Origin of the sequence: Sphingomonas oligoaromativorans (genome assembly GCF_011762195.1) — a bacterium.
GTDB lineage: Bacteria > Pseudomonadota > Alphaproteobacteria > Sphingomonadales > Sphingomonadaceae > Solisphingomonas > Solisphingomonas oligoaromativorans.
In genome coordinates this window covers 1-54,869 of the sequence record NZ_JAASQK010000003.1, presented here as the reverse complement: position 1 = coordinate 54,869, position 54,869 = coordinate 1, and the positions used below count along the sequence as shown (strand labels likewise).

At 68.7% G+C, this 54,869-nt stretch carries 58 protein-coding genes (1 of these 58 running past the window's edge); 38 read left to right on the top strand and 20 right to left on the bottom strand.

Going from position 1 to position 54,869, the window contains the following annotated elements; translation table 11 throughout:
- The 3 genes in view from FHS98_RS06610 to FHS98_RS06600 are tightly spaced (at most 12 nt apart) and all read left to right on the top strand, a layout consistent with a single transcriptional unit that may run on beyond the window.
- A protein-coding gene (locus tag FHS98_RS06610; RefSeq protein WP_167101929.1) for a cell division protein FtsX crosses the window boundary here: on the top strand, window positions 1–716 show its 3' portion. The gene continues 175 nt to the left of window position 1, outside the view; only the last 716 of its 891 coding nucleotides appear in the window; its start codon lies beyond the left edge, outside the window; its stop codon occupies window positions 714–716.
- On the top strand, window positions 713–1,249 hold the full coding sequence (locus tag FHS98_RS06605; protein ID WP_167101926.1) for an ElyC/SanA/YdcF family protein: 537 nt from the start codon (window positions 713–715) through the stop codon (window positions 1,247–1,249). Before FHS98_RS06610 ends, FHS98_RS06605 begins: the two co-directional genes overlap by 4 nt.
- A 12-nt stretch (window positions 1,250–1,261) precedes the next feature.
- Window positions 1,262–1,945 carry a lysophospholipid acyltransferase family protein gene (locus FHS98_RS06600; RefSeq protein WP_167101924.1) on the top strand — a complete coding sequence of 228 codons (684 nt, stop codon included), beginning with the start codon at window positions 1,262–1,264 and terminating at the stop codon, window positions 1,943–1,945.
- 4 nt (window positions 1,946–1,949) lie between these two features.
- Here FHS98_RS06600 and FHS98_RS06595 read toward each other — a convergent pair whose 3' ends face one another.
- Together FHS98_RS06595 and hisC are read right to left on the bottom strand one after the other, a co-directional pair.
- Window positions 1,950–2,855: a prephenate/arogenate dehydrogenase family protein gene (locus FHS98_RS06595; RefSeq protein WP_167101921.1), complete on the bottom strand. Its 906-nt coding sequence runs from the start codon at window positions 2,853–2,855 to the stop codon at window positions 1,950–1,952.
- Window positions 2,856–2,883: 28 nt separating this feature from the next.
- Window positions 2,884–3,978 (bottom strand): histidinol-phosphate transaminase, encoded by a 1,095-nt coding sequence (gene hisC, locus FHS98_RS06590; protein ID WP_167101917.1) that lies wholly within the window; start codon window positions 3,976–3,978, stop codon window positions 2,884–2,886.
- Between the two features lie 197 nt (window positions 3,979–4,175).
- On the opposite strand from hisC, the gene FHS98_RS06585 reads away from it, so the two are divergent.
- The 4 genes from FHS98_RS06585 to metW are packed head-to-tail and all read left to right on the top strand — an operon-like array spanning window position 4,176 to window position 6,721.
- Window positions 4,176–4,556: a hypothetical protein gene (locus FHS98_RS06585; protein WP_167101915.1), complete on the top strand. Its 381-nt coding sequence runs from the start codon at window positions 4,176–4,178 to the stop codon at window positions 4,554–4,556.
- 40 nt (window positions 4,557–4,596) lie between these two features.
- Window positions 4,597–5,712 carry a homoserine O-acetyltransferase MetX gene (gene metX / locus FHS98_RS06580; RefSeq protein WP_167101912.1) on the top strand — a complete coding sequence of 372 codons (1,116 nt, stop codon included), beginning with the start codon at window positions 4,597–4,599 and terminating at the stop codon, window positions 5,710–5,712.
- Complete coding sequence (locus FHS98_RS06575) at window positions 5,709–6,128, top strand: GNAT family N-acetyltransferase (RefSeq protein WP_167101909.1); 420 nt, start codon at window positions 5,709–5,711, stop codon at window positions 6,126–6,128. The genes metX and FHS98_RS06575 overlap by 4 nt, the downstream gene beginning before the upstream one ends.
- Window positions 6,125–6,721 carry a methionine biosynthesis protein MetW gene (gene metW / locus FHS98_RS06570; RefSeq protein ID WP_167101906.1) on the top strand — a complete coding sequence of 199 codons (597 nt, stop codon included), beginning with the start codon at window positions 6,125–6,127 and terminating at the stop codon, window positions 6,719–6,721. The genes FHS98_RS06575 and metW overlap by 4 nt, the downstream gene beginning before the upstream one ends.
- A gap of 48 nt (window positions 6,722–6,769) precedes the next feature.
- Here the strand turns inward: metW and FHS98_RS06565 are convergent, their stop codons facing one another.
- The 6 genes from FHS98_RS06565 to hisN form a co-directional block, all read right to left on the bottom strand.
- On the bottom strand, window positions 6,770–6,988 hold the full coding sequence (locus FHS98_RS06565; RefSeq protein ID WP_425057335.1) for a DUF1737 domain-containing protein: 219 nt from the start codon (window positions 6,986–6,988) through the stop codon (window positions 6,770–6,772).
- A complete protein-coding gene (gene pheT, locus FHS98_RS06560) occupies window positions 6,981–9,365 on the bottom strand; it encodes a phenylalanine--tRNA ligase subunit beta (RefSeq protein ID WP_167101902.1) in 2,385 nt (794 codons plus the stop codon). Before pheT ends, FHS98_RS06565 begins: the two co-directional genes overlap by 8 nt.
- Complete coding sequence (gene pheS / locus FHS98_RS06555) at window positions 9,362–10,453, bottom strand: phenylalanine--tRNA ligase subunit alpha (protein ID WP_167102959.1); 1,092 nt, start codon at window positions 10,451–10,453, stop codon at window positions 9,362–9,364. Before pheS ends, pheT begins: the two co-directional genes overlap by 4 nt.
- Window positions 10,454–10,572: 119 nt before the next feature.
- On the bottom strand, window positions 10,573–10,950 hold the full coding sequence (gene rplT, locus FHS98_RS06550) for a 50S ribosomal protein L20 (protein ID WP_167101899.1): 378 nt from the start codon (window positions 10,948–10,950) through the stop codon (window positions 10,573–10,575).
- 13 nt (window positions 10,951–10,963) lie between these two features.
- The gene (gene rpmI / locus FHS98_RS06545) at window positions 10,964–11,167 is read right to left on the bottom strand and encodes a 50S ribosomal protein L35 (RefSeq protein WP_012048647.1); all 204 of its coding nucleotides are present in this window, start codon (window positions 11,165–11,167) and stop codon (window positions 10,964–10,966) included.
- A gap of 122 nt (window positions 11,168–11,289) precedes the next feature.
- Entirely contained in the window at window positions 11,290–12,069 is a 780-nt protein-coding gene (gene hisN / locus FHS98_RS06540; protein WP_167101896.1) for a histidinol-phosphatase, read from the bottom strand.
- Between the two features lie 68 nt (window positions 12,070–12,137).
- Here hisN and FHS98_RS06535 point away from each other — a divergent pair, with 68 nt between their 5' ends.
- Entirely contained in the window at window positions 12,138–12,578 is a 441-nt protein-coding gene (locus FHS98_RS06535) for a VOC family protein (protein ID WP_167101893.1), read from the top strand.
- 16 nt (window positions 12,579–12,594) lie between these two features.
- On the opposite strand, the gene FHS98_RS06530 is transcribed toward FHS98_RS06535, so the two are convergent.
- The gene (locus tag FHS98_RS06530; protein WP_167101890.1) at window positions 12,595–13,530 is read right to left on the bottom strand and encodes a ribose-phosphate pyrophosphokinase; all 936 of its coding nucleotides are present in this window, start codon (window positions 13,528–13,530) and stop codon (window positions 12,595–12,597) included.
- 112 nt (window positions 13,531–13,642) lie between these two features.
- Here FHS98_RS06530 and gltX point away from each other — a divergent pair, with 112 nt between their 5' ends.
- The 6 genes from gltX to ribH are packed head-to-tail and all read left to right on the top strand — an operon-like array spanning window position 13,643 to window position 18,480.
- Entirely contained in the window at window positions 13,643–14,968 is a 1,326-nt protein-coding gene (gltX, locus tag FHS98_RS06525; protein WP_167101887.1) for a glutamate--tRNA ligase, read from the top strand.
- Window positions 14,969–15,001: 33 nt separating this feature from the next.
- Window positions 15,002–15,316, top strand: a complete 315-nt coding sequence (locus FHS98_RS06520) for a hypothetical protein (RefSeq protein ID WP_019834133.1) — start codon at window positions 15,002–15,004, stop codon at window positions 15,314–15,316.
- A 43-nt stretch (window positions 15,317–15,359) separates the two neighbouring features.
- Entirely contained in the window at window positions 15,360–16,313 is a 954-nt protein-coding gene (ribD, locus tag FHS98_RS06515) for a bifunctional diaminohydroxyphosphoribosylaminopyrimidine deaminase/5-amino-6-(5-phosphoribosylamino)uracil reductase RibD (protein WP_167102956.1), read from the top strand.
- Between the two features lie 9 nt (window positions 16,314–16,322).
- A complete protein-coding gene (locus FHS98_RS06510; RefSeq protein WP_167101884.1) occupies window positions 16,323–16,940 on the top strand; it encodes a riboflavin synthase in 618 nt (205 codons plus the stop codon).
- Window positions 16,937–18,067 carry a 3,4-dihydroxy-2-butanone-4-phosphate synthase gene (gene ribB, locus FHS98_RS06505; RefSeq protein ID WP_167101881.1) on the top strand — a complete coding sequence of 377 codons (1,131 nt, stop codon included), beginning with the start codon at window positions 16,937–16,939 and terminating at the stop codon, window positions 18,065–18,067. The genes FHS98_RS06510 and ribB overlap by 4 nt, the downstream gene beginning before the upstream one ends.
- A complete protein-coding gene (gene ribH / locus FHS98_RS06500; RefSeq protein ID WP_019834137.1) occupies window positions 18,067–18,480 on the top strand; it encodes a 6,7-dimethyl-8-ribityllumazine synthase in 414 nt (137 codons plus the stop codon). Before ribB ends, ribH begins: the two co-directional genes overlap by 1 nt.
- A gap of 45 nt (window positions 18,481–18,525) precedes the next feature.
- Here ribH and FHS98_RS06495 read toward each other — a convergent pair whose 3' ends face one another.
- Entirely contained in the window at window positions 18,526–19,614 is a 1,089-nt protein-coding gene (locus tag FHS98_RS06495) for an alkene reductase (RefSeq protein ID WP_167101878.1), read from the bottom strand.
- A gap of 57 nt (window positions 19,615–19,671) precedes the next feature.
- Here FHS98_RS06495 and FHS98_RS06490 point away from each other — a divergent pair, with 57 nt between their 5' ends.
- From FHS98_RS06490 to FHS98_RS06465, 6 genes are all read left to right on the top strand, one after another.
- Window positions 19,672–20,607 (top strand): DMT family transporter, encoded by a 936-nt coding sequence (locus FHS98_RS06490; protein ID WP_208402088.1) that lies wholly within the window; start codon window positions 19,672–19,674, stop codon window positions 20,605–20,607.
- Window positions 20,608–20,616: 9 nt separating this feature from the next.
- Window positions 20,617–21,285 (top strand): COQ9 family protein, encoded by a 669-nt coding sequence (locus FHS98_RS06485; RefSeq protein ID WP_167101875.1) that lies wholly within the window; start codon window positions 20,617–20,619, stop codon window positions 21,283–21,285.
- 45 nt (window positions 21,286–21,330) lie between these two features.
- Window positions 21,331–21,612 (top strand): FeoA family protein, encoded by a 282-nt coding sequence (locus FHS98_RS06480; protein WP_167101872.1) that lies wholly within the window; start codon window positions 21,331–21,333, stop codon window positions 21,610–21,612.
- Complete coding sequence (gene feoB / locus FHS98_RS06475; RefSeq protein WP_167101869.1) at window positions 21,609–23,471, top strand: ferrous iron transporter B; 1,863 nt, start codon at window positions 21,609–21,611, stop codon at window positions 23,469–23,471. Before FHS98_RS06480 ends, feoB begins: the two co-directional genes overlap by 4 nt.
- Before the next feature lie 15 nt (window positions 23,472–23,486).
- A complete protein-coding gene (gene ssb / locus FHS98_RS06470; RefSeq protein ID WP_167101866.1) occupies window positions 23,487–24,017 on the top strand; it encodes a single-stranded DNA-binding protein in 531 nt (176 codons plus the stop codon).
- Window positions 24,018–24,128: 111 nt separating this feature from the next.
- Window positions 24,129–24,533: a lysozyme inhibitor LprI family protein gene (locus FHS98_RS06465; protein WP_167101863.1), complete on the top strand. Its 405-nt coding sequence runs from the start codon at window positions 24,129–24,131 to the stop codon at window positions 24,531–24,533.
- Here the strand turns inward: FHS98_RS06465 and FHS98_RS06460 are convergent.
- Together FHS98_RS06460 and FHS98_RS06455 are read right to left on the bottom strand one after the other, a co-directional pair.
- Window positions 24,530–25,069 (bottom strand): YceD family protein, encoded by a 540-nt coding sequence (locus FHS98_RS06460; RefSeq protein WP_167101860.1) that lies wholly within the window; start codon window positions 25,067–25,069, stop codon window positions 24,530–24,532. The two genes, FHS98_RS06465 and FHS98_RS06460, sit on opposite strands and share 4 nt — an antisense overlap.
- Window positions 25,066–25,587 (bottom strand): ubiquinol-cytochrome C chaperone family protein, encoded by a 522-nt coding sequence (locus FHS98_RS06455; RefSeq protein ID WP_167101857.1) that lies wholly within the window; start codon window positions 25,585–25,587, stop codon window positions 25,066–25,068. The genes FHS98_RS06460 and FHS98_RS06455 overlap by 4 nt, the downstream gene beginning before the upstream one ends.
- 188 nt (window positions 25,588–25,775) lie before the next feature.
- On the opposite strand from FHS98_RS06455, the gene FHS98_RS06450 reads away from it, so the two are divergent.
- Window positions 25,776–26,243, top strand: a complete 468-nt coding sequence (locus FHS98_RS06450; protein ID WP_243847893.1) for an outer membrane protein assembly factor BamE — start codon at window positions 25,776–25,778, stop codon at window positions 26,241–26,243.
- 52 nt (window positions 26,244–26,295) lie between these two features.
- Here FHS98_RS06450 and FHS98_RS06445 read toward each other — a convergent pair whose 3' ends face one another.
- A complete protein-coding gene (locus tag FHS98_RS06445) occupies window positions 26,296–28,551 on the bottom strand; it encodes an NADP-dependent malic enzyme (protein ID WP_167101852.1) in 2,256 nt (751 codons plus the stop codon).
- A 106-nt stretch (window positions 28,552–28,657) separates the two neighbouring features.
- Here FHS98_RS06445 and mutS point away from each other — a divergent pair, with 106 nt between their 5' ends.
- The 3 genes from mutS (at window position 28,658) to FHS98_RS06430 (ending at window position 34,791) form a co-directional block, all read left to right on the top strand.
- On the top strand, window positions 28,658–31,261 hold the full coding sequence (gene mutS / locus FHS98_RS06440; RefSeq protein WP_167101849.1) for a DNA mismatch repair protein MutS: 2,604 nt from the start codon (window positions 28,658–28,660) through the stop codon (window positions 31,259–31,261).
- A 44-nt stretch (window positions 31,262–31,305) separates the two neighbouring features.
- Window positions 31,306–34,062, top strand: coding sequence for a [protein-PII] uridylyltransferase (locus tag FHS98_RS06435; RefSeq protein ID WP_167101846.1), 2,757 nt, complete (start codon window positions 31,306–31,308; stop codon window positions 34,060–34,062).
- 87 nt (window positions 34,063–34,149) lie between these two features.
- A complete protein-coding gene (locus tag FHS98_RS06430; RefSeq protein WP_167101843.1) occupies window positions 34,150–34,791 on the top strand; it encodes a Pr6Pr family membrane protein in 642 nt (213 codons plus the stop codon).
- A 39-nt stretch (window positions 34,792–34,830) separates the two neighbouring features.
- Here FHS98_RS06430 and infC read toward each other — a convergent pair whose 3' ends face one another.
- The 4 genes from infC to FHS98_RS06410 form a co-directional block, all read right to left on the bottom strand.
- Complete coding sequence (infC, locus tag FHS98_RS06425) at window positions 34,831–35,340, bottom strand: translation initiation factor IF-3 (protein ID WP_243847892.1); 510 nt, start codon at window positions 35,338–35,340, stop codon at window positions 34,831–34,833.
- A 112-nt stretch (window positions 35,341–35,452) separates the two neighbouring features.
- A complete protein-coding gene (locus FHS98_RS06420) occupies window positions 35,453–35,785 on the bottom strand; it encodes a YnfA family protein (protein WP_167101837.1) in 333 nt (110 codons plus the stop codon).
- Window positions 35,782–37,782, bottom strand: coding sequence for a threonine--tRNA ligase (gene thrS / locus FHS98_RS06415; RefSeq protein ID WP_167101836.1), 2,001 nt, complete (start codon window positions 37,780–37,782; stop codon window positions 35,782–35,784). The genes FHS98_RS06420 and thrS overlap by 4 nt, the downstream gene beginning before the upstream one ends.
- A 96-nt stretch (window positions 37,783–37,878) precedes the next feature.
- The gene (locus FHS98_RS06410) at window positions 37,879–39,180 is read right to left on the bottom strand and encodes a hypothetical protein (RefSeq protein ID WP_167101833.1); all 1,302 of its coding nucleotides are present in this window, start codon (window positions 39,178–39,180) and stop codon (window positions 37,879–37,881) included.
- Between the two features lie 124 nt (window positions 39,181–39,304).
- Here FHS98_RS06410 and FHS98_RS06405 point away from each other — a divergent pair, with 124 nt between their 5' ends.
- The 7 genes from FHS98_RS06405 to FHS98_RS06375 are packed head-to-tail and all read left to right on the top strand — an operon-like array spanning window position 39,305 to window position 44,003.
- On the top strand, window positions 39,305–40,561 hold the full coding sequence (locus FHS98_RS06405) for a cation:dicarboxylate symporter family transporter (RefSeq protein WP_167101831.1): 1,257 nt from the start codon (window positions 39,305–39,307) through the stop codon (window positions 40,559–40,561).
- A 58-nt stretch (window positions 40,562–40,619) separates the two neighbouring features.
- A complete protein-coding gene (locus FHS98_RS06400) occupies window positions 40,620–40,874 on the top strand; it encodes a DUF6356 family protein (protein ID WP_167101828.1) in 255 nt (84 codons plus the stop codon).
- Entirely contained in the window at window positions 40,862–41,614 is a 753-nt protein-coding gene (locus tag FHS98_RS06395; RefSeq protein WP_167101825.1) for an alpha/beta fold hydrolase, read from the top strand. The genes FHS98_RS06400 and FHS98_RS06395 overlap by 13 nt, the downstream gene beginning before the upstream one ends.
- The gene (locus FHS98_RS06390) at window positions 41,611–42,387 is read left to right on the top strand and encodes a tetratricopeptide repeat protein (RefSeq protein WP_208402085.1); all 777 of its coding nucleotides are present in this window, start codon (window positions 41,611–41,613) and stop codon (window positions 42,385–42,387) included. The genes FHS98_RS06395 and FHS98_RS06390 overlap by 4 nt, the downstream gene beginning before the upstream one ends.
- A 38-nt stretch (window positions 42,388–42,425) precedes the next feature.
- Window positions 42,426–42,842, top strand: a complete 417-nt coding sequence (locus FHS98_RS06385; RefSeq protein ID WP_167101822.1) for a VOC family protein — start codon at window positions 42,426–42,428, stop codon at window positions 42,840–42,842.
- Between the two features lie 5 nt (window positions 42,843–42,847).
- Window positions 42,848–43,576 (top strand): hydroxyacylglutathione hydrolase, encoded by a 729-nt coding sequence (gene gloB, locus FHS98_RS06380; RefSeq protein WP_167102950.1) that lies wholly within the window; start codon window positions 42,848–42,850, stop codon window positions 43,574–43,576.
- Between the two features lie 43 nt (window positions 43,577–43,619).
- On the top strand, window positions 43,620–44,003 hold the full coding sequence (locus FHS98_RS06375; protein WP_167101819.1) for a hypothetical protein: 384 nt from the start codon (window positions 43,620–43,622) through the stop codon (window positions 44,001–44,003).
- Here FHS98_RS06375 and FHS98_RS06370 read toward each other — a convergent pair.
- The 3 genes from FHS98_RS06370 to FHS98_RS06360 are packed head-to-tail and all read right to left on the bottom strand — an operon-like array spanning window position 43,997 to window position 48,607.
- On the bottom strand, window positions 43,997–45,784 hold the full coding sequence (locus tag FHS98_RS06370; RefSeq protein WP_167101816.1) for an AMP-dependent synthetase/ligase: 1,788 nt from the start codon (window positions 45,782–45,784) through the stop codon (window positions 43,997–43,999). The two genes, FHS98_RS06375 and FHS98_RS06370, sit on opposite strands and share 7 nt — an antisense overlap.
- A 59-nt stretch (window positions 45,785–45,843) precedes the next feature.
- A complete protein-coding gene (gene ggt, locus FHS98_RS06365; protein WP_167101813.1) occupies window positions 45,844–47,538 on the bottom strand; it encodes a gamma-glutamyltransferase in 1,695 nt (564 codons plus the stop codon).
- A gap of 40 nt (window positions 47,539–47,578) precedes the next feature.
- Window positions 47,579–48,607, bottom strand: a complete 1,029-nt coding sequence (locus FHS98_RS06360; protein ID WP_167101810.1) for a quinone-dependent dihydroorotate dehydrogenase — start codon at window positions 48,605–48,607, stop codon at window positions 47,579–47,581.
- Between the two features lie 120 nt (window positions 48,608–48,727).
- On the opposite strand from FHS98_RS06360, the gene FHS98_RS06355 reads away from it, so the two are divergent.
- The 7 genes from FHS98_RS06355 to FHS98_RS06325 all read left to right on the top strand — a co-directional run bounded on the left by FHS98_RS06355 (window position 48,728) and on the right by FHS98_RS06325 (window position 54,655).
- Window positions 48,728–49,150, top strand: coding sequence for an SUF system Fe-S cluster assembly regulator (locus FHS98_RS06355; protein WP_167101806.1), 423 nt, complete (start codon window positions 48,728–48,730; stop codon window positions 49,148–49,150).
- On the top strand, window positions 49,147–50,640 hold the full coding sequence (gene sufB / locus FHS98_RS06350; RefSeq protein WP_167101803.1) for a Fe-S cluster assembly protein SufB: 1,494 nt from the start codon (window positions 49,147–49,149) through the stop codon (window positions 50,638–50,640). Before FHS98_RS06355 ends, sufB begins: the two co-directional genes overlap by 4 nt.
- A gap of 111 nt (window positions 50,641–50,751) precedes the next feature.
- A complete protein-coding gene (sufC, locus tag FHS98_RS06345) occupies window positions 50,752–51,507 on the top strand; it encodes a Fe-S cluster assembly ATPase SufC (RefSeq protein ID WP_167101800.1) in 756 nt (251 codons plus the stop codon).
- A complete protein-coding gene (locus tag FHS98_RS06340) occupies window positions 51,504–52,592 on the top strand; it encodes a SufD family Fe-S cluster assembly protein (RefSeq protein ID WP_167101797.1) in 1,089 nt (362 codons plus the stop codon). Before sufC ends, FHS98_RS06340 begins: the two co-directional genes overlap by 4 nt.
- Window positions 52,589–53,806, top strand: a complete 1,218-nt coding sequence (locus FHS98_RS06335; RefSeq protein ID WP_167101794.1) for a cysteine desulfurase — start codon at window positions 52,589–52,591, stop codon at window positions 53,804–53,806. Before FHS98_RS06340 ends, FHS98_RS06335 begins: the two co-directional genes overlap by 4 nt.
- Window positions 53,807–53,834: 28 nt before the next feature.
- Entirely contained in the window at window positions 53,835–54,296 is a 462-nt protein-coding gene (locus tag FHS98_RS06330; protein WP_167102947.1) for an SUF system Fe-S cluster assembly protein, read from the top strand.
- Complete coding sequence (locus FHS98_RS06325) at window positions 54,296–54,655, top strand: HesB/IscA family protein (RefSeq protein WP_167101791.1); 360 nt, start codon at window positions 54,296–54,298, stop codon at window positions 54,653–54,655. Before FHS98_RS06330 ends, FHS98_RS06325 begins: the two co-directional genes overlap by 1 nt.
- Window positions 54,656–54,869 lie beyond the last annotated feature (214 nt).

Genomic DNA, 54,869 nt, shown 5'->3' with positions numbered 1-54,869 from the left:
TGACGGTGCAGATCGTGCTGGCCGATCCGGCGAAGCGCGATCAGGAGGCCGATGCCGCCCGGCAGCTCCTCGCCCGCCAGCAAGGCGTCACCGAGGTGCGCCGCATCGGCAATGACGAGATGCAGGCGCTGCTCCGCCCCTGGCTCGGCGATGCCGGGCTGGAGCGCGACCTGCCCCTGCCCGCGATGATCGACGTCTCGCTGTCGCGGGCGGGGCGCGACCGGCTCGGGGCGATCACGAACGCCCTGCGCACCGCCGCACCCCATGCGCGGCTCGACGATCATGCGAGCTGGCTCGCGCCGCTCGTCTCGCTGATCCGGGCGCTGGGGCTGCTCGCGGGAGGCATCGTCGCGCTGATGGTGGGGGCGACCGCCGCCGCCGTGGTACTCGCCGCGCGTACCGCGCTCAACACGCACCGGCAGACGATCGACGTCATGCACCTGATGGGCGCCACCGACGTGCAGATCGCCCGCCTCTTCCAGCGCCGTATCGCGCTCGATGCCCTGTTCGGCGGGGTGCTGGGCCTTGTCGGCGCGGTCGGCGTGATCCTGCTGCTCGGAGAGAGGATGCGCGAGATCGGCTCGGAGCTGGTCGGGTCGATCGCGCTGCCATGGACGGCGTGGATCGTGCTGCTCGCGCTGCCGCTCCTCGCCGGCGTGCTGGCGCTGACGGTGGCGCGCATCACCGTGCAGCGCGCATTGGGACGAACTCTGTGATCCTGCGCATCTTCTCCTTCCTCGTGATGCTGTGGGCGCTCGGCTTCGCGCTCTTCGCCCTCACCCTTCCCCGCCCCGCCGCCGACGATCGCCAGACCGACGCCATCGTCGTGCTGACGGGCGGCAAGGGCCGGCTGGAGCGGGGCGTCGCGCTTCTCGCCCGGCACAAGGCGCAGCGGCTGTTCGTCTCCGGCACCCAGCGCACCGTGCGCAAGAAGGAGCTGGCGCTGCGCACCCACATGCCGGAGGCGCTGTTCGACTGCTGCGTCGATCTCGGCCGGGAGTCGGTGGATACCCGTTCCAACGCGGTGGAGACGGCGAAGTGGCTGCGCGCGCACCATTATGCCAGCGTCCGCCTCATCACCACCGACTGGCACATGCCGCGCGCCCACGCGGACCTTGCGCGCGAACTCGGGAAGGATCACATCAGCATCCTTCCAGACCCGGTGCGCAGCGAGCCCGGTTTCGCCACGCTGTTCACCGAGTATCACAAATATATCCTACGCCGCCTCGCCGCTCCCTTCGGCTACTGACGTTCGAGACCCATGACCGCGATCCGCTCGGTACTGTTCTATCTCCTGTCCTATGTGACGACCGCCGTGATGGTGTTGGCCGGCATTCCGGTCGCGCTCGCCAGCCGGCGGGCGCTGGCGCTCTATGCGCGGGCATGGGCGCGCATCCTCGCGGCCTATGCGCGTTATATCCTCGGCGTGCGGCTGAAGCTCGAAGGGACGATGCCCGAAGGCCCGGTGCTGTATGCGGCCAAGCATGAGTCCGCCTATGAGACGCTGCTGCTGCTCGCGCTGATCGAAGATCCGGTGATCGTGCTCAAGCGCGAGATCGCCGACGTGCCGCTGTTCGGCAAGCTGACGCGCCGGCATGGGGTCATTCCGGTCGACCGGTCGGCCAGCTCGGCGGCGCTGCGCGCGATGCTCTCCGCCGCCGACGAGGCCAGGGCGCAGAACCGCGCCGTGCTGATCTTCCCCGAGGGCACGCGTGTGCCGCGTGGCCGCCGGCCGAAGCTCCAGGCGGGCTTCGCGGGGCTCTACGGCCGGCTCGGGCTGCCGGTGGTGCCGGTCGCGACCGACGCGGGGCTGGCATGGCCGCGCGGCTTCCTGAAGCGCCCCGGCATCGTCCGCATCCGCTTCGGCGACGTCATCCCCGCCGGAATGCCGCGCAAGGAGATCGAGGCCGAGGTCCACAACGCGATCAACGCGCTGAACGATTAATGCGTCAGTGCCTGCGCCCGAAATCGGGCGCGGGATCGTCCTGCCCCTGCTCGACGATCGAGCGGCGCACCGCGCGGGTGCGCGTGAACAGGTCGAACAACTGCTCGCCGTCCCCCCAGCGGATCGCACGCTGGAGCATGGTCAGATCCTCGGTGAAGCGCTGGAGCATCTCCAGCACCGCCTCCTTGTTGGACAGGAACACGTCGCGCCACATCGTCGGGTCGGAGGCCGCGATGCGGGTGAAGTCGCGGAAGCCGCCGGCCGAGAATTTGATGACCTCGCTCTGCGTCACCTCCTCCATATCGGAGGCGGTGCCGACGATCGTGTAGGCGATCAGGTGCGGCAGATGGCTGGTGATGGCGAGCACGCGGTCATGGTGCGCGGCATCCATCGTCTCGACCTCGGAGCCGAGCCGGTGCCAGAACTCGACCACACGGGCGACCGCCGTCCCGTCCGCCCCCTCGGGCGGCGTGACGATGCACCAGCGGCCGTGGAAGAGCGAGGCGAAGCCCGCGTCCGGCCCGCTATGCTCGGTGCCGGCGACGGGATGCGCGGGGATCACCTGACGGCCGGGCAGCGCCTCCAGAAGCTCGGCGAGCACCGCTTCCTTGGACGAGCCCACGTCCGACACCACCGCATCGGCGGCCACGTCGGCGGCGATCTCGCGCCCGACCGCGCCGATCGAGCGCGGCGGCACGCACAGGATGACGAGATCGGCATCCGTCACCGCGGCGCCCGCCGTGTCGGCCACATCGTCGACCAGCCCCAGCTCGACGACACGCGCGCGCACCGCCGGATCGGCGTCATGGCCGGTCAGATGCACGGTCGGCATCGTCTCGCGCACGGCGCGCACGATCGAGGAACCGATCAGCCCCAGCCCGATCACCGAGACACGCGAGAAAGGCAGCATCAGCCCGCGTCCGAGAGGAGAAGCGCGGTCACCCCGCGACGATCTCGCGCAGCGCGGCCATCATGCCCTGCGTCTGCTCTTCGGTTCCGATCGAGATGCGCAGCCCGTGGCGCAGCCCCTGCCCCGGCAGCCAGCGCACGATATAACCACGCTCCATCAGCCCGGTATAGGCCACCTCGGCGGTCACCCGGCCCTCGAACAGCACAAGGACAAAGTTCGCTTTCGACGGCACGGCGCGCAGGCCCGCATTGCCGAGGCTCCCGATCTGTTCGACCAGCCAGCCACGCCACGTCTCGTTGTGGACGCGGCTCGCCTCGACGAAGTCCATCGCCTTCAGGCTCTGGATCGCGGCCTGCTGGCCGGCGGTCGAGACGTTGAAGGGCGCGCGGATCTTGTGCATCGCCTGAATCACGTCGGCGGGACCATAACCCCAGCCGATCCGCTCGGCCGCGAGGCCGAAGATCTTGGAGAAGGTGCGCGTGACGAGGACGTTCGGCTCGCTGGTCGCCAGCTCGAAGGCGCCGTCGTCGTCCTCGGGCGAGAGATATTCGGTGTAGGCCTGATCGACCACGAACAGGCAGTCCCTGGGCAACCCGGCGTGGAGGCGCAGCAGCTCGCTCCTGGGCAGATAGGTGCCGGTCGGGTTGTTCGGATTGGCGATGAAGACGACGCGCGTCCTGTCGGTCACGGCGGCGAGGAGCGAATCCACGTCGGTGGCGTAATCGACGTCCGGCGCCTCGACCGGCGTCGCGCCCACGCGCCGCGCCGCGATCGGATAGACCGAGAAGCCGTAGCGGACATACAGCACCTCGTCGCCCGGCCCCGCGAAGGCGCCGCAGGCGAGATGGAGCACCTCGTCCGAACCCGTGCCATGGATCACGCGCGTCGGATCGACGCCATAATGCGCGCCGATCGCCTCGCGCAGCGCGGTCGCGCCGGCATCGGGATAGATGTTCAGCGTCGCCGCCGCGCTGGCGAAGGCCTCGCGGACGCTGGGCGCGGTGCCGAGCGGATTCTCGTTGGACGAGAGCTTGGCGGCCTTCACGCCGCTGTCGGTGGTGGAGCGGCCGGGCACATAAGGCGCGATCGCGTCGATCCAGGGTTTCGGCTTGAGCGTCGTCATGGGGGAGCGGTGTAGCGGCGAAGCGGCGCGGTGCAAACGGCCCACCCGGAATTTTGAGAAGTCGTGCCAAAACGGATCGATCCATCTCGTTATGAGACGCTCGCTCGACTTTGGTCCAAGCCGAATCCCGCCGCTGTGCGTTAGCCAGACACCCGTCCTCCTGTCGCGCAAGGCTTGCCATGTTGCTCGGTGTACCGATGGAGACCATCCATCTCCTCCTCGTGGGCGCGTTCGGCGCCTCGCTCGCCCAGGCGGCGCTCCGCCGCGATGCCCCGTGGATGCTGGCGCTGGCGGTGCCGCTGCTGCTCTGCGCGGATCGCGCCGGCCTGCCGGTGGCGCTCGTGGCGTGGGGCTGCGCGCTCTTCGCGCTGGGGGCCGGCGTTTTCCTGATGGCGATGGTGGTGCGCGGGCTCGGCCCGTCGGGCGGCCTCGCGGCCCTGGCGACGATGGGCATCCTCAGCCTCTCGGCCGGCACCGCGGATGCGCGCTATGTCGATCTCTCGGCCTCGTCGCTGCACAATCCGCCGCTGCTCGGCGTGGAGATGGAGGCGTGGCTCAGGGCCGTCTCGGGACGCTGACGATTGACAAGCCTTCCCGGCCGCCCCTAGCGCGGTCGCCATGGAGCATGACGAGCGTTTCGGACCGGCGCGCAGTGTCACCCTGCCGGGGCCGCTGGCGCTCGACGGCGGGCAGAGCCTGTCCCCCGTCACCATCGCCTACGAAACCTACGGCCGGCTGAACGCGGACGGCGGCAACGCCATCCTGATCTGCCACGCGCTGACCGGCGACCATCATGTCGCCAGCACCCACCCGCGCACCGGCAAGCCCGGCTGGTGGACGCGCATGGTGGGCGAAGGCAAGCCGATCGACCCGGCGCGGCACTTCATCATCTGCTCGAACGTGATCGGATCGTGCATGGGCTCGTCCGGCCCGGCGACCGCCGCAGCCGACGGCAGCCCCTATGCGATGCGCTTCCCGGTCATCACCGTCCGCGACATGGTCCGCGCGCAGGCGATGCTGATGGACCATCTCGGCGTCCGCACGCTCACCGCCGTCGGCGGATCGATGGGCGGGATGCAGGTGCTCGAATGGGCCGCGACTTACCCCGAGCGCGTGAAGTCCGCCGTCATCATCGCGTCCGCCGCACGGCACTCGGCGCAAAACATCGCCTTCCACGAGGTCGGCAGGCAGGCGATCATGGCCGATCCGAAGTGGCGCGGCGGCGACTATTACGAGGCGAACGACCCGCCCGCCGCCGGGCTTTCGGTCGCGCGGATGGCGGCGCACATCACCTATCTCTCCGAAGCGGGCCTCACCGAGAAGTTCGGGCGGCGCCTGCAGGCCCGTGACGCAAAGGGTTTCGGCTTCGACGCCGACTTTCAGGTGGAAAGCTATCTGCGCCATCAGGGGATCAGCTTCACCGATCGCTTCGACGCCAACTCCTATCTCTACATCACTCGGGCGATGGATTATTTCGACCTCGCCGAGGAGCATGGCGGCCGCCTCGCCGACGCCTTCCGGGGATCGAAAACGCGCTTCTGCCTCGTCTCCTTCGACACCGACTGGCTCTACCCCACCCGCGAATCGCGCGGCATCGTCCATGCGCTGAACGCGGCGGGCGCGGCGGCGAGCTTCGTCGAGCTTTCCTCCCCCTTCGGCCATGACGCCTTCCTGCTCGACGTGCCCGAGCTGTTCCGCGTGGTCGACGGCTTCCTGAAAGCGGGCGGGCTATGAGCCATTCCCTGTCCTTCGACCCGGCCGAACTCGATCTCGACACGATCCACGGCTTCCTGACGACCAGCTACTGGTCGCCCGGCATCCCGCGCGAGACGGTGGCGCGCGCCATCGCCGGATCGCTCTGCGTCGGCGCCTATCGCGAGCGTCGGCAGATCGGCTTCGCCCGTGTCGTGTCGGATCGCGCGACCTTCGCCTATCTCGCCGACGTCTTCGTGCTGGAGGAAGCACGCGGGGAGGGTATCGGCCGCGCCATGGTTCGCGCGCTGATGGAGCATCATGAGTTGCAGGGCCTGCGCCGCTGGTTCCTCGCCACGCTCGACGCGCATGGCGTCTATGAGGCGCTCGGCTGGCAGCCGGTCGCACACCCCGAGCGGCTGCTCGAAATCACCGTCCCGGATATCTACCGCCGATGAGCGAGACACTGCGCCCCGACCTCGCGATCATCGCCGACAATGTCGCGCCCGGCAGCCGCGTGCTGGATGTCGGCTGCGGCGACGGCGCGCTGATGGCGGCGCTGCGCGATCGGGCCGCCGCCGACGCGCGCGGGATCGAGATCGATGCGGCCAATGTGGCGAGCGCGGTCGGGCGCGGCCTCTCGGTGGTGCAGGGCGACGCCGACGAGGATCTGGCCGACTATCCGTCCGACGCCTTCGACTATGCGATCCTGAGCCAGACGCTCCAGACCACGCGCGCGCCCGACAAGGTGCTCGACGAGCTGCTGCGGATCGGGCGCAAGGCGTTCGTGTCCTTCCCCAACTTCGCTTACTGGAGGGTGCGCGCCTCGCTGATGTGGGGCGGAAGGATGCCGGTGACGCGGACGCTGCCCGTCGCCTGGTATGCGACGCCCAATATCCACCACCTGACCATCGACGATTTCCGCGCCTTCCTGAAGGAGCGCGACATCGTCACCGAAGGGGCGTGGTTCCTGAACGGCGACAGGCTCACCAGCGCGGCCGCCGCCAATTTCCGCGCCGAGCACGCGGTGTTCCTGATCCGGCGGGGATAACGCCTTCCCATTCGTCATCCCGGATCAAGTCCGGGATGACGGAAAGGCTCAGGCCTCCCCGATCGCCGCCTTACGCTGGCCGCTCCACAGCACGGCTTGGGCCACGATCGGATGCTCGCCATTGTAGCTGATCGAGGGCGAGCCATAGAGCGTATAGCCCATCGCCAGCGCCTCCGAGACGCGGCGGCAGAAGGCATCGTCGTCCTTGCCGGTCAGCAGGCGGTAAACGAGCTTGCCCTCGGGCGGCATGGCCGCATCCTCAGCCACGGAGCGTCGCTCCCTGCTTGGCCGCCGCCGAGACGATCTTGTCCGCGATGGCCTTCAAGGCCGCCTCGTCGAAGCTCTTGTCGGTCGGCTGCAACACCACCTCAAGCCCAAGCGACTTCTGCCCCTCGGGTACACCCTGCCCGGTGAACACGTCGAACAGCGAGACCTCAACGATCGCCTGCTTGTCCGCACCCTGGATGGCGCGGATCAGCTTGTCGGCCTGAAGATCGGCCGCGACGAGGAAGGCGAAGTCGCGACGTACCGCCTGCAACGCCGCCGGCGCATAGGCGGCACGGGTGCGGCCGGTGTCGCGCTTGGCGGGGATCGCATCGAGATAGATCTCGGCCGCGACCACCGGGCCTTCGACATCGAGCGCGCGCAGCGTCTCGGGGTGGAGCTCGCCGAAGGTCGCGAGGATCATCTTCGGCCCAAGGCCAAGCTGGCCCGAGCGCCCCGGATGCCATGTCTCGCCACCCGGACCGATCAGTTGGAGCCGATCGACCGGAGCCCCCGCCGCCGCCAGCACGCCCAATGCCTCGGCCTTGGCGTCGAAGGCATCGGCGCCGCGCGCCTTGCCGGTCCGCCAGTCGCGGCCCTGCGCTTCGCCCGCGATCAGCACGGTGAGCGTCTGCCGCTCGGCGTCCGTGAGGTAGCGGCGACCGAGTTCGAACAGCTTGACCGAGCGCTCGCCGCGATCGCGGTTGCGCTGGGCGGCGCGGGCGAGGCCGGGGATCAGCGACGGGCGCATCACCTTCAGATCCTCGCTGATCGGATTGGAGAGCGTCCAGTGTCCGCCACCGAAGGCCGCAGCCTCCTTCTCGGACAGGAAGCTCCACGTCACCGCTTCGGCGAAGCCGCGCGCAGCGGCGGCACGGCGCGCCTTGCGCTCGATGCGCTGCTCGGGCGTGGCGGTCGGCTTGGCGACGCCCTCCGCGCGGGGGAGCGGCGTCGAGGGAAGCTTGTCGAGCCCCTCGATGCGGATCACTTCCTCGACCAGATCGGCCGGGCCATCCACGTCGCGGCGCCATGTCGGCACGGTGACGGCGAAGTCGTCCGACACGACGAAGCCGAGGCGCTCCAATATCGCCTTCTGGCGATCGGCCGGCACGTCCATGCCACCGAGCGTCGCCACCAGCGCCGGATCATAGGCCACCGTCTTCGCCGCCACCGGCGCCGCGCCGGCGCGCATGATGGCGCTCGGGGTGCCGCCGCAATGGTCGAGCACGAGCTTGGTCGCGATGGCGAGGCCGTCGTCGAGGAAGGCCGGATCGACGCCGCGCTCGAAGCGCTGGCGCGCATCGCTGGTCAGCGCCAGCTTCTGGCCGGTCAGCGCGATATGGTCGGGATCGAAATAGGCGCACTCGATCAGCACGTCGGTGGTCGTCTCGCTGACGCCCGAATGCTCGCCGCCCATGATGCCGCCGATGTCGTGGACCGCCGCATCGTCGGCGATCACGGTCATCGTGGCGTCGAGCGTGTAGGTCTTGCCGTTGAGCGCAACCACCTGCTCGCCGTCCTTCGCCAGCCTCGCGACCAGCGCGCCGGTGAGCTTGGCACGGTCATAGACATGGAGCGGGCGGCCGAGATCGATCGACACGAAGTTGGTGATGTCGACCAGCATCGAGATCGGCTTCTGGCCGATCGCCTTGAGCTTGGCCTGCATCCATTCCGGCGAGGCGCCATTGGTGACGCCCGACACGGCCTGCGCGAAGAAAGCCGGGCAGCCGCCCACATCGTCCGTCCGCACGTCCGGCGCGGGGCCATCGCCCGCGATCGGCGCGAGCGAGGCCATGCGATAGACGTCGGCCAGCGGCTTCAGCGTCCCCAGACCCGCCGCCGCGAGGTCGCGCGCGATGCCGCGCACGCCCATGCAGTCCTGCCGGTTGGGCGTGATCGCCACGTCGAAAAGCGGATCGTCGAGGCCCGCCCATTCGGCATAGCTCTCGCCGACCGGTGCGTCCTCGGGCAGCTCGACGATGCCATTATGGTCCTCGCCCAGCAGCAGCTCGCGGAACGAGCACATCATGCCGTTCGACTCGACGCCGCGGATCGAGGTGAGCTTCAGCGTCATCTCCGGGCCGGGCACATACATCCCCGGGCCACCGAAGATGCCGACAAGGCCGGCGCGCGCGTTCGGCGCGCCGCAGACGACCTGCAACGGCCCCTCACCCGCATCGACCGACAGCACCTGGAGCTTGTCCGCCTGCGGATGCGGCGCGGCGGTGAGCACGCGCGCGATGCGGAACGGGCGCAGCACGTCGGCGGGGTTGGAGATGTCCTCCACCTCCAGCCCGATGCGGGTCAGCGCGTCGGCCACCTGGGTGGCGTCGGCGGTGGTGTCGAGATGTTCCTTGAGCCAGCTCAGCGTGAACTTCATGCGCCCACTCCCTGCGCAAGCGTGGGCACATCCAGCGCCGCGAAACCATAATGACGAAGCCAGCGCAGATCGCCGTCGAAGAAGGCGCGCAGATCGTCGATGCCATATTTGAGCATCGCCAGACGATCGATGCCGCAGCCGAAGGCGAAGCCCTGCCACTCGGTCGGATCGAGATCGCACGCCTCGATCACCTTGCGGTGGACCATGCCGGAACCGAGAATCTCCATCCAGCCATCGGGCTCGGTGCCGCCGATCATGCGGCGGCCCGACTTGTCGCGCGTATAGCCGACATCGACCTCCATCGAAGGCTCGGTGAAGGGGAAATAGCTCGGGCGCAGGCGCAGCACGATGTCGTCACGCTCGAAGAAGGCTTTGACGAAGGTCTCCAGCGTCCACTTGAGATGGCCCATGGTGATGCCGCGATCGATCACCAGGCCCTCGACCTGATGGAACATCGGCGTGTGGGTGGCGTCACTGTCGGAGCGATAGGTGCGGCCCGGCGCGATGATGCGGATCGGCGGCTTCTGCGACACCATGGTGCGAATCTGCACCGGCGAGGTGTGCGTGCGGAGCAGCATTTGCCGCCCCTCACCGTCCACTTCGTCGAAGTAGAACGTGTCGTGCATGGCCCGCGCGGGATGGGTTTCCGGGATGTTGAGCGCGGTGAAGTTGTGCCAGTCGTCCTCGATCTCGGGGCCGGTCGCGACCGCGAAGCCGAGATCGGCGAAGATTTCCGCCAGCTCTTCCATCACCTGGCTCACCGGATGCACCGAGCCCGTCGCAAGGCCGCCAATCGGCAGCGACATGTCCAGCGTCTCGGAGGCGAGGCGCGCATCGAGCGCGGCGCGGTCGAGCGCGCCCTTGCGGGTGGCCAGCGCCTCGGTGACGGCTTCGCGCAGGCTGTGAATGCGGGGGCCGGTCGTCTGCCGCTCTTCGGGCGAGAGCGCGCCGAGCGTCTTGAGGAGGCCGGTCACCGCCCCCTGCTTGCCGAGCGCGGTGACGCGCACGGCTTCGAGCGCGGCCAGATCGGCGGCGCCTTCCACGGCGCTCAGAAGCTCCTGGCGGAGCTGGTCGATGTCGGTGGTCATGTCGATCCGCATGATAGGAGAGATGGCCGAGCCCTTAGGACAGACGAGGCCCAAAAAGCAAAGGGCGCGGCGACCTTTCGGCCACCGCGCCCTCTACCGAAGCTCATCGCGTGGGCTGATTAGGCCGCGACGCGGGCACCCTCGGGCAGAGCCGCCTTGGCCTGCGCGACGATGGCCTTGAACGCCTCGCCCTCGTGCATCGCGAGATCGGCCAGAACCTTGCGGTCCAGTTCGATGTTCGCGAGCTTCAGGCCGTGCATGAACACGCCGTAGGTGAGACCCTCGGTGCGAACCGCAGCGTTGATACGCTGGATCCAGAGCGCACGGAACGAGCGCTTCTTAACCTTGCGGTCGCGATACGCATACTGGCCGGCCTTCTCGACGGCCTGACGGGCGATGCGGATCGTGTTCTTGCGACGGCCATAATAGCCCTTCGCAGCCTCAAGAATCCGGTTGTGCTTGGCGCGGGTGGTCGTACCGCGCTTGACGCGTGCCATTGCTCAGTACTCCTTAGTTCAGACCGTAGGGCGCCCAGAGCTTCACGCGGGCCGTATCGGCCTCGGCGAGCACGGTGGTGCCGCGGTTGGTGCGGATGTACTTCGAGTTATGGCTGATCAGGCGGTGACGCTTGCCGGCCACACCGTGCTTCACCTTGCCGGTGGCGGTGAGCTTGAAGCGCTTCTTCACGCCGCTCTTCGTCTTGAGCTTGGGCATTTTCGACTCCTTTTTGATGTCGATTGCGGACACGCCACGGCAGCCCTTACAGCCGGACGATCCCTCGATCGAAGCGCGGGCCTATAGGGGGTCTGCCGATTCGATGCAACCGCGCGGGCAGATCAGCCGCCCAGCCGCTCCAGCACCGGCTCCAGCAGGCGCGAATCGCCCAAAGCGACGACGCGGCCGTCACTCCCCTGCCCCAGCGGCTGGCCCTTCCAGTCGCGCATCACGCCGCCCGCGCCCTCGACCACGGGCACCAGCGCGGCGAAGTCGTAGAGCTTGAGATTCGCCTCGATCACGCCGTCGAGCTGGCCGAGGGCGACGAGGCCGTAATTATAGCAGTCGCCGCCCCAGATCGCGTCGCGGGCGTCCTGCGTCACGCGGGTATAGGCGTCGAGCTGGTCGCCCGAGAAGGCGGCGGGCGCGGTGCTGCCGAAATGCGCCTCGGCGAGGTGCGCGCAGTGGCGCACGCCCGCGAAGCCCTGATTGAAGCGGGTGCGCTCGCCTTCGGCGCCGGTCCAGCGCTCGTGGAGGATCGGCTGGTCGATCACGCCGATAACCGGGCGCCCCTCCTCCAGCAGCGCGATCAGCGTGCCGAACAGCGGCCGCCCGGTGACGAAGGCGCGCGTGCCGTCGATCGGATCGAGCACCCAGACGCGGGCGGCCTCCTCGCGGACGGTGCCATATTCCTCGCCGACGATGCCGTCCTCCGAGCAGCGTTCTTCGAGGATCGCGCGCATCGCGGCCTCGGCGGCGCGGTCGGCCTCGGTGACGGGCGAGGCGTCGGCCTTCTGCTCGCGATCGAAGCGGTTGCGGAAGAAGGGGCGGATCGCCGCCCCCGCCGCCTCGGCGAGAGCGTGGGCGATGGCGATGTCGGCGGAACGGTCGGCTACGGTCATGTGGTCGGCCCTTACGAAAGCGTCTAGGCTCCCTGCCATCGTTCCGCCCGTACGGGGAGCCCCGAATCATGTCCGTCCGCCCCGCGATCATCCCCTGCCTGCGCTATGAGGACGCTCCGCAGGCGATCCTCTTCCTTTGCGACGCCTTCGGCTTCGTGCCGCACGCCATCTACACCGACGAGGAGGACCAGCAGCTCGTCCACCATGCCCAGCTCCTGCTGGCCAACAATATGGTGATGCTGTCGAGCGCGCAGGAAGGCGAAGCGCAGGAGCTTTACGGCTGGAAGACGCCGCAGGAGGCCGGCGGCATCACCCAATGCGTCTATGTCGTCGTCGAAGACCTGGACGCGCATCACGATCGGGCCAGGGCGGCCGGCGCGGACATCCTCACCGAGCCGCACGACAATGAAGGCTATCCGGGCCGCGGCTACACGGCGCGCGACCCGGAGGGCAATGTGTGGAGCTTCGGCAGCTACGATCCGTTCGCCCCGCCGCCGGCGGACGCCTGACGACGCCCCCGCCGGATCAGTCGAACAGGCTCGACACCGAGCTTTCGTCGGCGATGCGCTTGATCGCCTCGGCGAGCAGCGGCGCGATCGGAAGCTGGCGGACCTTCTCCGCCCCGGCCACCGCCGGCGGGGCGGCGATCGAATCGGTCACCACCAGTTCGGAAAGCTGCGAGCCCTCGACCCGCGCCACGGCGCCGCCCGAAAGAACGCCATGGCTCACATAGGCCACCACGTCCTCGGCCCCCGCCTCCCGCAGCGCGGCGGCCGCGTTGCAGAGCGTGCCGGCCGAATCGACGATATCGTCGACGAGGATGCAGAAGCGCCCCGCCGGATCGCCGATGATGTTCATCACCTCCGATTCGCCCGGCTTCTCGCGGCGCTTGTCGACGATGGCGAGCGGCGCGTTGTTGAGCCGCTTGGAGAGCGCGCGGGCACGCACCACGCCGCCGACGTCGGGCGAGACGACCATCAGGTTCCTGCCCGAGAAGCGCGCGAGGATGTCGGCCGACATCACCGGCGCGGCATAGAGATTGTCGGTCGGGATATCGAAGAAGCCCTGGATCTGCCCGGCATGGAGATCGACCGACAGCACGCGGTCGGCGCCCGCCACCGTCACCAGATTCGCCACCAGCTTGGCCGAGATCGGCGTGCGGGGGCCGGGCTTCCGATCCTGGCGCGCATAGCCGAAATAGGGGAGCACCGCCGTGATCCGCCGCGCCGACGCGCGCTTCAGCGCGTCGATGATGATGAGCAGCTCCATGAGATTGTCGTTGACCGGGAAGGCGGTCGACTGGACGACGAACACGTCCTCGCCCCGCACATTCTCCTGGATCTCGACGAAGATCTCCTCGTCGGCGAAGCGGCGGACGCTCGCCTTGGTCAGCGGGATGTCGAGATAGTCGGCGATTTCCTTCGCCAACGTCAGGTTCGAGTTGCCCGACAGCAGTTTCATGGACGAATATCCCCAGCGGCACCGCTCAGGCGGGCATCTGTCCGCGCGCCTTAGCGGCGAGTCGCGCGCCTGCCAAGTTGCCGACCTGCCACAGGCTGCTAGAGAGCGCCCCATGACCGTCGTCACCCGCTTCGCGCCCTCGCCCACCGGCCGGCTCCATGTCGGCAATATCCGCACCGCTCTGGTCTGCTGGCTGGCGGCGCGGGCGGCGGGCGGGCACTTCATGCTCCGCCTCGACGATACCGATCGGGCGCGGTCGACCGAGGAATTCGTCGACGCGATCCGCGCCGATCTCGGCTGGCTTGGCCTCGTCCCCGACGGCGAGGTCCGCCAGTCGGACCGCTTCGCGCTGTACGAACGCGCCTTCGAGACGCTCCACGCCGCCGGCCGGGTCTATCCCTGCTATGAGAGCGAGGAGGAGCTGTCGATCAGGCGCAAGGTGGCGCTCGGGCGCGGCCTGCCGCCGATCTACGACCGCGCCGCGCTGAAGCTTTCGGCCGAGGAGCGGCAGGCGCTGGAGGCCGACGGCATCCGCCCGCACTGGCGCTTCAGGCTCGACGCCAAGCCGATCGAATGGACCGACCTCGTGCGCGGCCCCCAGCATTTCGAGGGCGCGGCTTTGAGCGATCCGGTGATCCGCCGCGCGGACGGGAGCTGGCTCTATCTGCTGCCGAGCGTGATCGACGATATCGACATGAAGGTGAGCCATGTCGTGCGCGGCGAGGATCATGTCGCCAACACCGCGATCCAGCTCCAGATGTTCGAGGCGCTGGGCGCCGCCGTGCCCCAGTTCGCGCACATGGCGCTGCTGGTCGGCACCGACGGCAAGCTTTCCAAGCGCGAGGGCGCGATCGGTGTCGGGCAGCTCCGCGATCAGGGGATCGAGCCGCAGGCGATGCTCGGCCTGCTGGCGCGGCTCGGCACCAGCGAGCCGGTGGTGGCGGTGGCGGCGATCGCCGAACTGATCGAGGGCTTCGCCTTTGCGCATATGGGCCGCGCGCCCGCCCGTTTCGATCCCGCGGAGCTGACGCAGCTCAACGCCAAGACGCTGCACCTCCTGCCCTATGAAGCCGTCCGCGAGCGCCTGCCCGAAGGCATAAGCGAGGCGGCATGGCTGGCGATCCGCCCGAATCTGACGACCCTGGTCGATGCCGCCGAGGGCTGGGCGATGATCGAAGGCCCCGTCCCGGCGCCCGCCTTCGAGGCCGAGGACAAGGCCTTCTGCGCCCGCGCCGCCGCCATCGCGGAAACGCTCGACTGGTCGGCCGATCCGTGGGGCCAGCTCGTCGGCGCGCTCAAGGCCGAGACGGGGCGCAAGGGCCGCGCGCTGTTCCTGCCGCTGCGTCAGGCCCTGACCGGCCGCGACCACGGGCCGGAGATGGCCGCCCTCCTCCCCCTGATCGGCAGGGATCGCGCCGTCGCGCGCCTCTCCGCCTAGCGTCCCGGCCCGAGGAGTCCTATCTTGCGCGCCATGGCCATTCCCGTTCTGTCGCGCTTTGCCGGCGCGTGGCGCGATCTGCGCGCCTTCCTGGTGACCCGCCAGCGGCATCAGATCGTCTTCGCGACTCTCTCGGTCGGCATCTGCGTGCTGCTGGTGCTGGGTTTCTACCACGACTCGAAATTCCCGTATCAGGAGCGGGTCATCTACGTCCAGAACTGGCCCGCCAACCGCACCGACGCCGAGATCATCGCCCAGCAGAAGGTCGAGCGCGCCCAGAAGCAGAAGGCGATGGCCGAGCGGCAGGCCGCCTATCGCCGCCTCGCCAAGATGACCGGCATCGAGTGATCCCACGCGGATGACCAGGGCCACCGCCGATGACGCCCGCTGGATGGCGGCAGCGGTGGCGCTGTCCGAACGCGGACGCGGGCGCACCTCGCCCAATCCCAATGTCGGCTGCCTGATCGTGAAGGACGGCCGCGTCGTCGGGCGCGGCTGGACCCAGCCCGGCGGCCGCCCCCATGCCGAGGCGATGGCATTGGCCGAGGCCGGCGCGGCGGCGGCGGGCGCCACCGTCTACGTCACGCTCGAACCTTGCGCCCACCAGAGCGCGCGCGGCCCCGCCTGTGCCGGCCTGCTGGCCGCAGCCCGCCCTGCCCGAGTCGTGGGCGCGCTGACCGATCCCGATCCGCGCACCTCGGGCGAGGGCTTCGCGCTCCTTCGCGCGGCGGGGATCGCGGTGACGGAGGCTGTCGGCGCGGACGGCGCTCGGCGCGCCATGGCGGGCTTCCTCGCCCGACAGGCGCTCGGCCGCCCGCATGTGACGCTGAAGCTCGCTACCTCGCTCGACGGGCGGATCGCGCTTCCCTCGGGCGAGAGCCGATGGATCACCGGCCCGCAGGCCCGTGCCCATGCCCATCTCGAACGCGCCCGCGCGGACATGATCGTCGTCGGTCGCGGCACCTACGAGGCCGATGCGCCGCGTCTCGACGTCCGCCTCCCCGGCCTCGACGACCGCCATCCGGCACGCTTCATCCTGACCTCCACGCGCATGGGCATCCTGCCCGAAGGCTGGGGCCTGCTCACCCGGCCCGAGGACATCGCGCTCCCCGGCGGCAATCTCGCCCTGATCGAGGGCGGCGCGGGCGCTGCGGCGGCGTTCCTCGCCGCCGATCTGGTCGACCGGCTGCTGCTCTACCGCGCGCCGATCCTGATCGGGAATGGCCTGCCCGGCATCGGCGACATCGGCCTCCACAATCTCCCCGCCGCTCATGGCCGCTGGGTTTTGGCCGATTGTCGGACGCTCGGGATCGACCGACTCGAAATCTACGAACGGCAGCGCTAGAGGCCTCCCATGTTCACCGGCATCATCACCGACATCGGCACCATCGCGAAGGTGGAGCAGCGCGGCGACCTCCGCCTCGTCATCGACAGCGGATACGACATGGGCGGCGTCGATCTCGGCGCCTCGATCGCCTGCTCGGGCGTGTGCCTCACCGTCGTCGACAAGGCGCCCGCCGGCCAGCCGGGCTGGTTCGCGGTCGACGTCTCGGGCGAGACCGTCTCGCGCACCGCGCCGGGGCTCTGGCACGAGGGCGCGCGCCTCAACCTCGAACGCGCGCTGAAGGTGGGCGACGAGCTGGGCGGCCATATCGTCACCGGCCATGTCGACGGCGTCGGCACGCTGGTGTCGGCGGTGCCCGAGGGCGATTCCACCCGCCTGCTGATCGAAGCGCCCGCCAGCCTCGCCCCCTATCTGGCGGCGAAGGGCTCGATCACGGTCGACGGCGTGTCGCTCACCGTCAACAGCGTCGAGGATCAGGCCGACGGCACCTGCCGCTTCGGGCTCAACATCATCCCGCATACGCAGGCCCTGACGACGCTCGACGCGCTGACGCCGGGCCGCCGGTTCAACCTCGAGATCGATATCCTCGCCCGCTATCTGGGCCGCATGGAGCAGCTTCGGAAATGACCCCCGAACCGTTGAAGCGTCCCCGCCACGCCTTCCTCTCCTCCACCGAGGAGATCATCGACGAAGCGCGCAACGGCCGCATGTTCATCCTCGTCGACGACGAGGACCGCGAGAATGAGGGCGATCTCGTCATCCCCGCGCAGATGGCGACGCCGGCCGCGATCAACTTCATGGCGACGCACGGCAAGGGCCTGATCTGCCTCGCGCTGGGCAAGGAGCGGGTCGACCAGCTCGGCCTCAACCTGATGAGCGCCAAGAATGGCACCCGCCACGAGACCGCCTTCACCGTCTCGATCGAAGCGCGCGAGGGCGTCACCACCGGCATCTCGGCGGGCGACCGCGCGCGCACCGTCGCGGTGGCCATCGATGCCGCCAAGGGGCCGGAGCATATCGTGACGCCGGGCCATGTCTTCCCGCTGGTGGCGCGTCCGGGCGGCGTGCTGGTCCGCGCGGGCCATACCGAGGCGGCGGTGGACGTCTCCCGCCTCGCCGGGCTCAACCCGTCGGGCGTGATCTGCGAGATCATGAAGGAGGACGGGACGATGGCCCGCCTCGACGATCTCGTCTCCTTCGCGCAGCTCCACGGCCTCAAGATCGGCACGATCCGCGACCTCATCGCCTATCGCCGCCGCCACGACCATAATGTGGAGAAGATCGCCGAGGCCCCCTTCGTCAGCCGCTGGGGCGGCGAGTGGGCCGCGATCACCTATCGCAACAAGGCGATCAATACCGAGACGCTGGCGCTGGTGAAGGGCAGGATCGATCCGTCCAAACCCACGCTCGTGCGGATGCACGCGCTCAACATCTTCGCCGACACGCTGGGCGAGGCGAGCGCGCGCGAGGGGCTGCTCGGCGCCGCCATGCAGGCGATCGCGGACGAGGGCAGCGGCGTGGTCGTGATCCTGCACCGCGACATGCCGCTCTCGCGGGTGATCCGCGCCCGCGCCGGCGAGAAAGTGCCCGAGATGAACGAGCTGCGCGACTATGGCGTCGGCGCGCAGATCCTCGCGGAGCTGGGCATCCACGACATGATCCTGCTCACCAATTCGCACCACACGCTGGTCGCGCTCGACGGCTATGGCCTGAACGTCGTGGCCGAGCGCCCCATTCCTTCGGAGACCCATTGATGGCCAAGATCCTCATCGTCGAGGCGCGCTTCTATTCGCACCTCAACGACCTGCTGCTCGAAGGCGCCCGCTCGGCGATCGAGGCCGCCGGTCACTCCCACGAGACGATCACCGTGCCCGGCGCGCTGGAAATCCCCGGCGCGATCGCGCTGGCGGCCGACCATTATGACGCCTTCGTCGCGATCGGCGTGGTGATCCGCGGCGAGACCTATCATTTCGAGATCGTGGCGGGCGAAAGCGCGCGCGCGCTGATGGCGATGACGCTCGACGGCCTCGCCATCGGCAACGGCATCCTCACCACCGAGAACGAGGCGCAGGCGCTCACCCGTGCCCGCAAGTCCGAGAAGGACAAGGGCGGCGAGGCGGCCAAGGCCGCGATCGCCATGCTCGAACTCCAGAAGAAGTTCGGCTGATAGGGAAAGGCCCCCTCCCCGCCATGGGGAGAGGGCCTTGTCCGTTCAGGCCGCCACCGTCTCCTCCGCGAGCGGATAGTCGGTATAGCCCTCGGCGCCCTGCGTGTAGAAGGTCGCCATGTCGGGCTTGTTGAAAGGCAGCCCGTCCGCGATCCGGCGGACCAGATCGGGGTTGGCGATGAACGGCCGCCCGAAGGCCACCGCATCGGCGATCCCGTCCGCCACCGCGCGTTCCGCGCTCTCGCCGGCGAAGTCCGAGTTCAGGATCAGCGCGCCGTCGAACGCCGCGCGGATCGCCGGCGCCACCACCGCCACCTCGTTCGGGCGGAAGCTGCTCTCGCCCTGCGGCTCGCGCAGTTCGAGGAAGGCGATGCCGATCTTCGACAGCGCCGCCGCCGCCGCCGGGAAGAGCGCGTGCGGATTGCTGTCGTTGGCGCCCTGCACGTCGCCGTTGGGCGACAGGCGCACGCCGGTGCGGTCCGCGCCGATCTCATCGGCCAGCGCCTGGGCCACCTCGGTGAGCAGGCGGATGCGGTTCTCGACCGGGCCGCCATAGAGGTCGTCGCGGAAGTTGGAATTGTCGCGCAGGAACTGGTCGATCAGATAGCCATTGGCAGCATGGAGCTGCACGCCGTCGAAGCCGGCCCGGATCGCGTTGCGCGCGGCGTGGCGATATTCGTCGAGCAGGCGCGGAATCTCGTGGATGGCGAGCGCGCGGGCCTCCTCATAATCCTGCTTGCCGTCATAGGTGTGCGCCTGATTGGGCGCGGTGGTGACCGAGGACGAGACCGGCTGCTGGCCGGTGACGCTCGAATGGACGACGCGGCCCATGTGCCAGAGCTGGGTGACGATCCGCCCGCCGGCCTCGTGGACGGCGTCGGTGACCGGCTTCCACGCCTCGACCTGCTCGTCGCTCCACAGGCCCGGCGCATAGGGCCAGCCGAGGCCTTCGCGGGTGATGCCGGTGCCCTCGGTGATGATGAGGCCGGCGGCGGCGCGCTGGCGGTAATAGTCGACCATGATCCCGGTCGGGACATGGGCGCGGGTGGCGCGGCCGCGGGTGAGCGGGGCCATCACGATGCGGTTGGACGCGTGAATCGCGCCAAGCTCGATCGGATCGAAAAGCGTGGGCATAAATTCAGTCTCCCTTTGCAACGGGACAAGCGTCGCAGGGCGCGTATATGGGGCGGGATGGCCCACCAACCAGACCCGCCCACCCCGATCTTCGAAGAAGAGATTCTATCGCCCGACACAGCGAAAGCTGCAACGGCGGGCGCATCGCCGCTGGCCTTCGTCGCGCTGATCGTCGGCAATGTGGTGCTGGCGATCGGGCCGTGGTTCGTGCGGATGGCCGATGTCGGGCCGGTCGCCTCGGGCTTCTGGCGGCTTGCGCTCGCGGTGCCCTTCCTGCTGCTGATCGCGCGCGCATCGGGCCAGCGCTTCGGCCGGATGCCGGGCAAGCTGTGGGCCGCGACGCTGGTCGCGGGCGTCTTCTTCGCGGGCGACCTCTCGAGCTGGCACGCCGGCATCCTCCATACCAAGCTCGCCAACGCGACCCTGCTCGGCAACATCTCCAGCTTCTTCTTCGCCGCCTACGGCTTCATCATCGCGCGCACGCTGCCGGGCCGCTGGCAGGTGGTGGCGATGGCGCTCGCGGCGTCGGGCACGGTGATGCTGCTCGGCCGCTCCTATCATCTGTCGCCGGATCATCTCCTCGGCGATCTGCTCTGCCTGATCGCGGGGCTTGCCTATACCGGCTACATGATCGCCATCGATCGGGCGCGATCCCGGCTCGGCACCTGGCCGACCCTCTCGCTCGCGACGATCGTGAGCAGCGCGCTGCTGCTGCCGGCCGCGCTCCTCATCGACGGATCGATCTGGCCCCAGCATTGGGGGCCGCTGGTGGCGCTCGCCATCGGCAGCCAGGTGATCGGGCAGGGGCTGCTCGTCTATGCGATCGGCACGCTGTCTCCGGTGGTGGTCGGGCTGGTACTGCTCTGCCAGCCGGTGGTGGCGGCGGCGATCGGCTGGGCCGCCTATGGCGAGAAGCTCGGCACGCTCGATCTCGTCGGCGCGCTCGCCATTGCCGCATCGCTGGTGCTGGTCCGCCGCGGCCGGGCGAGCTAAAGCGCTCCCATGGCCGATATCGTTCTCCCGCCCGATCCCACACTCGACGAGATGCGCGCCGCGCTCGGCGCCGCCATCCCCGCCCACGCCGTCTTCGACGGATGGCGCGACACCGCGCTGGAAAACGCCGCCCGCGCCATCGGCATCGATCCGGGCCATGCCCGCCTCGCCTTCCCCGACGGCGTGACCGGGATGATCGAGGCCTGGTACGCCAGCATCGACGCCCGACTCGCCGCCGCCTTCCCGCCCGAGCGCGTCGCCGCAATGAAGTTCCGCGACCGGATCTCCGAGCTGGTGCTCGCCCGCCTCGCGCTCGCCCGGCCCGAGAAGCAGGCCGCCCGCAGCGCCCTCGCCATCCTCGCCCAGCCCCGCAACGCCGCCACCGCCGCCAAGCTCGGCTGGCACGCGGCGGACCTGATGTGGCGACTGGCCGGCGACACCGCGACCGACCTCAACCATTACACCAAGCGCCTGACGCTTTCGGCGGTCTATGGCTCGACTTTGATGGTCTGGCTCGACGACGAAAGCGAGGGCGAGGCCGACACCCGTGCCTTCCTCGCCCGCCGGATCGAAGGCGTGATGCGCTTCGAGAAATTCAAGGCGCAGATCATCCCCCACCCCGAGCGCCGCTTCAGCATGAGCCGCTTCCTCGGCCGCCTGCGCTATCCCGCGCATTAAGGGGCGTTCCCGCACTGGCGCACCCCGGCACTAATTGATAATGACTTGCAGGGGAGTTTCTCCGTCGAAATTGGATTCGTGCCCGTGCGCCTCGATCAACTGCCACTGAACCGCCCGGCCAGAGTTTTGGCGATCGCGTGGGCGGACCTTGCCGATACCGCCGCGAAACGCCTGCGCGAACTGGGCTTTGACGAAGGCGTGACGGTGGAGGCGGTGCATGTGTCGCCGTTCGGGAAAGACCCCATCGCCTGCCGCGTCGGCCGCATGACGGTGGCGCTGCGCCGGGCGCAGGCGCAGGCCATTTCGGTGGAAGCCATCGCAGCATGAATCCGGCACCGGTGGTGGCGCTGGTCGGCAATCCCAATGCCGGCAAGAGCGCCCTGTTCAACGCGCTGACCGGCGCCCGCCAGAAGGTCGGCAATTATCCCGGCGTCACGGTCGAGCGGAAGGCCGGGCGGATGAGCCTGCCCGACGGCCGCCCGATCGAGCTGATCGATCTGCCCGGCACCTATTCGCTCGAACCCGCCTCGCCCGACGAGCAGGTGACGCGCGACGTGCTGTTCGGCAAGCAGGAGGGCGAGCGCCTGCCCGGCGCGATCCTCTGCGTGGTCGACGCGACCAACCTCGACAACCATCTCCGCTTCACGCTCCAGCTCATCGGGTTGGGGCTGCCGATCGTCGTGGCGCTCAACATGGTCGACATGGCCGAGCGCGACGGGCTCAAGATCGACGCCGCGCGGCTGTCCAGGGAACTGGGCGTCCCCGTCATCCCCACGGTCGCGGTGAGGAAGCGCGGCATCGACGAGCTGAAGGCGGCGATGGCCGGGCTGGTCGGCGATGGCGGCGTGCAGAAGATCGCGGCGGGCTCCGGCTTCCATCATGAGGATATCGTCGTCCTCCAGCGCCGCGCCCGCGCCATCGCGCTCGCCGCGACCACGGAGGAGCATGGCGCCCGCGCCTGGAGCCACCGCATCGATTCGATCGCGCTCCATCCGGTCGCCGGGCCGATCCTGCTGGCGGGGCTGCTGTTCCTGATCTTCCAGTCGGTGTTCGCCTGGGCACAGGCACCGATGGACGCGATCACCGCCGGCTTCGACCAGCTCGGCAAGTGGGTCGATACGGAGCTGCCGGCCGGCTTCGTGCGCAACCTGCTAAGCCAGGGCGTCATCAAGGGCACGGGCGCGGTCGTCACCTTCCTGCCGCAGATTCTGATCCTGTTCTTCTTCATCCTGCTGCTGGAGGCGACGGGCTATATGGTCCGCGCCGCGTTCATGATGGACCGGCTGATGGCGCGCGTCGGGCTTTCGGGCCGCGCCTTCATTCCGCTGCTGTCGAGCTTCGCCTGCGCGGTGCCCGGCATCATGGCGACCCGCACCATCGACGATCCCAAGGATCGCCTCACCACCATCCTGATCGCGCCGCTCACCACCTGCTCCGCGCGGCTGCCGGTCTACACGCTCATCATCGGCGCCTGCATCCCGGCGAAGCAGGTGCTGCCGGGGGTCGGCCTGCAGGGGCTGGTGCTGTTCGGGCTCTACATCCTCGGCATCGTCGGCGCGCTGCTCGCCGCGCTGGTGCTGCGGCGGACGGTCACCAGGGGGCCGAGCCATGGCTTCATGATGGAGATGCCCAAATATCAGAGGCCGTCGCTCCGCGACGTCGGGCTGGGGCTGTGGGCGCGCTGCCTGATCTTCCTGAAGCGCGCGGGCACGATCATCCTCCTGTCCAACATCATCCTGTGGGTGCTGGCCTCCTATCCGGTGGCGCCGGCGGGGCAGAAGCAGACCGAATATTCGATCGCCGGCCGCATCGCCTCGGGCATCGAGGTCGTGGTCAAGCCGATCGGGTTCAACCACAATATCGCGCTGGCCCTTCCGCCCGCGATGGCGGCGCGCGAAGTGGCTGTGGCCGCGCTCGCCACCACCTACGCGATCGATGCCGGCGACAATGAGGATGCGACCGATCAGGCCCTTTCGGGCAAGCTCGGCCGCGACTGGTCGCTGCCGACCGCGCTGGCCTTCCTGATGTGGTTCGTCTTCGCCCCTCAATGCCTCTCGACGATCGCCGTCACGCGGCGCGAAACGAATGGGTGGAAATGGCCCGCCTTCATGGTTAGCTACCTCTTCGTACTCGCCTATGTCGCGTCGGGCCTCACATTCTGGATCGCGACCTGGGCTGGCCTTTAACGGAGAATATTTGCCATGGCCGGCGTCAACAAAGTCATCCTCGTCGGCAATCTGGGGCAAGACCCCCAGTCGCGCAGCTTCCAGAACGGCGGCAAGGTGGTGAACCTGCGCATCGCCACCTCCGAAACCTGGAAGGACCGCAACACCGGCGAGCGCAAGGAGCGCACCGAGTGGCATTCGGTCGCGATCTTCAACGAGGGCCTCGCCAACACGGCCGAACGCTATCTGCGCAAGGGCTCGAAGGTCTATATCGAGGGCCAGCTCCAGACCCGGAAGTGGCAGGACAATAACGGGCAGGACCGCTACACGACCGAGATCGTGCTCCAGGGCTTCAACGGCTCGATGGTGATGCTCGACGGCCCCGGCGGCGGCCAGGGCGGTGGTGGCGGCGGCTTTGGCGGCGGGTCGCGCTCCGGCGGCGGCGACGAATGGGGCCAGGGCGGCGACGATTTCGGCGGCGGATCGCGCGGCGGCAGCTCGGGTGGCGGCGCCTCGCGCCCCGGCAGCGCGTTCGACAGCGATCTGGACGACGACGTCCCGTTCTGAGTCCGTCGACCAGCCTGGCCCGGTTTCCTCTCCTCCTCATGATCCGGGTGCCGTTGCGGCCGCGCCCGGATCATGCGACGACGAGACGTGTCGTTGCGAAGGGGGATCGAAATGCGTTCCTTGTCCTTGGCTTTGGTGGCGTCCCTGCTGGCCGTTCCGGCCCATGCCGCGCTACCGGCGAAATCCGGTGACATGCAGCTCGATCGCTGCCTTGCCCACAGCCCGCGGACGGCGATCGGCGTTTCCCATGTCCTCGATTGCTATCGCGCGGCGCAGCTCCGCATCGATACGGCGCTGGCGGCCGAGCGGCGCGTGATCGTCGCCAAGCTCCGCGCCGATCGGGCGTCCCAGGCGACGCTCACCGCCGGCGAGGCGGCGTGGGCCGGCTATCGCGACAAATGGTGCGCCTTCGAGGCGACGGCCGAGCGCGATTCCGGCTCGCGGGAGGCGACCGGGCTCGAATGCCGGGTCGAGCTGAGCCAGGCCCACCTCACCCGGCTGAGGGACGCCTATTAATCCTCCTTGAGGGACTTGAGCGCGGCGAAGGGGCTCGTCTCCCGCCGCTGCGCCTCGGCCTCCTCCTCGCTGGCGACGCCAGCCGCCCGGAGCCGTGCGTCGGCGTCCGCCACGCGCGGGAAGGGATCGAGCGCCAGCGCGAAGCCCTGCGCCACCGCCTCGCCCAGATCGATCGTGCCGCCTTCGTAGGTCAGCAGGTCGAGGTCCGACTCCTCCAGTTCCAGCTCATCCTCGGCGGCGGCACCGCCCTCGGGATCGAAGCGCAGCGAGAAAGGCTCGTCGATCCGCGCCCGGATCGGATCGCCGGTGGCGACGCAGCTCTGCACGGCCCTGGCGCGGATGCGGCCTTCCGCCCACACCCGCTCGCCCTCGCGGCGGATCGTGGCGTCCGCTTCCAGTGCATCGATCGAGACGAGGCCGAAGCGCGCCGCCAAAGCCGCCCGTTCCGCCTCGTCCGCCTCGATATGGACCGCGCGCGGTTCGCCGCCGATGCCGTCGAGACGGAACGGACGGGCGAATTCGGGGGCCTTGTTCATGCGATTTCTCCGGTCAGGATCTGGGCGAGGTCGCGCGCCGCCAGCGCCGCCACCAATGCCCTGAGCCCCTGCTCGACATGGGCGCGCGCCGCAACCGGCACGTCGGCCCCCCGGTGGATATTGCGGTCGATCGCCCCGGCGAGATCGCCCCCCTCCGCCAGCCCTTCGCGATAGGCGGTGAGGCGCCCGCCGAGCTGGCTCATCATCCGCCCGACATGCTTGCCCACCACCAGATCGCCGATGCCGCGCTGGCGGAGCTGCCCGTCCATGTCGCTGATGAACAGCTCGGTCACCCGCGCCGACGATTCGCGCGCCGGCTCACCCAGCGTCTCCAGGCGAAGCAGCAGCAGTGCCAGCACCGTCGACACCATGTCGAACCGGCCGTCGATCGTGTCGGGAACCGCGCCGTCCCGATACCAGTGCGGCAGGCGCGCCCGCGCGACAACCGACGCATAGAGCGGGGCGAACGCGTCCGCGTCGATCCGTGGCCCCAGGATACGCTTGAAGAGTGTGACCAATTCCGCCTGCCCCGTTCGCTGTCCATCTGCCCCATGCCGCCTTGTGCGGCGCGTGCTCACGGCATATTGAGCGGCTGGACCGCCGATGCAATGGCGCTTGATCTTGGGCCGGCAGGCGGTCGGACGGGGGGACTCCCCGGTGTGTGGAGGAGATGCGAATGACGGCCAGCAAGCGTCGCGTTGGGGTGATGGCCACGGCCGCCCTCGCGCTGGCCGCGGGTCTTTCGGGTTGCGCGGAAGTGCGCGGCCATCAGGGCTATGTGGTGGACCGCGCCCTGGTCGCCTCGGTGCAGCCGGGTGTCGATAACCGCGAATCCGTGCAGAAGACGCTGGGCGACCCCAGCTTCGCCGCGCAGTTCGACGACGGCACATGGTATTATGTGTCGCGCTCCACGCAGCAATTCTCGTTCGGCCAGCCCAAGCCGGTCGCGCAGCTCGCGCTGGCGGTGCATTTCGACAAGGCCGGCGTCGTGACCGGCGTGGACCGCACGGGGCTCGACCAGATCTCCACCATCCACCCGTCGGCCGACAAGACGCCGACGCTGGGCCGCAAGCGCAGCCTGTTCCAGGAGCTGTTCGGCAATATCGGCGCGGTGGGCGCGGCGGCGACGCAAGGCCCGACCTCGGACAACCCGACCGGCGGCTCGCGCCCCTAAGGCGCGTAGCTTGCCCCTGCGCGCCACCGGGACGCGCAGGGGCCGACATCGCCTAGCGGGCGATCCCGGCGGCGGCGAGCACCGCCAGCGTCACCAGTTCCGACGCGGTCGACGTCATCGAGGCGATCTGCACCGGCTTGTCCATGTTGACGAGCATCGGCCCGATCATCGCGTCGCCGCCCAGCTCCTTCAGCAGCTTGGCCGAAAGGTTCGCCGACTGGAGCCCCGGCATGACCAGGATGTTCGCCGGGCCGGACAGACGGCTGAACTCGTAATATTGCTTCATCTTCGGGTTGAGCGCGATGTCCGGCGCCATCTCGCCCTCATATTCGAAGCTCACCCCGCGCCCGTCGAGCACGGCCACCGCCTCGCGGATATTGCCGAGCCAGTCGCCGGTCGGGTTGCCGAAGGTCGAATAGGAGAGGAAGGCCACGCGCGGCTCCTGCCCCATGCGGCGGGCGACCTCGGCGGTCTGCTCGGCGATGTCGGCGAGCTGCTCGGCGGTGGGCCGCTCGATCACCGTCGTGTCGGCGATGAACACCGAATGATTGCGGCCGACCAGCAGGTGGATGCCGAACGGATGATGCCCCGGCGCGCAGTCGATCACCCGGCGCACTTCGTTCAGCGTCTGGCGGAAATGGCGGGTGACGCCCGTCACCATCACGTCGGCCAGCCCCATCTCGACCATCAGCGCGCCGAAGATGTTGCGGTCGCGGTTGACCATCCGCTCCACGTCGCGGCGCAGGAAGCCCTTGCGGCTGAGCTTCTCGTAGAGCCGGTCGACCATCTCGGCCCGGAACGGGGCGCGGCGGCTGTTGTGCAGCTCGAAGCCGGAGGGATCGTCGACGCCCAGCGCCTTCAGCCGGTCATGCACATCGTCATGGCCGACCAGCACCGGGATGCCGTAGCCGCCCTGCTGGAAGGCGATGGCGGCGCGCAGCACCACCTCCTCCTCGCCTTCCGCGAACAGCACGCGCTTGGGGTTGGCGCGCGCCGTCTCATAGACCGAGGTGAGTACCGAGGTGGTCGGGTTGAGCCGCGCCTTCAACTGCTCGCGATAGGCGGCCATGTCGGCGATCGGCTTGCGCGCGACGCCGGTGTCCATCGCCGCCTGCGCCACCGCCGACGGCACCAGCTCGATCAGGCGCGGATCGAACGGCGCGGGGATGATATAGTCCGGCCCGAAGCTGTGCGCGACGCCGTACGCCGCCGCCACTTCCTCCGGCACCTGCTGGCGCGCGAGATCGGCGAGCGCCTTCGCCGCCGCGACCTTCATCTCCTCGTTGATCGTCGTCGCCCGCACATCGAGCGCGCCGCGGAAGATGAAGGGGAAGCCCAGCACATTGTTGACCTGGTTCGGATAGTCCGACCGGCCGGTGGCGATGATCGCGTCCGGGGCGGCCTCCAGCGCGTCCTCGGGCAGGATTTCCGGGTCCGGGTTGGCCATGGCGAAGATGATCGGCTTGGGGGCCATCTTCCTCACCATCGCCTTGGTGAGCGCGCCCGCGACCGAGAGGCCGAAGAACACGTCCGCGCCCTCGATCGCCTCGTCCAGCGTGCGGGCCGTGGTTTCGGCGGCATGGGCCGACTTCCACTGGTTCATGCCCTCGGTGCGGCCCTTGTAGATCACGCCCTTGGAATCGCAGAGGATGACGTTGTTGGGCTTCACGCCGAGCGCCTTGGCCAGCTCGGTGCAACTGATCGAGGCCGCGCCCGCGCCGTTGACGACGATCTTCAAGTCCTCCAGCCGGCGCCCGGTCAGGTGGGCGGCGTTGATGAGGCCGGCGGCCGAGATGATCGCGGTGCCGTGCTGGTCGTCATGGAAGACCGGGATGTTCATGCGTTCGCGCAGAGTCTGCTCGATCACGAAGCATTCGGGCGCCTTGATATCCTCGAGGTTGATGCCGCCGAAGCTCGGCTCCATCAGCTCGACCGCGTCGATGATGCGGTCGACATCCTCGGTCGCCAGTTCGAGGTCGATCGAATCGATGTCGGCGAAGCGCTTGAACAGCACCGCCTTGCCTTCCATCACCGGCTTCGACGCCAGCGCGCCGAGATTGCCGAGGCCGAGGATCGCCGTGCCGTTCGAGATGACGGCCACCAGATTGCCCTTGGCGGTATAGTCGTAGGCGGTGTCGGGATCGGCGGCGATCGCCTTCACCGGAACCGCGACGCCCGGCGAATAGGCCAGCGCCAGATCGCGCTGGGTCGCCATCGGCTTGGTGGCGACGATCTCGATCTTGCCGGGCCGGCCCTGCGAATGGAACAGCAGCGCCTCGCGCTCGGAAAACTGTAGGCGCTCGGCCATGGACGTCTCTCCCGATGTTCGTTTTGGCCCCAATGCGGCATCGGACCCCGCGCCACAAGGCAAAGCGTCTTCTCATTTTCACGAAAGCCGATATCGACGCCTGACGATGGCAACCGCAGCAGCACAGGCCGGCGCGCAGACGCCGATGATGGCGCAATATCACGGGCTGAAGGCGGAAGCGCCGGATTGCCTGCTGTTCTATCGCATGGGCGATTTCTTCGAGCTGTTCTTCGAGGACGCCAAGGTGGCCGCCGCCTGCCTCGACATCGCGCTCACCCAGCGCGGCGACGGCGTGCCGATGTGCGGCGTGCCGATCCATGCCGCCGACGCCTATCTGGCGCGGCTCATCAAGGCGGGGCATCGCGTCGCCGTCGCCGAGCAGGTCGAGACGCCCGAGCAGGCCAAGAAGGCGCGCGGTTCCAAGGCGCTGGTGGCGCGCAAGATCATCCGTCTGGTCACCGCCGGCACGCTGACCGAGGAGACGCTGCTCGACTCTCGCAGCGCCAACTGGCTTGTCGCGCTCGTCGAGCAAGGCGGGCGGGTCGGCCTCGCGGCGGCGGATATTTCGACGGGGCGCTTCGAACTGGCATCGGTGGCGGCGACTTCGCTCGATGCGGAGCTGGCGCGACTGGGGCCGTCCGAGGTGGTGGTGCCTGAGGGCACGGAGATCGGGCGGGAGGATGCCGTCACCGCGATCCGCTCGACCTTTGCCAGCGCCGAGGGCGAGCGCCTCCTGAAAGCCCGATTCGGCGTGGCGACGCTGGATGGCTTCGGCCAGTTCGACCGGCCCGCGCTGGCGGCGGCGGGCGGTCTGCTCGCCTATCTCGACCGCGCCGCGCAGGGGGGCACGACCTTCCTCCAGCCCCCCGCCCCGCGCACCGCCGAAGATCATATGGCGATCGACGCCGCGACGCGCGAAAGCCTCGAACTGACGCGCACCCAGTCCGGCGATCGCAAGGGCAGCCTGCTCGACAGCGTCGACCGCACCGTCACCGGTGCCGGTGCCCGCCTGCTCGCCGCCGACATCTCGGCGCCGCTTCATGACGCCATCGCCATCGAAGCCCGGCTGAATCTGGTCGGCCGCTTCGTCGAGGACGGCGGATTGCGGGATCGGCTGCGGGGATCGCTCCGGGCGTTGCCCGATATCGGGCGCGCGCTGGGTCGCCTCGTGGCCGGACGCGGCTCGCCCCGCGATCTCGGACAGCTCCGCGACGGCCTCGCAGGCGCGCGCGATCTTCACGAGCTGCTCGATCGCCTCGAAGGGCCGCCCGCGCTTCTGGCGGCCCTGCTGCCGAGCCTGCGCGGCCATGGCGCGCTGGTCGACAAGCTCGGCCACGCCCTCGTCCAGACCCCGCCGATCGACGCTTCGGACGGCGGCTTCATCGCGGAAGGGTTCGACGCGGCGCTCGACGATCTGCGCGGCCTCGCCGGAGACGGCCGCCGCGCCATCGCCGCGCTGGAGGCCAGATATCGCGAGCAGACCGGCATTTCCGGCCTCAAGATCCGCCATAATGGCGTGCTCGGCTATCATATCGAGGTCGGCGCCAAGTTCGCCGATCCGCTGATGAAGGCGGAATCGGGCTTCACCCACCGCCAGACACTGGCCGGTGTCGTCCGCTTCAACGCGACCGAGCTGCACGAGCTGGCGACGAAGGTATCACAGGCCGGCGCCCACGCGCTCGCTGCCGAGCAGGCGCATCTGGAGGAGCTGATCGACCTCGCCCTCTCGCACCGCGACCCCATCGCCGCCACCGCCGACGCCATCGCGCGGCTCGATGTCTCGGCGGCGCTCGCCGAGCGCGCCATCGAGGGCGGCTGGTGCCGCCCCGAAGTCGTGCCGGAGGCCTGCTTCGAGGTGGAAGGCGGCCGCCACCCCGTCGTCGAGGCCGCCGTCGCCGCCACCGGCGAGCGCTTCGTCGCCAACGACTGCACGCTCACGGAAGCATCGCGCCTGTGGCTCGTCACCGGCCCCAATATGGGCGGTAAATCGACCTTCCTGCGCCAGAACGCGCTGATCGCGGTGCTGGCGCAGGCAGGGAGCTATGTACCGGCGAACATCGCCAAACTCGGGCTCGTCGACCGACTGTTCAGCCGCGTCGGCGCCTCGGACAACCTCGCGCGCGGGCGCTCGACCTTCATGGTCGAGATGATCGAGACCGCCGCGATCCTCTCGCAGGCGACGGAGCGCTCCTTCGTCATCCTCGACGAGGTGGGGCGCGGCACCTCCACCTATGACGGCCTCGCCATCGCCTGGGCGGTGGTGGAGGCGGTGCATGAGGCGAACCGCTGCCGCTGCCTGTTCGCGACGCACTATCATGAGCTGACGCGGCTGGCCGAGCGGCTCGACGCGCTCTCGCTCCATCATGTCCGCGCCAAGGAGTGGAAGGGCGATCTCGTCCTCCTCCACGAGCTGGCGCAGGGGGCTGCGGATCGCAGCTACGGCCTCGCGGTGGCGCGGCTGGCGGGGCTTCCCAAGCCCGTGCTGGCGCGTGCCAAGGATGTGCTGGCGCGGCTGGAGAAGGGCCGCGAGAAGACCGGCGGGATCGCGGCGGGGCTCGACGAACTCCCGCTCTTCGCCGCCGCCGTCGAGCGCGAGGCGGAGGCCGTCGATCCGCTGCGCGAGGCGCTCGGCGCGGTCGACGCCGATGCGCTCAGCCCGCGCGAGGCGCTGGAGCTGGTCTATCGGCTGAAAGGCCTCGCCACGGGCTGAACGCGAGGCTGGCGCTCCCCCGCCAAGGCGTTACATCTTGGGCCATGGTCTCCCGTTTCGAAAGCCTGCCCAGCCGCCGCGCTATCGTCGATCGCCGCAAGCTCGCCGACGCGATCGCGGCGCTGCCCGACGATCCCGCGACGCTCAAGCGCGAGGCGACGCTGCTGCTGCGCGACGCGCTCACCAAGGGCCGCGAGGAGATCGCGCGACGCCTCTCCGAACATCCGTCGCGCGGGCATGAGACGGCGGCGAGCTACGCCTTCCTCACCGATCAGATCCTGCGCATCACCTTCGATCTCGCCACCGACCGGCTGCTCCCGTTCAGCAACCGCACGACCGGCGAGCGGCTGACGCTGATGGCCGTCGGCGGCTATGGCCGCGCCGAGATGGCGCTCCATTCGGACGTCGACATCGCCTTCCTCACCCCCTGGAAGCAGACCGCCTGGGCCGAGCAGGTGATCGAGACGATCCTCTATCTGCTGTGGGATCTGGGCCTCAAGGTCGGCCATTCGAGCCGCTCGCTCGACGAGATGGTGAAGATGTCGAAGGCCGATCTCACCATCCGCACCGCGCTTCTGGAAGGTCGCTTCATCTGGGGCGACGCCCAACTTTATGACGAGGCGAAGAAGCGCTTCGAAGTCGAGGTGATGCAGGGGACGGCCCGCACCTTCGTCACCGAGAAGCTCGCCGAGCGTGACGAGCGCCACCACCGGATGGGTGACAGCCGCTATGTGGTCGAGCCCAACTGCAAGGAGGGCAAGGGGGGCCTGCGCGATCTCCACACGCTGTTCTGGATCGGCAAATATATGTTCGAGGTGCGCTCCGTGCCCGAGCTGGTCGATGCCGGGCTGCTCACCCGCGAGGAGCTGAAGCAGTTCCAGCGCGCCGACAATTTCCTGTGGGCGGTGCGCTGCCACCTCCACATCCTCGCGCGCCGCGCCGAGGACCGGCTGACCTTCGACCTCCAGCGCGATGTCGCCCACCGGATGCGCTACAATGATCGCCCCGGCCGATCGGCGGTCGAGCGGTTCATGCAGCATTATTTCCTGACGGCGAAGATGGTGGGCTCGCTCACCGGCGTCTTCCTCGCCCATCTCGACGAGGCCTCCGCGCGCAAGGGCCGCCGCTTCGCGATGCCCGCGATCATCAGTCGCCGGCGCCCGCGCAAGCTCGACGGCTTCGTGATCGAACGCGGCCGCCTCGCCACGCCCTCGGACGACTTCTTCGCCGAAGACCCGGTGCGCCTGATCGAGCTGTTCGCCCTCGCCGACCGGCACGGGCTGGAGATTCACCCGCTCGCCATGCGCCAGGCCTCGCGCGACGCCAAGATGGTGGACGGCGTGCGCGACGATCCGCGCGCCAATGCCCTCTTCATGGACGTGCTGACCAGCCCGCGCACCCCCGGCATGGTGCTGCGATGGATGAACGAGGCGGGCGTGTTCGGCCGCTTCATGCCCGATTTCGGCCGCGTCGTGGCGCAGATGCAGTTCGACATGTACCACCATTTCACGGTGGACGAGCACACCATCCACGCCATCGAGCTGCTCAACCGCATCGAGAAGGGCGAACTGATCGCCGACCATCCGATCGCGACCGAGCTGACCCACCAGATCGTCGCGCGGCGCGTCCTTTATGTCGCCGTGCTGTTCCACGACATCGCCAAGGGGCGGGGCGGCGACCATTCGGTGCTCGGCGCCGAGGTGGCGAGGAAGCTCGGGCCGCGCCTCGGCCTCACGCCCGCCGAGACGGAGATGGTGGCGTGGCTGGTCGCCAAGCATCTGCTGATGTCCGCCACCGCCTTCAAGCGCGACCTCTCCGACTTCAAGACCATCCTCGATTTCGCCGAGCAGGTGCAGTCGCCGGAGCGTCTGCGGCTTCTCCTGCTGCTCACCATCGTCGATATCCGCGCCGTCGGGCCGGGCGTGTGGAACGGCTGGAAGCGCCAGCTTCTCGGCGATCTCTACGAGGCGGCCGAAGAGGTGATCCGCCTCGGCCACAAGCAGAAGGGCCGCCGCGAGCGGATCGAGGGCAAGCAGGCGCAGGTCCGCACCGCGCTCGGCTGGACGGAGGCGCGCTTCGCCGCCTTCGCCGAGCGGATGCCGGACAGCTATTGGGTCGCCGAGGCGCCCGATATCCTCGAAGCCAATGCCCGCGCCATCGCCGAGGCGGATGCGGAAAACAGTTCGCTCGCCATCACCACCACCGCCGATCCCGCGCGCGAGGCGACGCTGGTGGCGGTCTATGCGGCGGACCATCCCGGCCTGTTCTACCGCATCGCCGGCGCGATCCATGTGGCGGGCGGCAACATCATCGACGCGCGCATCCACACCACCCGCGACGGCATGGGCGTCGACAATTTCCTCGTGCAGGATCCGTTCGGCCGCCCCTTCGACGATCCCGAGCGGCTGGTCCGCCTGCGCGCCGCGATCGAGGATGCGCTCGCCAACCGCACGCGCCTCGCCGACCGGCTGGCCGCCAAGCCGCTGCCGCGCATCCGTGCCGACGCCTTCGACATCGAGCCGGTGGTGCTGATCGACAACAAGGCCTCCAACCGCTTCACCGTGATCGAGGTCAACGCCCGCGACCGGCCTGCGCTGCTCCATGCGCTGGCCTATGCGCTGTTCCAGTCGAAGGTGACGATCCATTCCAGCCACGTCGCCACCTATGGCGAGCGCGCGGTCGACACCTTCTACCTGACCGATCTGACCGGCGACAAACTGTCAGGCACGCAGCGGCTGAAATCGCTCGAACGGCGCCTGCTCGCCGCGGCGGCGGGAGAGGCGTTGACCGAGGCGGCCTGACCGCCGGGAGGGGAAGACGATGGGCGTCACGGGAATCGGCGGACTTTTCGATCTGGCGGCGGGCGTCGATCGGGGCGAGGCCGGAGCATGAGCCTCCCCCGGCTCTGGCACGCGGTGACGGCGCTGCTGGCGCTCGCCGGGCTCGGCATCGAATATAAGGTGACGATCGACGGCCATCCGGGGCGGCTTGCGGAACGGACGCTGATCTATCTGAGCTTCTTCACCATCCTCACCAACGCGCTGGTGATGGCGGCGAGCTTCGGCCTCGCGCAACGGAAGGGGGCGCTCCACCGCTGGGCGCGGCGGCCGACGACGCGGACGGCCGTGTCGGTCTACATCACGGTGGTGGCGGTGATCTTCCAGCTCCTGCTGGCGAAGCTCGTCCACCTGACGCCGCTCGGCTGGTGGGGCAATCTGCTCGTGCATCAGCTCGTGCCGGCCCTGTGGCTGGGCGGATGGGTGCTGTTCCACCCGCATGGCGGGATCGGGCGGACGGCGCACTGGCGCTGGCTGATCTATCCGCTCGCCTATGGCGGCTGGACGATCGCCCACGGAGCGATGACGGGCTGGTATCCCTATCCGTTCCTCAACGTCACGAAGCTGGGGGCGCCGCGCGTGGGCGTCAACATGGCGCTGATGGCGCTGTTCTTCGCGGGGCTGGGCCTCGCCTTCCGCTGGATGGACGAGACGCTCGCCACCCACCTGCCCCGCCACCGGGCGCGGGGCTGAGCGGGGTCCGGCGCATCGCCCGGACCCCGGACATCAGGCTTATTTCGGCGCGATGACCATCAGCATCTGACGGCCTTCCATGCGCGGGAACTGCTCGACCTTGGCGATCTCCGCCGTGTCGGCCTGCACGCGCTGGAGCACCTGCATACCAAGCTGACCATGCGCAAGCTCGCGGCCACGGAAGCGCAGGGTGCATTTCACCTTGTCGCCCTCGCCGATGAACTCGAAGATCTTCTTCATCTTGGTCTGATAATCGTGATCGTCGATGTTCGGACGCATCTTGATCTCTTTGATCTCCTGCGTCTTCTGGCTCTTGCGGGCGAGGTTGGCCTTCTTCTGCGCCTCGTACTTGTGCTTGCCCACATCGAGGAACTTGCACACGGGCGGATCGGCGTTCGGAGAAACCTCGACCAGGTTGAGGCCCATCTCATGCGCCTGCTCGATCGCCTCGCGCGTGTACATCACGCCCAGATTCTCGCCCGCCTCATCGATCACGCGCACCTTGGGCACGTTGATGAATTCATCAAAGCGGGGGCCATTCAGAGGCATCGGGGGCGCGCCCAGCGGGCGGCGCATCATCGGCGGTCGTATAGCGGCTTCTCCTGTTTGTAGCCCGAACGGGGGCGATATAGTGATTCACGAGCCAGAACGGAAGCCGTACTCAACGCCGCCCGACAAGGATCACCACACATCCTGCGAGGCATAGTAGCACGCCCGCCACATCTGCGCGCGTTACTGGCACCCGTTCGACCAGAACCATCCATCCCACGGCGCACAACACATAGATGCCGCCATAGGCCGCATAGGCCCGCCCCGCCGCCGCCGGTTCGGAGAGCGTGAGCAGCCAACCGAACAGGCAGAGCGAGGCGATGCCGGGCACGAGCCACAAGGGACTCGCGCCGGATCGCATCCAGCTCCAGAAGGCGAAGCAGCCCCCGATTTCGGCGAGGGCTGCGGCCAGATAGACCGCGAGAGTCGGCGCGACGCCGATCAACGCGCGAGATCGGGCGCCAGCGCTTCTCGGGCGAGCCGCTCGACCAGCGCGTCGAGGCCGATCACCTCCTGCCTCGCGTCCGCACCGAGCGGACGGAGCGCGACGGTGCGCTCCTCCGCCTCGCGCTTGCCCAGCACCAGCAGATACGGAACCTTCGCGAGGCTGTGCTCCCGCACCTTGTAGTTGATCTTCTCGTTGCGCAGGTCGGTCTCGACGCGGATGCCGGCGGCGCGCAGCGTTGCGGCCACTTCCTCGGCATAGCCGTCGGCGTCCGACACGATCGTCGCCACCACCGCCTGCACCGGCGCCAGCCAGAGCGGGAACTTGCCGGCATGATGCTCGATCAGGATGCCGATGAAGCGCTCGAACGTGCCGAGGATCGCGCGGTGGAGCATCACCGGGCGGTGACGGTTGCCATCCTCGCCGACATAGGACGCATCGAGACGCTCGGGCAGCACCGTGTCGGCCTGGATCGTGCCGACCTGCCACGTCCGGCCGATCGCGTCGGTCAGGTGGAATTCGAGCTTGGGCGCATAGAAGGCCCCCTCGCCCGGCAGCTCCTCCCAGCCGAACGCCTCGGTCGCGCGGCCCGAGGCGGCGACGGCGTCGCGCAGCGTCTGCTCGGCCTTGTCCCACATCTCTTCCGAGCCGAAGCGCTTCTCGGGGCGCAGCGCCAGCTTGATCGCATAGCTGTCGAAGCCGAGATCCTTGTAGACGCTGTCGAGCAGGTCGCAGAACTGGCTGATCTCGGCGACGAGTTGGTCCTCGCGCACGAAGATATGCGCGTCGTCCTGCGTGAACTGGCGGACGCGCATGATGCCGTGCAGCGCGCCGTGCGGCTCGTTGCGGTGGCAGCAGCCGAACTCGGCCATGCGGATCGGCAGGTCGCGATAGGACTTGATCCCCTGACGGAAGATCAGGACGTGCGCCGGGCAGTTCATCGGCTTCAATGCCATCAGGTCGCCCTCGCCGGAGAGGACGGGACCGTCCTCGTCGGTGTTCGGAATCTCGTCCGGCACGACGAACATGTTCTCGCGATACTTGCCCCAATGGCCGGACTGCTCCCACTGGCGCGCGTCCATGAGCTGCGGGGTCTTCACCTCGACATAGCCCGCGCCGTCGAGCCGGCGGCGCATATAGGCTTCGAGCTGGCGCCACAGGATGAAGCCGTTGGGATGCCAGAACACCGAGCCCTGTGCCTCGGACTGGAGGTGGAACAGGTCCATCTCCTGCCCGATCTTGCGGTGATCGCGCTTGGCGGCCTCCTCGAGGCGCGTCAGGTGCTGGTCGAGCTGCTTCTTGTTGAGCCAGCCCGTGCCGTAGATGCGCGACAGCATCGCGTTCTTCTGGTCGCCGCGCCAATAGGCGCCCGAGACGCGCGTCAGCTTGAAGGCCTGCGGGTCGAGCTTGCCGGTCGAGGCCAAGTGCGGGCCACGGCACATGTCGAGCCAGTCGCCGCCCGACCAATAGACCGTCAGCTCCTCATGCTCGGGCAGTTCGGCGGCCCATTCGGCCTTGAAGGTCTCGCCCTCGGCCGTCCAGCGCGCGATCAGCGCCTCGCGGGTCCAGACCTCGCGGCGGAGCGGCTTGTCGGCGGCGATCAGCTTGCGCATCTCGGCCTCGATCGCGGGCAGATCCTCCTCGGTGAAGGGGCGGTCCTTGGGCGCGAAATCATAATAGAAGCCGTCGTCCGTCGCCGGGCCGAAGGTGATCTGCGTGCCGGGGAACAGGTTCTGCACCGCCTCGGCGAGCAGATGCGCATAATCGTGCCGGGCGAGTTCGAGCGCATCGGCCTCGTCCTTCGCCGTCACCAGCGCGAGCTTCGCGTCGGCTTCCAGCGGGCGCGTGATGTCGCGCAGCTCGCCGTCCACGCGCGCCGCGATCGCCGCCTTGGCGAGGCCCGGCCCGATCGCCGCCGCGATGTCCGCCGGGGTAGTCCCCGGAGCCACCTCACGGACGGAACCGTCGGGCAGCGTGATCTTGAGCATCGCGGACATGGGAAAGACTCTCGATGAGATGGGGAAACGACCGATGTCGCTTACCCGCGTGGTCGTGATGGAGGCAAGTCGCCCCGTGCCCCATCGAATGCCCGATCAGGCGACGGCGACGACCCCCGCGCCGAGATAATGCCCCATGGCGTCGAAATCAAAGCCGACGACGATCGACCCCGCCGCCGCGCAGGCATGGCAGACGGCGGTGGGCGTGGTCAGCAGCACGCGCAGGTTGCCGGCCGGCGTCTTGCCGAACGACACCTCGCCCGGCGGCACCGGGAAGGCATCAGGATGTTCGGCCTGCGCGGCGCGATAATCGGCGCGCGCCTTGTCGTCGGCGGTCAGCGCATAGGCATCGGCGAGGATCGGATCGCCGGCGGTGGGCACCAGCACGGTCGCCATGTTGGTGTTGGCGCGAAAGGGGTAGGTGACCGTCGCGACGCCGATCGGCCCCACCTGCTTCCAGGCGGAGACATAGCCGGCATCCCCCGCCGCCACGAGCCGCTGGCTGAACGCGATCGAGCCCAGCGAGGCGCCTCCCTTGCGCATCTGCTCGATCAGGCAATCCCCAACCCCTTCCGTCCTGGCGCGGCAGGCTTCCAGCCCTTCGCCGGACCAGACGGCGCCGGCATCGAGCGCGGCGCTCAGCTTCTCCGGCGCGCGGCCGATCGGCGGCGCGTAGGTGAAGCCCACCAGCCGTTCGGTGTGCGCCAGCCTGCCGTGCCGGGTGACGAGGATGGCGGCGGGCTCGGTCCTGCGCGGGCGCTGGACGAAATAGACGAAGTCGGCATTGGCGAAGCGGAAGCCGCCCTGCGCGCCGACGATCTCCGACCCGCCGAGCAGGCGCAGCGTCGGCTTGTTGCTTTGCTGCACGCCGTCGGGGCGCGTCACCGGCCCGCGCTTCAGGAAATCGAAGCTCTGGTAGACGAGGCCCTGCGTCGTCTCGGTCACCACCACGCTGCGCCGCGAATCGAGGCCGATGAAGCGCGTGTGCGCCAGCCAGCGGCAGGAAAGCTGCTTGTCGTCGAGCTTCACCTCGACGATCGGCGGCACGGTCGCGCCGTCATCCTCGATCATGCCGGGATTGACGCCGTGGACGTCGCCGACGACCTGCCCGCCGCGGGACAGCGGCCAGTGGATCTGCCCCGCCCCCGGATCGGGCTGGCCCACCTGATAGCTCTGGGTGTCGAACCGGCCGGAGCGCCGGTCGAGCAAGGTGATGATGCTCGCGCCCCTCGCGTCCGGCTTTCCGGCGAACAGCGCATAAGGGCCGCTCACCGCATCGCAGACGAACCAGCCGTCGCGCGCGGGGATCGCGTTGATGCGGGTGACGCTGTCATCCGGCGCGGCCGCGCGGAGCGGCATGGCGGCCAGAAACAGGGCAAGGGAGACGAGATGCTTCATCGGCCCTCCGTAACGGTCTGTCACCTGAACCCACGATGATAACGCTTTACCGCACACTTAGCATGGCTTGACCGCGGGCGCCTGCTCGCCTCTTGTGCCGGCTCTGTCATTCCGGGGAGCATCCGTGGCGCAACGCCTGACCCTCTACATCCTGATCGGCATGGTTCTGGGCATCATCGCCGGGCTGGCGATGCACTCTCTCCTCGCGGAGCCGGCGCTGGGCCAGTGGGCGGGCCTCCTCACCATCCCGACCGATCTGTTCCTGCGCCTCATCAAGATGATTATCGCGCCGCTGGTCTTCTCCACGCTGGTGGTCGGCATCGCCCATATGGGGGACACCTCCGCGCTCGGCCGGATCGGCGCGCGGACGCTCGGCTGGTTTCTCGGCGCCACCCTCGTCTCGCTGACGCTCGGCCTCGTCATGGTCAACCTGCTCCAGCCCGGCGCGCATACCGGCCTTGCGCTTCCGCCCGCCGGCGAGGGCATGGGGCTCGATGCCAAGGGCTTCAACCTCCACGATTTCTTCGTCCACATCGTCCCCGCCTCGATCACCGAGGCGATGGCCAACAACGACATCCTGCCGATCGTCGTCTTCTCGGTGTTCATGGGCGTGGCGCTGGTCGCGGTCGGCGAGAAGGGCAAGCCGCTGGTCGCCGGCATCGAGGCGCTGGTCGCGGTGATGCTGAAGATCACCGACTATGTGATGCGCGTCGCCCCGATCGCGGTGTTCGCCGCCATCGCTCATGCCGTGGCGATCAATGGCGCGGGCATCCTCATCACCTTCGGGCGCTTCGTCGGCAGCTTCTACCTGACGCTGCTCGTGCTGTGGGCGGTGCTGATCGGCGCGGGCTTCGTGATGCTGGGCGGTCGGGCGCGGACGCTCGTGCGGCTGATCCGCGAGCCGACCCTGCTCGCCTTCTCCACCGCCTCGTCGGAGGCCGCCTATCCGCGCCTGCTGGAGGCGCTGGAAATGTTCGGCGTGCCCCGCCGCATCGCCAGCTTCGTGCTGCCGCTCGGTTATTCGTTCAACCTCGACGGCTCGATGATCTACATGACCTTCGCGACATTGTTCATCGCGCAGGCCTATGGCATCGAAATCTCGGTCGGGCAGCAGATCCTGATGGTGCTGATCCTGATGGTGACGTCGAAGGGCATGGCCGGCGTGCCGCGCGCCAGCCTCGTGGTGATCGCCGCCGTGATGGGGCATTTCCACATCCCGGAGGCGGGGCTGCTGCTGGTGCTGGCGGTCGACCAGTTCCTCGACATGGGCCGATCGGGCACCAACGTGATCGGCAATGCGGTGGCCACCGCCGTGGTCGCCAAATGGGAAGGCGCGCTCACTCCTCCGAGGGAGCGGCTGGACCTCGACACGCAAGCATAGGATAATGGCGGGTGGAAGCGGTGCGCCGCGTCCCGCGTCAGTCACAAGGAATCGCGCGATGCTGGGTAAGCTGTTCCTCGATCATCCCGCCGATGTCGGCGAGAGCTATGGCGAGCATATGCGCCATGCCTCGGGCTACGGCTTCGCGATGATCGGCGGCGGCATCGCCTGCCTCGTCCATGCGCTCGTGCCCGCGCTGTTCAAGACGCGCGGCAGCGAGACGATCGCCCGCCTCAACCAGAAGCTGGTCCGCTCGCGTGGCGCCAAGCGCGACGCCACCATCGAGATGCGCACCGGCGGATGGGTGATCTGACCGGCGCGGAGCCTCCGCGCTTCATCGAGACGAAGGACGGCCGCAGGCTTGCCGTCCGTTTCCGTGGCGGGCACGGCCCGGCGCTGCTGTTCCTGCCGGGCTATGCCTCCGACATGATGGGCGGCAAGGCGCTGGCGCTCGACGGCTGGGCGGAGCGCACCGGCCACGCCATGATCCGCTTCGACTATTCGGGCACCGGCGAGAGCGACGGCGCGTTCGAGGAGGGCACGCTCGCCCGCTGGCGCGACGACGCGCTGGCGATCGTCGATGCGTGCGAGGGCGATCTGGTGGTGGTCGGCTCGTCGATGGGCGGTTGGCTGATGCTGCTGGTGGCGCTGGCCCGGCCGGACCGGGTGCGCGCGCTGGTCGGCATCGCGGCGGCGCCCGATTTCTCGGACTGGGGCTATTCGCAGGACGAGAAGCTCGCCCTGTTGCGCGAAGGCCGGCTGGAGCAGCCCTCCCCTCATGGCGCGCCGATGGTGACCACCAGGGGCTTCTGGCAATCCGCCGAGGCGCTCCGCCTGCTCCATGGCCCCATCGCCTTCGACGGGCCGGTGCGCCTGCTCCACGGCGAGGCCGATGCCGATGTGCCGCCCTGGGTCGCCGGCCGGATCGCCGCGCTCGTCCGTTCAGCCGATGTGCAGACCATCCTCGTCAAGGACGGCGATCATCGCCTGTCGCGCCCGCAGGATCTCGCTTTGCTGGAGCGCACGGTGGACGTGCTGATGGAGAGCCTGTGATCCCCGCCCTCGCCCTTCTGCTGGCTGCCGCTCCGGCTGGCCCCGCCGACGCACGCAGCCCGCAGGCGCGCTATCAGGAGTGCATCAAGCAAAGCGACACCGATCCCGCCGGCGCGGCGCAGGCGGCAACGACATGGGCGGCCTCGGGCGGCGGCGCGCTGGCGGCGCACTGCCTCGGCATCGCGCGCAGCGCCACCGAGGACTGGAAGGGCGCGGCCGACGCCTTCACCGCCGCCGCCGACATCGCCTCCAAGACGCACGACCGCATGGCCGCGAGCTACTGGGTCTCGGCCGGCAACGCCGCGCTGGCGGCCGGCGATACCGCCCGCGCCCGCGCCGCGCTGTCGAGCGCGCTCGCCGATCCCGCGCTCGCCGAGCAGATGAAGGGCGAGGCCTATCTCGACCGCGCCCGCGCCGATGTCGCGGCCGGAGACCTCCCCGCCGCGCGCACCGACATGAACGATGCGCTGGCGCTCGTCCCCGCCGATCCGATGGCCTGGCTGCTCTCCGCCACGCTGGCGCGCCGCATGAACGACGGCACCCGCGCCGCCGCCGACATCAAGGAGGCGATGCTGCGCGCGCCCAACCAGGCGGATATCCTCTATGAGGCGGGCAATATCGCCGCGACCAATGGCCATATCGACGATGCCCGCGCGCAATGGTCCCGCGCGGTCGCCGCCGATCCGCAGAGCGACGTCGCGAAATCCGCCCGCGCCAATCTGGACGCCACCGGAGAAAGCGCGCCCAGGCCTGCGCCGAAACCCGGCCGCTGAGGTTCACAAGCCCCGCGCCGAAGCCTAGATTGGCGGGCATGAAATATCTGCACACCATGATCCGCGTCTCGGACCCGGCCGAGACGATCCGCTTCTTCGAGCTGCTCGGCCTGAAGGAAACCCGCCGCATGGAAAGCGAGGCCGGCCGCTTCACGCTGATCTACCTCGCCGCCCCCGGCGACGAGGCGGCCGAGGTGGAGCTGACCCACAATTGGGACGAGACGGGCTATGACGGCGGCCGCAATTTCGGCCACCTCGCCTATCGCGTCGAGAATATCTACGCGCTCTGCCAGACGCTGATGGACGCCGGCATCACCATCAACCGCCCGCCGCGCGACGGCCACATGGCCTTCATCCGCACCCCCGACGCCATCTCGATCGAGCTGCTCCAGGCGGGCGATCGCCTCGCGCCGGCCGAGCCCTGGGTCTCGATGCCCAACACCGGAAGCTGGTGAGCACCATGGCTCTGGAGATCGTCCCCGTCCCCGCGCTCAGCGACAATTATGTCTGGCTGATGCACGACGCCCGAAGCGGCGAGACGGTGGCGGTCGATCCCGGCGAGGCGGCGCCGGTGCTGGCCGCGGCCGACGCGCGCGGCTGGAGCATCACGCAGGTGTGGAACACCCACTGGCACCCCGATCATGTCGGCGGCAACGCCGCGATCAAGGAGGCGACCGGCGCCACCATCACCGGCCCTTCCGAGCAGGGCCGCATCCCCACGCTCGACCGCGTGGTCGAGGAAGGCGACACCGTCCGCATCGGCGCGCATGAGGGGCAGGTGATCGCGGTCGGCGCGCACACCGCCGGGCATATCGCCATCCACATCCCCGACGAGGCGGTGGTGTTCACCGGCGACACGCTGTTCGCCATGGGCTGCGGCCGGCTGTTCGAGGGGACGGCCGAGGACATGTTCCGCGCCATGGAGAAGCTCGGCACGCTGCCCGGCGAGACGCGGGTCTGCTGCGGCCATGAATATACCGTCGCCAACGGCCGCTTCGCCGTGGTGACCGAGCCCGGCAACGAGGCCGCGCGCGAGGCTCTCCGGCACGCCGAGCGGCTGCGCGCCGAGGGCCTGCCGACGCTGCCCTCCACCATCGCCCTCGAACGGGCCACCAATCCCTTCCTGCGCGCGCGCGACGCGCGGGAGCTTGCCGAACGGCGCGCCGCCAAGGACAGCTTCAAGGGATAGGGCGCCATTGGGCGCCCCTCTCGCGCAGAAAGGATCGAGTTCGATGCGTATCCTGACCCTCGTCGCCGTCGCGGCCGTCCTCGCGTCCGGCACGGCGGACGCCCGCACCCGGACGGTGGAGCAGGCCCTCGCCGGACGCACGCCCGGCAAGCCCGTTTCCTGCATCCAGCTTCCACGGGTCGACAGCTCGGAAATCTTCGATTCCGGGGCGATCCTCTACCGGATGCGCGGCGGGCCGGATTATCTCAACACGCCGGGCAACTGCCCCTTCCTGCGCCACGACCGCGCCATCTCCACCCGCACGCCCAGCACATCGCTGTGCAGCGGCGACATCATCCGAATCTTCGATGCCCCCTCCCATTTCGACTATGGAGGCTGCGGGCTGGGCGATTTCGTCCCCTATCCGAAGGTGAAGAAGGCTCAGTAGGCGGCCTGCTTGTAGAGCCCGTCGAGCCGCGCGCCATAGACGCTGCGGATGACGTGGCGGCGGATCTTCATCGAGGGCGTGAGCTGCGCATTCTCGATGGTGAAGGCCTCCTCCGCCACCAGCACGCGGCGCACCTTCTCGGTAGTCGAGAGATCGGCGTTCACCCGATCCACCGCCGCCTGCACGGCGCGGTGGAACACGGGATTCTGCGCGAGCAGGCCGATATCGTTGGCCACACCCTGCGCTTTCGCCCACTCCGCCTGCCACTCGGGATCGGGCACGACGAGGCCGACCAGATAAGGCCGCCGGTCGCCCATCACCATCGCTTGCAGGATTTCGGGCTGGAGCGTCAGCATCCCCTCGACGCGCTGGGGCGCGACATTGTCGCCCTTGTCGTTGACGATGATGTCCTTCTTGCGATCGGTGATGACCAGCCGGCCCTTGTCGTCGAGATGGCCGATGTCGCCGGTCGAGAGCCAGCCGTCGGCGCTCAGCACGCGGGCCGTCTCCTCCGGGTTGCGCCAATAGCCCTTCATCACCAGCTCGCCGCGGACCTGGATCTCGCCATCCTCGGCGATGCGAATCTCCACCCCGTCGAGCGGCGGGCCGACGGTGTCGAGCTTGATCCCCGCCTTTGGCCGGTTGCACGAGATGACCGGCGCCGCCTCGGTCTGCCCATAGCCTTGCAGCATGGTGAGGCCGAGCGAGGCGAAGAAGCGCCCGACATCGGGGTTGAGCGGCGCCCCGCCCGAGACGAGCGCCTTCATCCGTCCGCCGAAGCGTCCACGCACCTTGCGGCGGATGGTGGCGGAGAGCAGCAGGTCCATCGGCCGCTGCCAGAGCTTCGGCCTGTCGCCCATCGCCTCGGCCCGCGCGAGCAGCCAGCTCGGTACCGCGCCCTGCTTCTCGATCGCCTTGGCGATGCGCGTGCGCAGCACCTCGAACAGGCGCGGCACCACCACCATGATGGTCGGGCGCACCTCCTCGATATTGGCGGCGAGCTTCTCCAGCCCCTCGGCATAATAGATCTGCGCGCCGAGCCCGATCGGGAAATGCTGCCCGCCGGTATGCTCATAGGCGTGGGAGAGCGGCAGGAAGGAGAGGAAGATCTCGTCCCCCCAGCCGAAATCCTCCGAGATGACGCGCGCCGCGCCCGCGACATTGTGGAGGATCGCGCCATGATGCTGCATCACCCCGCGCGGCGCCCCGCCGGTGCCGGAGGTGTAGATGATGCAGGCGAGATCCTCGCGGCCGAAGCGCCCGGCATCCTCGGCGCAGGCGGCGACATCCGCATCGCCCGAGGCCAGCGCCTCGAACGTCTCGAAGCGGAAGGGGCCGGCCTGCCCGATCCGCATCGCATCGATGCCGACGACGAGCGTGCATTGCCCCGAACGCAGCACCGCCGGAATCAGCGTCGTGGCGAGCTTGGCCGTGGAGACGATCACCGCCTTGGCGCCGCTATTCTCCAGCACATGGGCATGATCGCGCGTGGTGTTGGTGACATAGGCCGGCACGGTGATGCAGCCCGCCGCCATGATCGCGAGATCGGCGATGCACCATTCGGGGCGATTCTCGGACACCAGCAGCACGCGGTCGCCCGGCTCCAGCCCCTGCGCCTTCAGGGATGCGGCGAGTGCCGCCACCTGTCGCGCCGCCTCGCGCCAAGTCGTCGGGCGCCAATCGCCCCCCGCCTTGTGCCAGAGGAAAGGCGCGTCACCCTTCTCGGCAGCACGCGCGAAGAACATGGTGACGAGATTCGGGAAATGTTCGAGCAGACGCATGACCTCTCCTGCCCGCGTTTCTCTGTCGCAGGCTAGCATGACGTTACGGTTTTGGCCGCTTATTGCGGAAGCGCAACCCCTTCGCTGCGCGTGACATCCGCGGCACCGCGCCAGCCGCCTTCGGGCGTGCGCTCGATGGCGTTGAGCTTGGAGGGGATCGGCACTTCGTTGGCCTGCTGGCCGAGCTTCGCAATTTCGGGCGCGAGGCCGTCCATCAGCGGGCTCTTCTCGACCAGCAGCGCGCCGCCGCCGAAGAACATGTTGGGCAGGTCTATCGCCTCCTGCGCGCTCATCTTCCAGTCGATGACGCCGACCAGCGTCTTCAGCACATGCATGATGATGCGCTGCCCGCCGGCCGAACCCACCGCCAGCACCACCTTGCCGGAAGGGTCGGTCACGATCGTCGGCGACATCGACGAGAGCGGCCGCTTGCCCGCTTCCACCCGGTTGGCGACGGGCGCGCCGTCCTTCTCGGGCGCGAAGGAGAAATCGGTGAGCTGGTTGTTGAGCACGAAGCCGTTCACGACGAGCTGGCTGCCGAAATAGCCCTCGACCGTGCTGGTCATCGTCACGATGTCGCCCGATCCGTCGGCGGCGACGAAATCGGTGGTGCCATGCTCGTCGACGCCGAGCCCGGCGGTGCGCTTCTCCGCGCCCGGCGGCGTGCCGGGCTGGTACTGGCCCAGCGAGCGCGTCTCGGAGATGAGCTTCGCGCGGCGCGCCAGATAGGCCTTGTCGATCAGGCCGGCGACCGGAACCTTCACGAACGCCGTATCCCCCAGATATTGCGCGCGGTCGGCATAAGCGAGCTGCATCGCCTCGCCGATCAGGTGCCACGCCACCGGCGAGTTCGGGCCGAGCTTCGCCATGTCGAAATGCTCGAGCATCCCGAGGATCTGGAGGATGGTGATGCCGCCGGAGGATGAAGGCGCCATCCCGCAGATCTTATAGCCGCGATAGGTGCCGCAGACCGGTGCCTGCGCGCGCGCCTGATAGGCGGCGAGGTCCGCCGTCGTGAACGGCGCCGGATTGCGCGGCGCGTTGCTGACGGCCGCTTCGATCGCCTCGGCATTGGCGCCCTTGTAGAAGGCGTCCGGCCCCTCGGCGGCGATGCGCTTGAGGAGGGCGGCCAGCTCGGGATTGCGGATCGTGCTGCCGACCGGCTTGGGCACGCCATCATCGGTATAGAGCGCGGCGATCGCCGGGAAATCCTTCCACAGCGGCACCATCGCCCGAAGCCGGCTCTCCATCAGCGGCGTCACCTGATAGCCGTCCTCGGCCAGCCGGATCGCCGGTTCGAGCAGCCGGCTCCACGGGAGCTTGCCCCACTTTTGATGCGCCAGCGCCGCGAGGCGGACATTGCCCGAGACGCCCACCGACTTGCCGCCCGGAAACTCCTGCGAGAAAGGCATCGGCTTGCCGTCGGGGCCAAGGAAGCGATCGGGGCGCGCGGCGGACGGAGCCACCTCGCGGCCGTCGATCGTCTCGATCCTGTTGGCCTTGGCGTCATAGTGGACGAAATAGCCGCCGCCGCCGATGCCGGAGCTTTGCGGCTCGACCACGGTCAGCGCGAAGATCATCGCCACCTCGGCATCGGCGGCGGACCCACCGGCGCGCAGGATCTCCCGCCCCGCCTCCGCCGCGCGCGGATCGGCGGCGGACACCATGCCCTTGCCCGGCGGCGAGACCGGCGGCGCATCGGCCAGAGCGGGGGCGGCGAGGAGCAGGGCGGCAGCGAGCGCGGTTCGGATCATGCCGGCGAAACTAGTGGCCGAATGAAACGGGGCAACCCCCTCAGGCGCCCACCGCCTCCGACAGGCTCGCGAAACCGTCGCGCCGGAGCAGCGGCACCAGAGCTTTCGCAATCCGCGCGGCCAGCCCCGGCCCTTCATAGACCAGCGCCGAATAGAGCTGGACGAGGCTCGCGCCGGCGCGGATGCGGGCATAGGCATCCTCCGCCGAGGCGATGCCGCCCGCCGAGATCAGCGGCACCTGCCCGCCCGTCGCCTTGCGGAAATCCTTCAGGCGCTGGAGCGCCAACGGACGCAGCGGCTCGCCCGACAGCCCCCCGCCCTCGCCGGCATGGCGCGAGGAGAGCGGCGGCCGCGACACGGTGGTGTTGGCGACGATCAGCGCGTCCACCTTGCGGTCCACCACCACTTTCGCGATCGCGTCGATGTCGGCAGGGTCGAGATCGGGCGCGACCTTGAGGAAGATCGGCGGCCCCTGCTCGCCCCGCGCCTCATACGCCGCCGCCAGCAGAGCATCGAGCGCGGCCGCCTCCTGCAACGCGCGCAGCCCCGGCGTGTTGGGGGACGAGATGTTGATCGTCAGATAGTCCGCCACCGGCGCCATCGCCTTCACGCCACGCGCATAATCGGCGGTGCGATCGGCCGAATCCTTGTTCGCGCCGACATTGACGCCGACGATCCCGCGCCGCTCGCGCTTCGACAGGCGCGCGAAGGCCTCCTCTTGCCCGCCATTGTTGAAGCCCATGCGGTTGATGACCGCGCGATCCTCGACCAGCCGGAAGAGTCGCGGCCTGGGGTTGCCCGCCTGCGGCCTGGGGGTGAGCGTCCCCACCTCGACGAAGCCGAAGCCCAGCCCCAGCAGCGCGTCGGGCACGCGGGCATCCTTGTCATAGCCCGCCGCCAGCCCGACCGGCGTCGGGAAATCGAGCCCCGCCACGCGGGTCTTCAGCACTTGCGCGAAGACGGGCGGCGTCCGGCGCGGCGCCTTCTCCAGCACGTCGAGCGACAGCAGATGCGCGCGCTCGCCATCGAGTCGGAAGATGAAGGGGCGAAGAAGGGGGTAGAGCGACATGGCCCCTGCCGCTATGGGACCGCGCGCCCGCTGTCAAAGCGGCCCCTTGACCCCGCGGCCATGCGCGACCACATGGCAATTCGGATCGAATCAGTCTGAATTGAGAACGGATCGCAATTGATGCGCCTGTCCAGCCTTGCCGATTATGCCGTGGTGATGATGGCCGCGGCCGCGCGCCATGGCGCGGGCGGGCGGCTGTCCGCGACGATCCTCTCGGCCGAGACGGGCGTGCCGCTGCCCACCGCGCAGAAGCTGGTGAGCAAGCTCGCCGGCGCCGGCCTTCTCGCCTCGCAGCGGGGGGCGGCCGGCGGCTTCGTGCTGGCGCGCGAGGCCGGGGCGATCAGTCTGATCGAGATTATCGAGGCGGTGGAAGGCCCCATCGCGCTTACCAGTTGCGTGGATGAAGCGAAGCATGACTGCGCCCTGGAGCAGGCCTGCAAGGTGAAGCCGCACTGGGCCGTCGTGAACGGCGCGGTGCGCAAGGCATTCGAGGACGTGCGGCTCGATCAACTGGCCGGCGTCGAACAAGAGGTGATGGCGTGAGCGTTCGCAACGAAGAGGCCCTGGCGGCGGCGGAGAAGCTCTCCACCTACGAATGGGGCTTCACGTCCGACATCGAGCAGGAATTCGCACCCAAGGGCCTCAATGAGGACACGGTGCGCTTCATCTCGGCCAAGAAGGGCGAGCCCGAGTGGATGCTCGACTGGCGCCTCAAGGCCTTCCGCCGCTGGCTGACGATGACGCCGCCGGACTGGGCGAAGCTCAACGTGCCGCCGATCGACTATCAGGACGCCTATTATTACGCGGCGCCCAAGGCCAAGCCGAAGCTCGGCTCGCTCGACGAGGTCGATCCCGAGATCCTGCGCACCTATGAGAAGCTGGGCATCCCGATCGCCGAGCAGAAGCTGCTCGCCGGCGTCGTCGAGGAAGCGGACCCCGATGCCCCGCCCCAGCGCAAGGTCGCCGTGGACGCGGTGTTCGATTCGGTCTCGGTCGCGACCACCTTCCGCGAGGAGCTGAAGAAGGCCGGCGTCATCTTCCTCTCCATCTCGGAGGCGATCCGCGAATATCCCGAGCTGGTGAAGAAGTGGCTCGGCAAGGTCGTGCCGCAGCATGACAATTATTTCGCCACGCTCAACAGCGCGGTCTTCTCGGACGGCACCTTCGTCTACATCCCCGAGGGCGTCCGCTGCCCGATGGAACTGTCGACCTATTTCCGCATCAACGCGGAGAATACCGGCCAGTTCGAGCGCACGCTGATCGTCGCCGACAAGGGCGCCTACGTCTCCTATCTCGAAGGCTGCACCGCGCCGCAGCGCGACGAGAACCAGCTCCACGCCGCCGTGGTCGAGCTGGTCGCCTTGGACGATGCCGAGATCAAATATTCGACCGTCCAGAACTGGTATCCCGGCGACGCCGAGGGCAAGGGCGGCATCTACAATTTCGTCACCAAGCGCGCGCTCTGCCAGGGCAGGAACTCGAAGGTGTCGTGGACGCAGGTCGAGACCGGCTCCGCGATCACCTGGAAATATCCGAGCTGCGTGCTGGCGGGCGAGAACAGCGTCGGCGAGTTCTACTCGGTCGCCGTCACCACCAATCACCAGCAGGCCGACACCGGCACCAAGATGATCCACCTCGGCAAGGGATCGCGTTCGACGATCGTGTCGAAGGGCATCTCGGCGGGCCAGTCGAACAACACCTATCGCGGTCTGGTGAAGGTCGGCCCGACGGCGGAGGGCGTGCGCAACTTCACCCAGTGCGACTCGCTGCTGCTCGGCGACAAATGCGGGGCGCACACCGTGCCCTATATCGAGGTCCGCAACCCCTCGGCCCAGATCGAGCATGAGGCGACGACCTCCAAGATTTCCGACGACCAGCTCTTCTACGCGATGCAGCGCGGCCTCGACGCCGAGGAATCGGTGGCGCTGATCGTCAACGGCTTCGCCCGCGAAGTGCTTCAGCAGCTCCCGATGGAGTTCGCGGTGGAAGCGCAGAAGCTGCTGGGGATCAGCCTTGAGGGATCGGTGGGATGATCTCCTTCTTCCCGTTCGTCCTGAGCTTGTCGAAGGACGTGCGGCAAACGGAGCGCTTGGGGCATGTGCTTCGACTGCGCTCAGCACGAACGGATTTGGAACGGGAACGTGATGCTGAAGATTGAAAACCTCCACGCCGAAGTCGACGGCAAGGCCATCCTCAAGGGCATCACGCTCTCGATCAATCCGGGCGAGATCCACGCGATCATGGGCCCGAACGGCGCCGGCAAGTCGACCACGGCCTATGTGCTCGGCGGCCGCCCCGGTTACGACGTGACCGAGGGCTCGGCCACCTTCGACGGTAAAGACCTGTTCGAGATGGAGCCGCATGAGCGCGCCGCCGCCGGCCTGTTCCTCGGCTTCCAATATCCGGTCGAGATTCCGGGCGTCTCCAACCTCCAGTTCCTGCGCACGGCCTTGAACGCCCAGCGCAAGGCGCGCGGCGAGGCGGAGCTTTCGGGCGGCGAGTTCATCAAGCTCGCCCGCAAGGAGGCGGATGCGCTCGGCCTCGATCCCGAGATGCTGAAGCGCCCGGTGAACGTCGGCTTCTCGGGCGGCGAGAAGAAGCGCAACGAGATGGTCCAGATGGGCATCATTGCGCCTAAGCTCGCCATCCTCGACGAGACGGACTCGGGCCTCGACATCGACGCGCTGAAGGCGGTGGGCCACGGCATCAACACGATCATGCGCCGGCCGGACCGCGCCGTGCTGCTCATCACCCACTATCAGCGCCTGCTCGACTATGTGAAGCCGGACTTCGTGCATGTGCTGGCCGCCGGCCGCATCGTCCGCACCGGCGGGCCGGAGCTGGCGCATGAGCTGGAGCGCGAAGGCTACGGCCAGATCACGGACGAGCTGGCGGCATGAGCCTCCTCGCCCTCCCCTCGGCACGCGACGAGGCGTGGCGCTGGTCGGACCTGTCCGGCCTGCCCGCCATCGCCGACGCGAAGCCCACGGGCCAGCCGCGTTCGGTCGATGATCTGTGGATCGACACGCCCGGCCCGCGCCTGCTGTTCGTGGACGGCGCTTATGACGCCAGCCGCTCGAACCCCGGCCCGGTGCAGATCGGTCCCGCCGACGCCAATGCCGGCCGCCACGCGCTCGGCAAGCTCGCCGGCTCGACCGGCTGGACGCTGACGCTCGGCCGTGACTGCGCGACCGAAGGCCCCGTCCAGATCGTCCATGTCGCGACGGGTGGCGCCAACCATCTCGCCGCCGACATCCGCCTCGACGAGGACGCGCAGGCGAGCATCGTCGAGAGCTTCGTCGGCGAGGGCTGGGTCAACCGCGCCGCTTCGCTCCGCCTCGCGCGTTCGGCTCGGCTGATGGTGGCGCGCCGCTTCCTCCACGAGAGCGGCTTCCAGAGTCATGCCGACACCGCCGAGATCGGTCAGGCCGCGAGCCTCACCATCGCCTCGCTGGTGGCGGGCGAGGCCGACAGCCGCCTCGACGGCCATCTGACGATCACCGGCATCGAGGCCTTCGCGGAGGCCGGCGGCGCGCTGCTCGGCCGCAAGAAGCAGCGCCATGACGCCGCCTTCGTCGTCCGCCACGCCGCCGCCCATGGCCAGAGCCGCCAGCTCTGGCGCGCGGTGGCCGACGAGCAGGCGGTCACCTCGGCCTCGGCCCGGGTCGAAGTCACGCGGGACGCCCAGAAGACCGACGGCGAGCAGTCGCTGCGCGGCCTGCTGATGGCGCGCACGGCGGCGGTGAACCTCAAGCCCGAGCTCGAGATCTTCGCCGACGACGTGAAGTGCGGCCATGGCGCCACCGTCGGCGAGCTGGATCGCAACAGCCTCTTCTATCTCGCCTCGCGCGGCATCCCGCCGGTCGAGGCACGCGCGATCCTCACCCACGCCTTCGTCGCCGACGCGCTCGCGCGGATCGGCGAGGATGCGGTGCGCGAGGCGTTCGAGGCGACCGCCAATAGCTGGCTGGGGATGATCGCATGAGCACCGTCCTCGCCTCCGACCGCCCGCTCGATCGGGTGAGCGACTTCCCGGCGATCCCGTCGGGCTGGGCCTATCTCGACACGGCTGCAACGGCACAGAAGCCGACCCCGGTGGTCGACGCGATCGACCGCGCCTATCGCGAGACCTACGCCACCGTGCATCGCGGCGTGTATCAGCGCTCGGCCGACATGACGCTCGCTTATGAGGCGGCACGCCGGCGGGTGGCGGGCTTCATCGGCGCCAAGTCGGACGGCGAGATCGTCTTCGTGCGCGGCGCCACCGAGGCGATCAACCTCGTCGCCCAGAGCTGGGGCACCACCCATCTCAAGCCCGGCGACCGCATCCTGCTCTCGACGCTCGAGCATCACAGCAACATCGTGCCGTGGCAGCTCATCCGCGAGCGGACCGGCCTCGTCATCGACGTCTGCCCGCTCACCGAAGACGGCCGCATCGATCTCGACACCGCCGAGCGGATGCTGACCCCCGCGCACAAGCTGGTCGCCTTCGGCCATGTCTCGAACGTGCTGGGCTCGATCCTCGACGTGAAGCGCGCGGCCGATCTGGCGCACGCGGTCGGCGCGAAGATTCTGATCGACGGTTGTCAGGCGGTCCCCCGCCTGCCCGTCGATGTGGCGGCGCTCGGCGTCGATTTCTACGCCTTCTCGGGCCACAAGCTCTATGGGCCGACCGGCATCGGCGTGCTCTGGGCGCGGGCCGAAATCCTCGATTCCATGCCACCCTGGCAGGGCGGCGGGTCGATGATCGACAAGGTGACCTTCGAGAAGACGACCTTCCTCCCCGCGCCTGCGCGCTTCGAGGCGGGGACGCCCCACATCGTCGGCGTCGTCGGCCTCCATGCCGCGATCGACTATGTGGAGGGCATCGGCCTGCCCGCCATCCACGCCCATGAGGCGGCACTCGTCGCCGAAACGCGCACGGCGCTGGCCTCGCTCAATTCGGTCAAGCTGTTCGGCCCGGAGGATTCGGCCGGCATCGTCAGCTTCGCGATCGAAGGGGTTCATCCCCACGACATCGGCACCATATTGGACGAGAGCCGGGTCGCCATCCGCGCCGGGCATCACTGCGCCCAGCCGCTGATGGCGCATCTCGGCGTCGAGGCGACCGCTCGCGCGAGCTTCGGGGTCTATAACGGGCCGGCCGACGTGGCCGCGCTGGTCGAGGGTATCGAGCGTGTTACGCGCATTTTTGGATAGGATTCGCCGGGTGAGCGATAAGGGTATCATGGTCGAGGAAGCGTCTGCCGCGCCCGAGAAGCCCGAACGCCCGCGTCTGACCGACGCCGACGTGCGGAGCGACATGCGCGAGGATTTCGAGCGCAAGAAGGATTATCTGGAGGGCTTCCTCTCCCAGAAACCCGCAGAGGTCGGCTCCGGCGAACCCGGCGGCGCGCTCTACGAAGCGGTGATCGACGCGCTCAAGGAAATCTACGATCCCGAGATTCCGGTGAACATCTACGATCTCGGCCTCGTTTACGGCGTCGAGATCGATGCCGGCCACGCGATCGTCACCATGACGCTCACCACGCCGCACTGCCCGGTCGCGGAATCGATGCCGGGCGAGGTGGAGATGCGGGTCGGCGCGGTGCCGGGGGTCGGCTCGGCCGAGGTGAACCTCGTCTGGGATCCGCCATGGGATCCGCAGAAGATGTCCGACGAGGCCAAGCTCGAACTGGGGATGCTGTGATGACGACGACCACCACCCGTCGCCCCCGCCCCGCCGCGATCATCCTGACGCCCTCGGCCGAGGAGCGCATCGCCAAGCTGATGGCCAAGGCCCCGGAAGGCGCGATCGGCGTCAAGCTCTCGACGCCCCGTCGCGGCTGCTCGGGCCTCGCTTACTCGGTCGATTACGTCACCGAGGCGGACCCGATGGACGAGCGCATCGAGACGCCCGGCGGCACCTTCTTCGTTGACGGCGGATCGGTGCTCTATCTGATCGGCTCGACGATGAGCTGGGTGGAGGACGATTTCACCGCCGGCTTCGTGTTCGAGAATCCGAACGCCAAGGGAAGCTGCGGCTGCGGCGAAAGCTTCATGGTGTGACCGTAGTACCACCCTCCCACCATTTAGATGGTGGAAGGGTGGCGTCAGAGATCGCTGTCCAGTGACAACAGATCATTTCCACATATGCGTGAAGACAAACACGCATATGTGGAAAACACTAGGTTGCGTTGACAAAGTGGATTCCCAAACGGCCTGAAGTTTGATTCAAGGCAGCTCTTTGCGGGGAGCAGCGATGGCGCGTGGGGATCTGACG

Bases quoted from the DNA above. Each gene is read 5' to 3' on its own strand.
- FHS98_RS06600 (WP_167101924.1), top strand. From the start codon at position 1,262: ATGACCGCGATCCGCTCGGTACTGTTCTATCTCCTGTCCTATGTGACG.
- FHS98_RS06595 (WP_167101921.1), bottom strand. From the start codon at position 2,855: ATGCTGCCTTTCTCGCGTGTCTCGGTGATCGGGCTGGGGCTGATCGGT.
- hisC (WP_167101917.1), bottom strand. From the start codon at position 3,978: ATGACGACGCTCAAGCCGAAACCCTGGATCGACGCGATCGCGCCTTAT.
- FHS98_RS06585 (WP_167101915.1), top strand. From the start codon at position 4,176: ATGGAGACCATCCATCTCCTCCTCGTGGGCGCGTTCGGCGCCTCGCTC.
- metX (WP_167101912.1), top strand. From the start codon at position 4,597: ATGGAGCATGACGAGCGTTTCGGACCGGCGCGCAGTGTCACCCTGCCG.
- FHS98_RS06575 (WP_167101909.1), top strand. From the start codon at position 5,709: ATGAGCCATTCCCTGTCCTTCGACCCGGCCGAACTCGATCTCGACACG.
- metW (WP_167101906.1), top strand. From the start codon at position 6,125: ATGAGCGAGACACTGCGCCCCGACCTCGCGATCATCGCCGACAATGTC.
- pheT (WP_167101902.1), bottom strand. From the start codon at position 9,365: ATGAAGTTCACGCTGAGCTGGCTCAAGGAACATCTCGACACCACCGCC.
- pheS (WP_167102959.1), bottom strand. From the start codon at position 10,453: ATGACCACCGACATCGACCAGCTCCGCCAGGAGCTTCTGAGCGCCGTG.
- rplT (WP_167101899.1), bottom strand. From the start codon at position 10,950: ATGGCACGCGTCAAGCGCGGTACGACCACCCGCGCCAAGCACAACCGG.
- rpmI (WP_012048647.1), bottom strand. From the start codon at position 11,167: ATGCCCAAGCTCAAGACGAAGAGCGGCGTGAAGAAGCGCTTCAAGCTC.
- hisN (WP_167101896.1), bottom strand. From the start codon at position 12,069: ATGACCGTAGCCGACCGTTCCGCCGACATCGCCATCGCCCACGCTCTC.
- FHS98_RS06535 (WP_167101893.1), top strand. From the start codon at position 12,138: ATGTCCGTCCGCCCCGCGATCATCCCCTGCCTGCGCTATGAGGACGCT.
- FHS98_RS06530 (WP_167101890.1), bottom strand. From the start codon at position 13,530: ATGAAACTGCTGTCGGGCAACTCGAACCTGACGTTGGCGAAGGAAATC.
- gltX (WP_167101887.1), top strand. From the start codon at position 13,643: ATGACCGTCGTCACCCGCTTCGCGCCCTCGCCCACCGGCCGGCTCCAT.
- FHS98_RS06520 (WP_019834133.1), top strand. From the start codon at position 15,002: ATGGCCATTCCCGTTCTGTCGCGCTTTGCCGGCGCGTGGCGCGATCTG.
- ribD (WP_167102956.1), top strand. From the start codon at position 15,360: ATGGCGGCAGCGGTGGCGCTGTCCGAACGCGGACGCGGGCGCACCTCG.
- FHS98_RS06510 (WP_167101884.1), top strand. From the start codon at position 16,323: ATGTTCACCGGCATCATCACCGACATCGGCACCATCGCGAAGGTGGAG.
- ribB (WP_167101881.1), top strand. From the start codon at position 16,937: ATGACCCCCGAACCGTTGAAGCGTCCCCGCCACGCCTTCCTCTCCTCC.
- ribH (WP_019834137.1), top strand. From the start codon at position 18,067: ATGGCCAAGATCCTCATCGTCGAGGCGCGCTTCTATTCGCACCTCAAC.
- FHS98_RS06495 (WP_167101878.1), bottom strand. From the start codon at position 19,614: ATGCCCACGCTTTTCGATCCGATCGAGCTTGGCGCGATTCACGCGTCC.
- FHS98_RS06490 (WP_208402088.1), top strand. From the start codon at position 19,672: ATGGCCCACCAACCAGACCCGCCCACCCCGATCTTCGAAGAAGAGATT.
- FHS98_RS06485 (WP_167101875.1), top strand. From the start codon at position 20,617: ATGGCCGATATCGTTCTCCCGCCCGATCCCACACTCGACGAGATGCGC.
- feoB (WP_167101869.1), top strand. From the start codon at position 21,609: ATGAATCCGGCACCGGTGGTGGCGCTGGTCGGCAATCCCAATGCCGGC.
- ssb (WP_167101866.1), top strand. From the start codon at position 23,487: ATGGCCGGCGTCAACAAAGTCATCCTCGTCGGCAATCTGGGGCAAGAC.
- FHS98_RS06465 (WP_167101863.1), top strand. From the start codon at position 24,129: ATGCGTTCCTTGTCCTTGGCTTTGGTGGCGTCCCTGCTGGCCGTTCCG.
- FHS98_RS06460 (WP_167101860.1), bottom strand. From the start codon at position 25,069: ATGAACAAGGCCCCCGAATTCGCCCGTCCGTTCCGTCTCGACGGCATC.
- FHS98_RS06450 (WP_243847893.1), top strand. From the start codon at position 25,776: ATGGCCACGGCCGCCCTCGCGCTGGCCGCGGGTCTTTCGGGTTGCGCG.
- FHS98_RS06445 (WP_167101852.1), bottom strand. From the start codon at position 28,551: ATGGCCGAGCGCCTACAGTTTTCCGAGCGCGAGGCGCTGCTGTTCCAT.
- mutS (WP_167101849.1), top strand. From the start codon at position 28,658: ATGGCAACCGCAGCAGCACAGGCCGGCGCGCAGACGCCGATGATGGCG.
- FHS98_RS06435 (WP_167101846.1), top strand. From the start codon at position 31,306: ATGGTCTCCCGTTTCGAAAGCCTGCCCAGCCGCCGCGCTATCGTCGAT.
- FHS98_RS06430 (WP_167101843.1), top strand. From the start codon at position 34,150: ATGAGCCTCCCCCGGCTCTGGCACGCGGTGACGGCGCTGCTGGCGCTC.
- infC (WP_243847892.1), bottom strand. From the start codon at position 35,340: ATGCCTCTGAATGGCCCCCGCTTTGATGAATTCATCAACGTGCCCAAG.
- thrS (WP_167101836.1), bottom strand. From the start codon at position 37,782: ATGTCCGCGATGCTCAAGATCACGCTGCCCGACGGTTCCGTCCGTGAG.
- FHS98_RS06410 (WP_167101833.1), bottom strand. From the start codon at position 39,180: ATGAAGCATCTCGTCTCCCTTGCCCTGTTTCTGGCCGCCATGCCGCTC.
- FHS98_RS06400 (WP_167101828.1), top strand. From the start codon at position 40,620: ATGCTGGGTAAGCTGTTCCTCGATCATCCCGCCGATGTCGGCGAGAGC.
- FHS98_RS06395 (WP_167101825.1), top strand. From the start codon at position 40,862: ATGGGTGATCTGACCGGCGCGGAGCCTCCGCGCTTCATCGAGACGAAG.
- FHS98_RS06385 (WP_167101822.1), top strand. From the start codon at position 42,426: ATGAAATATCTGCACACCATGATCCGCGTCTCGGACCCGGCCGAGACG.
- gloB (WP_167102950.1), top strand. From the start codon at position 42,848: ATGGCTCTGGAGATCGTCCCCGTCCCCGCGCTCAGCGACAATTATGTC.
- FHS98_RS06375 (WP_167101819.1), top strand. From the start codon at position 43,620: ATGCGTATCCTGACCCTCGTCGCCGTCGCGGCCGTCCTCGCGTCCGGC.
- FHS98_RS06370 (WP_167101816.1), bottom strand. From the start codon at position 45,784: ATGCGTCTGCTCGAACATTTCCCGAATCTCGTCACCATGTTCTTCGCG.
- ggt (WP_167101813.1), bottom strand. From the start codon at position 47,538: ATGATCCGAACCGCGCTCGCTGCCGCCCTGCTCCTCGCCGCCCCCGCT.
- FHS98_RS06360 (WP_167101810.1), bottom strand. From the start codon at position 48,607: ATGTCGCTCTACCCCCTTCTTCGCCCCTTCATCTTCCGACTCGATGGC.
- FHS98_RS06355 (WP_167101806.1), top strand. From the start codon at position 48,728: ATGCGCCTGTCCAGCCTTGCCGATTATGCCGTGGTGATGATGGCCGCG.
- sufC (WP_167101800.1), top strand. From the start codon at position 50,752: ATGCTGAAGATTGAAAACCTCCACGCCGAAGTCGACGGCAAGGCCATC.
- FHS98_RS06340 (WP_167101797.1), top strand. From the start codon at position 51,504: ATGAGCCTCCTCGCCCTCCCCTCGGCACGCGACGAGGCGTGGCGCTGG.
- FHS98_RS06335 (WP_167101794.1), top strand. From the start codon at position 52,589: ATGAGCACCGTCCTCGCCTCCGACCGCCCGCTCGATCGGGTGAGCGAC.
- FHS98_RS06330 (WP_167102947.1), top strand. From the start codon at position 53,835: ATGGTCGAGGAAGCGTCTGCCGCGCCCGAGAAGCCCGAACGCCCGCGT.
- FHS98_RS06325 (WP_167101791.1), top strand. From the start codon at position 54,296: ATGACGACGACCACCACCCGTCGCCCCCGCCCCGCCGCGATCATCCTG.